Raw genomic sequence first — 57,671 nt, 5'->3', positions numbered from 1 at the left:
CGGTGCACACTGGGATTTATGAGTGCAAAAACCCCAGAGGCCAAACTTCTTGTTGTGGATGATGAGCCAAACATCCGCGAACTCCTTTCCACTTCCCTGCGTTTTGCGGGCTTCGAAGTGGTCGCCGCAGCCAATGGTCGCGAAGCTCTGGCAGCCGTCGAAGCAGAAGAGCCAGACCTTGCCGTATTAGACGTCATGCTTCCGGACATGGATGGTTTTACCATCACCCGCAAGCTACGCGCCGCGGGGCGTCACTTCCCAGTACTATTTCTGACCGCACGTGATGACACCACTGACAAGGTCACCGGCCTGACCGTCGGCGGCGATGACTACGTCACCAAGCCATTTAGCCTCGATGAGGTAGTGGCCCGCATTCGTGCCGTATTACGTCGCACCGCGTCGGGCGAAGACGAGAATGCCACCATCGTGGTTTCAGATCTAGAGCTTGATGATGATGCCCATGAAGTACGTCGCGCGGGAGAGGTCATTGACCTTTCGCCGACCGAATTCAAATTATTGCGCTACCTCATGATGAACCCGAACCGGGTGCTGTCCAAGTCGCAGATCCTAGATCACGTCTGGGAGTACGACTTCAACGGTGACGCGTCGATTGTGGAATCTTACATCTCCTATTTGCGTCGTAAAGTTGACCGCCCAGAGTGGCCCGCCCTGATTCAGACTAAGCGCGGCGTTGGTTACCTCATGCGCACTCCCGACCGACGCTAGGCACAATGCCCACTTGCGGCCCAACGGATTGTAAAGTCATTACATGCAGGCTTTAAGAACACTGTGGCGTCGTACATCCTTGCGCACCAAATTGGTGATGCTGATGTGCGCCTTGATGATTTGTGGCATCGGCGCCACAGCGTTCGGTTCAGCACACACACTTCGTATTTCGATGACTAATCAAATCGATGATCAGCTCAATGTCTCGGGACCCACGATGGGATTCGGCCTGAATAAGGCCTACCAGTATTCCTTGGATAATGATCAGTCCGGCGAAAACGACGGCATTGATCCGACTTTGCTCGGGCTCAACCGCTCGTACGCTGATATTCGTGATGAAAACGGCAAAATCGTTTACATCATGCCACGTAGTCGCGTTACCCCCGGAAACAACGCTGACACTCCCTTGTTGGCACCGGAGCAAATGGCTGAATTAGCCAAAACCCCCTGGTCCCCCGTCACCGTCCCGGGTATGCATTCGGGTTCCGCAGGGTGGCGCGCGATGGTAGTTCCGCTGCCCACCAGCGGATTAAATGTTTTTATCTCCTTACCCCTTGAAAACGTCAATGATACGGTCCAAAAAACCGCAATTCTCGTTTTATCCACCGGCCTGCTTGCCACATTACTCATGTCAATGATCGCCTATGGTCTGACTTCGCGATCACTGCTTCCACTCATTCGCGTTGAGCGTACCGCCGCAATGATTGCCGACGGTGATCTGTCCCAACGTGTACGAAATTACCCTCCAGAAACAGAAGTCGGCAGGCTCTCGCGTTCATTGAATGCCATGCTTGCGCAAATTGAGCGAGCCTTCCGCGACCGCGAGGCCTCGGAAACCAAAATGCGCCGGTTCATCCAAGATGCTTCTCATGAGTTGCGGACTCCCTTGGTTACCATTCAGGGCTATTCGGAGTTCTATCGTCATGGAGGACTGGCAGATCCAGAAGCCTTGGGCTCGGCTATGGGCCGCATTGAAGCTGAATCCAAACGCATGGCGCACCTGGTCGAAGATCTGTTGATGCTCGCTCGTCTCGATGAACAGCGCCCACTGGAAAAACAATCTGTAGACCTCTTAGTTCTCGGCCAGGACGCTGTGGAAGACACCAAGGTCCGTGCACCGCTGCGCAAGGTGACCCTGGTCGGTCTAGACACGAAATATCCAGCGCCTGCCAGCACCGTCGGTGACGACGCACGAATCCGCCAGGTAATCGCAAACCTGATCACCAATGCGCTGCGCTACACCCCGGAAGAATCAGCGATTGAGATCGCGGTGGGTGTTCGTTCGCTCGTGGCCGGTGCATTAGACGCGGTACTTGAAATTCGTGACCATGGGCCGGGTATTCCGGAAGAGGACGCACACCGGATCTTCGAACGCTTCTACCGAGCAGACAGCTCACGACAACGCGAGACCGGCGGCTCGGGTCTTGGCCTAGCTATAGTCGTGGCGATCGTGCAGCAACACGGTGGCTCGGTAGCGCTCAGCGAAACTGCTGGAGGCGGAGCCACTATGGCGATCTGCTTGCCATACGTGCCACTCCAAGAACCTCGCGAAATTGACGAGGACGACCAGTAGGAATCAACGGCTCCTAGTTGTCCACAAAGGGCTCATGAAAGCTACGCTGCTGCTCCTGCCGGATTTATGGTGATCTCACCAATCCGATCTCCCCAAAGGCAGGATCTCCCATGAGCACCTTCTCAACCAACACCGGCGAAATGCAGGTCAAGTCCCAGGCCGTCATGAACACCATCGACCGGTTGCGGTCCGAAGTCTCCACGATGCAGATGAACCTAGACCAATTGCAGAGCACCTGGCAGGGTTCCGCCGCCACCTCGTTCCAATCCATCGTTGCCGAGTGGCGCAGCACCCATGTACGCATCGAGGAAGCGCTAAGTAGCATCGCCACGGCGCTGAACCACGCCTCCATGCAGTACGAAGAAGTCGAACAGGTTAACACCTCACTGTTCCGTTACTGATCGGTGTAGGCGGGCGCTCGGTACGCTTAGTCCATGAGCTTATTGATCGACCCGCCGCGCTGGCCCGCTCACGGCACCGTCTTTTCCCATTTGGTCTCTGACTCGTCCTTAGACGAGCTACATCAATTCGCCCTCGCACTGGGCATTAGTCGCAGGGCCTTCGATAGGGATCATTACGATGTGCCCCGCGAACGCTATGCCGAAATTGTCGCCGCGGGTGCTCACGAGGTCAGCGGTGGAGAACTTGCTCGGGCGCTCGCGCGCTCGGGACTGCGGATAGCCGCACGCTTGCGTCCGGAACGGCTGGACCCGGCCTTGCGTAAACGCTGGGAACGCACTTTTCCCGGGCAATCTGAACTTGCGACGGCTCTTTTATCCAAATGGAGTCAGGAACATCGTTATTATCACGATCGTGTGCATCTGCTCGCCGTACTTGAAGCACTAGATTCGCTGTGTGGTACGCAGGTCTCGGAGCAGGACCGGCAAATACTCGAATTAGCCGCATGGTTTCACGACGCGGTTTATGAAGGTCAGAGCACCGACGAGCAGGACTCGGCGCAGCTCGCAGGTCAATGCTTGCAAGGTCTCTTGCCCGACCACACGGTGGCTTCAATTCAACGGCTGATTATGCTGACCAGCACCCACCAGCCGCAGGCTGGGGACCTGCTCGGCGCGCTACTGTGCGACGCAGATTTAGAAGTTCTGGCTCGCCCTGCAACCGCCTATCAGCGTTATACGCAGGCCGTTCGGGCCGAGTACGCTCACGTGTCGGAGCCAGACTTCGCCCGTGGTCGGTCCAAGATACTTCGTGAGTTACTCGACAAGGACCAGTTGTTCGGCACTGCACAGGCCCGGCAGCGTTGGGAAAGTGTTGCACGCAGTAATTTGTCCGCTGAACTGGAACAGTTGTCCACACAGTTCTAACTACGCGCCGACCGAGATGTCGGGGTTAACGGCCCGAGGGCCTGCTTCATAATGAAGCAGGCCCTCGGGTTTGCTAGTACCGCCAGAGCGGTCGCTCAGCGAGGTGCGGGGAGCTTAGAAGCCGCCCATACCGCCCATGCCACCCATGTCGTCGCCACCTGGCATGGCAGCGCCAGCAGGAGCTGGCTTATCTGCAACGACTGCCTCGGTGGTCAAGAACAGGCCAGCGATCGACGCAGCGTTCTGCAGAGCCGAACGGGTCACCTTCACTGGGTCGTTCACGCCTGCTTCAAGCAGGTCTACGTACTGGCCGGTTGCGGCGTTCAGGCCATGGCCTGCTGGCAAGCCCTTGACCTTGTCGGCGACAACGCCTGGCTCCATGCCAGCGTTCAGTGCGATCTGCTTCAGTGGGGCTTCGATGCCAACGCGAACAATGTTCGCACCGGTGGCTTCGTCGCCTTCCAGCTCAAGCTTTGCAAACGCTAGGGCGCCAGCCTGGATCAGAGCCACGCCGCCGCCGGCGACGATGCCCTCTTCAACTGCTGCCTTGGCGTTACGCACTGCATCTTCGATGCGGTGCTTGCGCTCCTTGAGCTCCACCTCGGTTGCGGCGCCGGCCTTGAGCACAGCGACACCACCGGAAAGCTTTGCGTGACGTTCCTGCAGCTTCTCGCGGTCGTAGTCCGAGTCGGTGTTCTTGATCTCGGCTGCGATCTGAGCCTTGCGGCCTTCGATGGCGTCGGCGTCGCCGCCGCCTTCAACGATGGTGGTCTCGTCCTTGGTGATAACGACCTTGCGGGCGGTACCCAGAACTTCGAGGCCAACGGTGTCTAGCGACAGACCGATTTCCTCGGAAACAACCTGACCACCGGTGAGCAGTGCGATGTCGGTCAGCATAGCCTTGCGACGGTCGCCGAAGCCCGGAGCCTTGACGGCAACGGATTTGAACAGACCACGGATCTTGTTCAAGATCAGGGTAGCCAGTGCTTCGCCTTCAACGTCTTCGGCGATGATCAGCAGCGACTTGTTCGACTGCATGACCTTCTCCAGCAAGGAAACCATGTCCTTGACCGAGGAGATCTTCGAATTGACGATCAGGATGTAAGGATCTTCCAGCACGGTCTCCTGACGCTCAGCGTCGGTGACGAAGTATGCGGAGATGTAACCCTTGTCGAAGCGCATGCCCTCGGCCAGCTCCAGCTCAAGGCCGAAGGTGTTGGACTCTTCAACGGTGATAACGCCCTGCTCGCCGACCTTGTCCAGTGCTTCGGCGATCAATGCGCCGATTTCTGGATCGCCAGCGGAGATCGAAGCGGTAGCAGCGATCTGCTCCTTGGATTCGATCTTCTTTGCAGCGGCAAGCAGCTCTGCGGTGACGGCTTCTACTGCCTTGTCGATACCGCGGCGCAATGCGATTGGGTCGGCGCCGGCAGCAACGTTGCGCAGGCCTTCCTTGACCAGAGCCTGAGCGAGCACGGTTGCGGTGGTGGTGCCGTCACCGGCGACGTCGTCAGTCTTCTTGGCTACTTCTTTGACGAGCTCGGCGCCGATCTTCTCGTATGGATCTTCGAGCTCGATTTCCTTGGCGATGGACACACCGTCGTTGGTGATAGTAGGTGCGCCCCACTTCTTCTCCAGAACAACGTTGCGACCGCGTGGGCCTAGGGTTACCTTTACGGCGTCCGCCAGAATGTTCAGGCCGCGCTCAAGTCCGCGGCGTGCTTCCTCGTCAAATGCAATCATCTTGGCCATAGTGGCTTTCGGTCCTTTCGGGACGATCTTGCGAAAATGCAACCGACAGACAGCGCCCGCGACGGACGAGCGCACCGGTATCGGCATCGGGCCGACAACCAAGATGAGCTCTCGCTATCTGAGGTATTCTTCACGCTCCGTGCGTTAACAAACCGCGAGGGTCGAAAGGGTTCGATTTTAAAACGAACAGCCGATCGGCATTAGCAGTCGTAACGCATGAGTGCTAATACAAATATTGGCACTCTCGCATGGCGAGTGCAAGCTGATCGGCTGTGAGCGAAGCGAAATATTACTTGGAGTTCAACGTATCGTCGGCACCAAGGACCACCGTGACGCGGTTAGGAATGTTCTGAGTCTGCAAAACCTCGTCGATACCTAAGACCTCGGCGGCTTTTTCTGCGGTGGTCCGGTAGGCCTCGGACATGTAATAGACGGTCGAGGTTTCCGCATCTCGGGTCCAATTATCCGTCACGATGTTCGTAAATTCGGCCTCAGTCAATAATTCTTCACCTGCACCGGCTGTGCCTGCAATACTCGCACCGTTGTACACGCCAATGAGCTGACCGTACAACACGTCCGCATCATCAATGGTGCTTGAGGGGGTAGCGCTTTCGGAAGGTTCGGCGCTAAGACTTTGCGAAGTTTCGGTTGCTGTCGCTTCGGTATTCTGCGTCGATTCGGAACCGCTGAGACGATCAGCGATACTCGGACCGTAGAAGAAGCCCACACCACCGATGAGCAACACCGCAATTGCGGTCAGGACTACCCAACGAAGCTTGCTGTCCTTGCCCTTGGCGGCGGCAGACTGCGCCCACCCATGGGCATGATGCGACCCCACACGGGTACTAAACTCCGGAACGCGATCGAATTCGTCACGTGGGTAGTTGGTCATTCTTGTCCTTGCTCGAGGTCTGGCTGGCCGAGGCCGGCTAAGAACTTAACGTTCTCCGCCGACGGTACCGCTCACACGACGCTTGGTAGATCGAAGTCTACGCAACCGCTTTACCAGCATTGGGTCGTAGGCCATCGCCGCGTCCGTGTCGATCAGCTGGTTGAGCAACTGATAGTAGTTCGTCGGCGAAATTGAGAACTGCTTAGTGATGGCCTGTTCCTTGGCTCCGGCATATTTCCACCACAGTTTTTCCATGTTCAAGATTTGCTGTGAACGCTCATCGAGCTCTGAGTCGGGATTCATTACAAAATCCACCAAAACCTCATTGCCTGCCATGCGTCTCACCTCTTCCTTGAACACCGATTAGTCGGGCCTCTTTATGCTTTCATATCCACACATGGTGGACACACCACCGATATTCTAACCAATCAATGAACTCGATGCCGTGTAACGCGGCACAACCGCGCCGAAAACGGGCAGAATAGTTGTTATGAACAACCAACAGCCAGCGCTCTTTGAGGCTCCCGCCGCTCAGCCTCTGCCGGAGTATTCAGCCGCTGACTTCCCGTTCTATTTTGGCGCAAAATCACTAGCCAGCAACGGGTTTATCGCAGAGGACTGGGTATCGACATTGGAGCCGCTTGATGGCGTGTTGCAGGATATAGCCCAACAATTAGCGCTGCGTTCGCAGGCGGGCGAGCAGATCCTGCCGGTCCCAGAGGTGATGTTGCGCGCACTGTTGCTTCCCCTAGCCAAAACCAAAGTTCTGATTATCGGCCAAGACCCTTATCCGACCCCAGGACATGCAAATGGTTTGGCCTTCGCCGCTGAGAAAAATGTTCGGCCGCTGCCTCGCAGTTTACGAAATATCTATAAGGAGCTCAGCTCCGACCTCGCGGTGCCCGAAGCCCCACATCCGGACCTCAGCCCCTGGCACGAGCAAGGGGTCTTGTTACTCAATCAGGTTTTCTCGGTGACCGCCGGGCAGGCAGGAAGCCATCAAAAGCTTGGTTGGACACCGGTTGTCGAAGCGATTATTGGCGCCCTCAATTCACGCAAAAATCCGGTAGTCGCCGTTCTCTGGGGAGCCCACGCGCAAAAACTGAGTCCACTGATGGGCAATATGCCGCACGTGCACAGCGTCCACCCTTCTCCGTTATCGGCCAGCCGGGGCTTCTTTGGTTCAAAACCCTTCTCTCAAATCAATAGGCACCTGACCGATTCTGGTCAGGCGCCTATCAATTGGAAGTTACCGACCGCCTAACGGCGGCGGATCCAGCGACGTTCACGTCGAGCATTTGAGGTCAAAGGCCGACAGAGCGTATCGCCGAAAACCACGCCGCCGGCGATAGACAGCATGATGGCAAATGCGTTGAACATCTCCACCAAACTAGAGAACATATCTTCCACATCGAAAACGATGCCGTACATTGCACGGAATATCATCAGGCCTGGAAGCATGAACATGACAGCAGGCGCTGCAATCACTAGCTGCGGTGAGCGTAACTTGTCCGCCAAGAAACGCGCCGCAAAACCGATGACTGTCGCCACGACGGCCGGCGTAGCTCGAGAGCCCAATCCGATTTGTTCGGCCAACAACAAGACGAGGTAGCCGCCCACAGCTAACAACGCAGTAGGGATCAGCAGCCGCTTCGCGGTCTGCTCGGTCACCGCACCGGCAAGGATAGCCACTGCTACTAAACCAACAAGCATCCATGTTGGATAGTTGATTGCAACGATCCGGTGAACGTCCACCTTGTCGCCTCCGAAGACCGAAGAGACAACCAAGGCTGATGAAATTCCCGACAAGATGGCCGTATAGGTCAACCCGGCGGAAAATAGGCGCCCGACGGCCGTCACAGGGAACCCATTGATCGCATCTTGTAGCGCCGAGACAAATCTGCCCGAAGGCAAGAGCAACAAGATACCACCGGAAACGACCAACGCAGGGTCCAGCGGGGCGTGCACTCGGTGGCTTAGCAGCGCAATGACGGTCACGGTAAAGGTTGCAGTGGCGACGGAGAAGAACTCCGGAACGCGCCAGCGTGAGCCATAGCGCCCGATCTGCGAGATCAACCACGATGAGGCCATCGCGACCAGGGCGCCAAGCCACGAACCACCAATGAAGAGCACAAAGGCTGCCGCGAATATCGACTGTCCCGAGGCCACAACCCAGCGTGGGAACGGTTTCGGTTTCCGCGTAATTGCTTTCAGCTGTTTAGCCGAAGAAGTCCGTGACACACCGCCGGCAATAATATCCGAGACCAACTCGTGAACCATCACAAGACCCGCATAGTTGGTGGTGTAGGAACGCACCACGCGCAAAATCGAATAGCTTTCAGCGTCCGGTGGGCTGTAGTTCAGGTGTAACGACTGGTTAGTGATATCAACATCTAGATGACTAAGCCCCAGGGCGGCGGTTACCGCGATGATGCTGGTTTCGACTTCCAGTGCACCAGCACCATAACGAATCAGCGTTTCGCCGAGATCTAGGGCGAATTCCATGGTCCGTCGGGCCGATGCATCTTGATCGACGTTCACCTTTGGATTGGCGTACGGGGTTCCGCGTAACCGGTCAACCACTTTCAGAGCTTCGGTTGGTGGTGTATCTGAAATCCACATTTTTGCCAACAGACGACGTGCTACCGGGTTGGCGCGCGTTGGCATTAACGTGATGCCGTCATCCGAGGTAAGAACCTGACCGGTGCGTGACTCGATATCGGTAGCGTCAGCTGCCGCGACGCTTGCACTTACTGCGGTATTTAACGGAAGCTCTGAAGCCATCGTCGTCTCAACGGACACCGTTTCTGGTAGGTGTCCCATGTTGATTTCGCTCGTCAAAATACGAGGCAGCGACCCGGCCAATGGCGATGGATCTTCTCCCGCATCTTTCGACTCCACGGACTTCTCGCCATGGTCTTGCTGCGCCACGAATCACTCCCCCTGAGGCTCTTGTTTTACTCGTATTCCTCACGATACAACCATGGCCTGTCAACCGGCAGAGAGGAACCCCCATCGACTGAGTATCCCTGAACACATCTGTCATTTTTTGTTCTCGGAAATAAAATTTGACTCCAGCGAGTTACCTAATTAGATGCAATTGCATGAATTTTTTGGAGAAGAGGAAAGTCATGACTTCTGTCGCACCGACGCCAGAGACGCCCGAGATTGGCGTGGAAACCTTCGGCGATATCACCGAAGACTTACAGGGCAGATCGCTGTCCCATGCACAGGTAATCCGCAACGTCATAGTCGAAGGTCAGCGGGCCGAGCAGGTTGGACTGGATTTCTTTGGCATAGGCGAACACCACCGCGATGACTATTCAGTGTCGGCTCCGGAAATTGTTCTCGCCGCTCTGGCTCAAGCCACCGAAAAAATCCGTTTGGGAACCGCGGTGACCGTCCTGTCGAGTGACGACCCAGTACGCGTCTACGAACGATTTGCAACCTTGGACGCCATTTCCCATGGCCGTACCGAAATCATCGCAGGTCGAGGATCCTTCATCGAGTCGTTCCCGCTTTTCGGGCTCAACCTTGATGACTACGAATCGCTCTTCGAAGAAAAACTTGAACTCTTAGCAAAGGTCCGCACCGGCCTACCGGTGACCTGGGCCGGTGAGCATCGCACAGCACTTGAAGATCAACAGCTCTACCCACTGCTAGAACAAGATCCAATCACCACCTGGGTTGGTGTTGGCGGTAGCCCACAGTCGGTAATTCGAGCCGCCCGGCACGGGTTGCCCTTATTCATGGCGATCATTGGCGGACAGCCGGCCGCCTTTGAACAACTTGTACAGCTCTATCACCGCGCATTGAAGCAGTTCGGACAGCCAACACAGCGGGTAGGCGCACACTTCCACGGGCTTGTCGCCCCGACCGACAAGGAAGCCTTGGAATTGTTGTGGCCGCACTACCAGCGCACCATGAACCGTTTGGGCGCAGAACGAGGATGGCCTCCTGCAAGCAAGATGCGCTTGGAGGCTTCCATGGGACTAGATGGATCCATGATGGCAGGTAGCCCACAGACCGTGGCCACCAAAATGGCCAAGGTCGCCAAGACCTTAGGCCTCAGCCGGGTGGACATCAAGTATTCGGCAGGTTCGTTGCCACACGAGACGATGCTGGACAGCATCGAACTTCTTGGTCGGGAAGTCAAACCGCTCGTACACGAGATGCTCGCCAAGTAAACCCGAACAAAAGAACCCCGCACAAAGTAGAACGAGGAAGCCATCGCATTGATGCGGTGGCTTCCTCGTTCTTTGGTGGATCTTACTGGACTCGAACCAGCGACCTTTCGCGTGTGAGGCGAACGCTCTAACCAACTGAGCTAAAGATCCCTCTGCGCGCTGACCTGCCGGTCAAGCACCTAAACGATCTTAGCGGTCTTTGCCCAACGCACAAAATCGATTTCACCACCATAACCGTCCGGACTGCATTGTCGCTCCCAAATTATCGAGCACTGCCACACTAGTCAACTGAAAAAGAGCGGATGACAAGCACAAAAATATGGAGTCATTTCGTTTATCTAGATTTAACATTTTGGTCGCTTTTTTGGCTTGCTAAACAGCCCCGCTAAACCGCATAATTTTTCTAGCTCATCGAGCTCAAGCTGGGCCCTACAAGGAAGCTACCGGAACCCACCGGTACCGGTCCCCTGAAGGCCAACGAAATCCGCCGACCGGCATACCGCCACAAAGCAAAAGCCATATCTTTCGTTCGTCTTAGCCTTAGGACCGATCCCAGTGCACTCTTTCCTGCGCTATTCCCTCTCCACTTCCACACCACTTGGTGCTGCTCGTTCCGAACTGGAAAGCCTGTACCCAGTGATTGATGACCGCTGGAATCAGAAAATCGACCGTGCCCGTTATATTGTCTCGGTCTACGATTCACACCTGCTCATAGCTGCAGGAATCGTGCACGACTCGGTGATTGCACCGACTAGCGTCATGGGTGCGCTCGAGCTCGGTTGCATGAGTGTGCGTCCGGAGTACCGACGTCGAGGAATCCGTCAGCAGATCACCAAGCTACGTCTGGATTTTGTACTCAGAACCGGAAGCACCCCCATCACCGTCATTGACTCAGCTAATCCGGGATCTTGGGCTGCCTACGAACGGTCAGAGGTGTGGGAGCGCGAACGTAGCTTTGAATATCAGGGACAGGTCAAATATATTTACCGTGGTGTTCCAGCTCTAACGGAACTGACAGCTACTACATCCAATCTCGAATTGCCGATGCTGGCTGCACAAAGAAATTCCACTCCACTTCCCGCAGTGTGGGGCTTTGATGAGCCCAGTGAAGTCAAACAGATGAGCTAAAAGAGCGCTTCTTGTAGCTCGTCTACTGGGTCATGCCCTGGAAGCGGGGCAACTTCGCCGGCCCGGCGAGCGCGTGCTGCTTCATGCAGGTCGATGGGCGTGACCTTCAGGACTGTATCGACCATTGCATTCATGAACTGAGCGGTTCCAATATCATCCGGCACCGGGCTGTGCACAACTTTTACCTCGGGCTTCTCAGCATGGTCATCCCAGTCCACCAGTAAGAGTCCTGTGGCGCTGTATCCAAAGCCGTCACCGAAGTCGCGTAGTTTCCGGATCATATCAACGGTACGTCGGAATGCTGCCGGCTCGGAATCAAGGATCGTCGCGCGTTGCACGAAATAGAATCCGACGGCCGCCAGAGGGTAGCGGGCACGGAGGTTTGCCGCGTCTCCATAGGCTTCTTCGTATCGATTGGCGAGGTTCTTTCCAAATGAGGAAGTCATGGCCTTAGTGCTCAACAGCAGTTCTGGCCCGGTGGACCAATGGGTCATCACCACGTCGGTTTGTTTCATATAGGCGCGGCCTAGGATTCTTGCGTCGGTACTTCCTGCTTTACCTGCCAAGATCGCGTCATGTAGCTCCTCAGAGAGCCGTTCGGGTAATTTCCGCAGCAGTTCAAGAATGTCTGAGGAAAGCACCCGTGGTGCTTCGGCGCGTGGCCAGACTACATCTGCATCAAACCCAGCTCTGCGCAGTTCATGCGCTAACCAGGCGTCCACGCCTTGCGCGAAGCGTCCTGAGCGCGTCACTGCTTTGGAACGCACCGGAATGCTCAATAACCGCTCTAAGGTCTCAAAGGACGGGTTAAACTCCTGGGTGACGGCCCCGTTGCGGATCCAGGGAGAATCTTTCGGTGCAGATAATAAAGTCGCATCATATTCTGCAAAGGCTAAGGTTTTTTCGACTGCGCCAGTTCCCACGCTTAGTTCTCCACTGCCTTCGCTCGTGACTTCCGTCGTTCTAACATGTCTTGGCGGGCTCCGTGTAGTGCATTGAGTGCCGCTTCATCTAAGCCCAGCATTTGACCCAGCACAATCTCGTCAACTAACGCAGTGGCTTCCTGCTTTTTACCTTGCTCCAGATAAGCACGAACGTCCTCTTTGATACTTAGCAACTGTTGCTCGTAGTGGGCCACAAGATGTGCCGCGGGCACCGGGAGCTTATCGGCTTCGCTCGGTTCCAGCTTCAAAATTCCTCCACCGTAGGAGCGTCCCACCATTTCGGCACCGAGCATCGTTAAGGTATTGAGCGAGGCTAAGGGCAGTAAGCCACGTCCCAACTCGCGCACTTCTGCGCCCAGGTACACGCCATGGATCGAGTTAATGTGGTGCACCCCCGCATGGTTAGTTGTCAGGCGAGGTGTGTCGGCATTCATATAGGTCATGAACAAGTCTGGAACTGACAGCAACGGGACCCTCCACCATGGGGTGCGCATCCGGCATTTGTAGGCTTGATCCACCAGATCTAGTTCGCCACTGTTAATCAGTTCTTCCCCGGCGGCGGAGGCCTCAGCCAAGGGACGGAACATCAAGGTCGACAGGCCGTGCTCACCCAAGCGTTGCCATTGGTCCTCGTTCAGCTCCAAACCACGAAGGTGCCGTGATCCAGGTGGCGAAATCTTCACTAGTTCAGCCTCGGTCAGGCCTAGCTCTTCGGCCCGTGCGGGGCTGAGCGTAAACCACTTGTTATTGCCGGTAACAGCGCCCAAGGATGTTTCGCCCCAGCTTTGGAGGTTGCTAAACGCTGCACTGGACAAGGCATGATTCAAGATCCCTTGCGCTTCAAGGGTCACCAGTGAGCCGGTCCACCGGTCGCTGGGTGAAGTTGGTGTGTGCTTGCTACCCTCGGTCAGTTGGGTCAGGTCATCGGCGTTACGGAATTGGTGCAAGCTAAAGGAAGCACTAGAGCCACTGCGATATCCCTCGGCTAGTAGTAGCACCACTTCTTCTTGTGCATCAGCAAAGAGCCGCTGTTCAAAGACGGCTAGGTGCACATTTGCGAATCGTTCGAGCAACATAGCTCGAACCGGTCCCGCGTAGTTGACGAACATCAGTTCAGCTGGAAGAACTAAGGCGAGCCGTCCACCAGTTTTCAGAAAACTCGTAGCATGAACTACAAAGGCCGCCCAGACGGAGGCTAGCTCATTAAGCTCCACTCCGCTCCTTCGGGCGGCTTCACGTGAAAGCTGTCGCTGGGCACCGCGGTGCAATTGGTAACGCACGTAGGGTGGGTTGCCAATGACGGCATCCATATCTGCGGTGCCAGGGACATCAAAAAAGTTTGCGTGCCGAATTTTAGCCTGAGCGCCTTGCGCGTCCAGGAGTGCCCGTGCGGCGAGTACGGAAGCTTCGTGAAGTTCTACTCCCCAAAGTTCAACGTCGCCACGGCCGTCGTTGGTTACTTGATGTGCCGTGGTCAAAAATTGTGCTTCTCCGCAAGAGGGTTCAAGCACACGGCGGCCCTGCTCACCGAGCGCCCACTGGGCCATAAAACGGGCCACAGGTTCTGGGGTGAAATACGCGCCGCGCTCATGCCGGGCGGTATCTTTCACGCTACTATTTTTGCTCTTCAACACACATCGATCTTTCCATGGCCGGCAGACGTTTTAGCCAGTCAGCAACGGGGGTCATCCACCGGGCTCAGTCCCAGCGTGTTTCGCTGGCTCGCAGATGCACGGCGGGAAGGTTTCTCTCACCTTCTATTCTACGGGCAGGGATACAAAGACCGCTTAGTGCTTGGCGCGCAGCTTGTTGATGCCCACAACCACCAATGCAATCACGCAACCAATCAAGAATCCGGCGACACAGGAGAACGCGGTATTTGTCAGCCACCCCAAGACGGCACCTGCCGAACCTGTCGCGTCGTGAACCAAAAGTTCCATGTGGTGCACAAAACCATAGGGGGCATGCCACCCAAGTTCATCCATACCCACAAGGATCAGGTGACCACCAACCCACAACATGGCCACAACGCCGACCTTGCTCAAGATCGACATCACGATCGGCATACCCTTGACTAGGCCACGGCCTACCTTCTGCGAAAGCGTAGAAGTTTTTTGAGCCAGTTGTAGCCCAATATCGTCCATCTTAACTATTAGTCCCACCGCGCCATAGACGACTACCGTCATGAGAACGGCAATGACAATTAAGATCAATGCTCGATTCAGGAATGGTTCATGAGACACCTCGTTGAGCGAGATGACCATGATCTCCGCGGAGAGCACTAGGTCGGTGCGGACTGCGGAGCCAATAATTGCTTTCTCGTCCCGGCCACCGTCCTTGCCACCAGGGCTGTGATGCTTGATCACCCCCATGGCTTCGAGTAGCTTCTCGGCACCCTCAAAAACGAGATACGCTCCGCCGAGCATCAAAATAGGGGTCAGTGCCCACGGCGCAAACTGAGAAAGAATCAAGGCGACCGGCAAGATGATCAGGAGTTTATTCCGGATGGAACCTACCGCGATCTTCCAGATTATTGGAAGCTCGCGTTTAGGCGATAGACCCTTCACATACTGAGGTGTGACTGCGGCGTCGTCAATGACCACGCCTAGGGACTTAGTGCTCGCCTTCGCAGCTCCCAAGGCGATGTCATCTAATGATGCCGCGGTGACCTTTACTAGGGCTGCGACATCATCGAGAAGGGCTACGAGTCCACCGGCCATGCCAAACTCCTTGAATTGTTATGTTGTCTTTTGTCTTGCCATGTTCCAGCTATGGAAACAACAGCAGAACTCATCTGAAGTTTAGCGCCCTGAACGACAAAAAACCTGACTAAACCAAGCCTTTGCGGAATGCCCAGCGCACTGGCACCACGTGTCGAACGGGTAATGTGAAAAAGACCCTCGTCATCGTTCATTTCAAACGTTGACGAGGGTCATTCGAGCCCCCTATCGGATTCGAACCGATGACCTACGCTTTACAAGAGCGTTGCTCTGGCCAGCTGAGCTAAGGAGGCGTACTAAGTAAGAATATCCGAAGACTAGGCTCTACTGCGAATCGAGCGGCCGAGGGTGTTAACGCAAGCAAGGCAGCGCCTCACGAATGAGACACTACCTTGCGTTAGCGCAGGAAGTCGTTTAGCGAACTAGCTACTTACTGCCTGCTCTTTGCGTCTGTTTAGGCATTAGCTTTGATAGCCGATTCGACTGCTTCAACGAAGTCCTTCGAGGCAAGATCAACGCTCTTACCCTGGACGAAGATGCTCGGGGTGCCACCCACGCCTTCATTCTGCGCGGTCACTGTGGTCTTTTCAACGAAGGGACGGAAAGTCCCCTTATCGATGCAGCTCTTCACCGAGTCAGAGGCGCCGGCAGCAACCGCCATGTCAGAAAGCTCAGCATTCTTCAACTCACCCTGGTCATAATGCCCCCACAGTGCGGTAGCAAAGTCCAAGTAAGCCGCTGGGCTCTGGTCAGCAACACATGCCAAGGCGTTGGCACCGCGTGAAGAGAAGTTCGATGGTGAGCCACCGTCGAGGAATCCGACGTTGCGGTATTCCAAGGTGATCTTGCCATCGGCTAGCCACTGCTTGAGCTGTGGCCCATAAGTGCTTTCAAACTCTGCACAGTGAACGCAGTTCGCATCTACGTACAAGGTGACGTTGACTGGTTCGCCCTTGCCCCCCACGGTCAGCTCGCTAGGTTCCGGGGTCGTAGGCCGATCATCTTTAAGAACAAGATTGGTGTTGTCGATCTTGATCCCGGAGGTATCTGCCACCGTGGTAGGTGAGGTCAGCAGGATGCCGCCGGCAGCGTTACCACCCTGAGGAGCCGAACCAGTCGCGGAGATCTTCGCGTTGTTATTTTGCACGATGAGCACAACGACGAGCGCCACGACCACCACGACCGCTGCCAGCACACCGAGCTTAACCATCAATGATTTTCGCTTCTGAGCGGCAGCCTGAGTTGCCTGCATCTGCGCAGCCTTTTCGCGAGCGCTAGCGCTGCGCTCCGCTTTGGACGGACGCGAGTTGTTTGTCGACATAAGTTTGATTGTTCCTTGGCTCAACGGAAATACTGTAATCTGCCTTCAAGCTTAGCCAATGCAATGGCTCAAATACCCCGTAACCCGCACTTTTTCCAACCTTCACAGGATGCGCATAACATTCACCAACACAGTGCAAAGCCCCTTTCCTTTGTTATTTGAGACTTCAACCAAGTCATCGCACGATAGTTCATTATTCGTCGTGAGCATGGGTTAAAAGAGCAATAGGGAGCCTTGTCACGTACATTGAGTGGTAGAACACGGTTTCACCCGGATTCCAGACTTGATCCGAAAAACAAGGACAAAAGCGATGTTGGTTCACTAAGACCACCATTTGCTGATAACCGAAAAATCTGCGGTGTTTCCATTCGCAGTAGTTACGTGGCCAGGAGGTTTACGGTGGGCAATGAACTAACAGTCGCTAGCGAGAACAATCCCTACGATTTTGTGGTGGTAGCTAACCGGCTGCCGGTCGACAGGATTACGCTGCCCGATGGGACTCAAGGTTTTCAGCGTGCACCAGGCGGCTTAGTAACAGCGTTGGAACCCGTGATGGCCGCGTCCGAAGGTGCTTGGGTGGGCTGGCATGGCGGTATCGATGAAGAACTCGCCGAATTCGACAAAGACGATATTCATCTCGTCCCCGTTCCGCTCAGCGAACAAGACCTCAATCTCTACTACGAGGGGTTTTCAAACTCCACCCTCTGGCCGCTCTATCACGATGTTATTGTGCCACCGGAATACCACCGCACCTGGTGGGACCGGTATAAGAAGATCAACCAACGTTTTGCCGACGCAGTGGCTCGGACGGCCGCACAACACGCCACCGTGTGGGTCCACGATTATCAGCTGCAGCTAGTGCCACAGATGCTCCGCTTGGCCCGGCCAGATTTGAAGATTGGATTCTTCCTACATATTCCGTTCCCGGCCGCCAGCTTGTTCTCTCAGCTGCCATGGCGCACCCAGATCCTCGAAGGACTCGCAGGAGCCGATTTGGTTGGCTTCCAGCGTGAGACCGATGCCTCGAATTTCCTGCGCTGTCTACGCCGCTTCACCGACTACTCCACAAAGGGCCACGAAGCCACACCATCGGCCACACATGGAATTCAAAACTTGTGCAGGGCCGAAGCGCATCCAATTTCGATCGATACGAAAGAAATTGCGAAGCTTTCACGCGATCCACAGATTATTGCCCGGGCAGCGCAGATCCGCTTGGAATTGGGCAACCCAAAAACCATCATGCTCGGCGTAGACCGACTCGATTACACCAAAGGTATTCGGCACCGGCTCAAGGCCTATGGAGAGCTGCTCAACGATCAGTCGCTTCGCGCCGGAGATGTCTGCCTGATTCAGGTCGCCAGTCCGAGCCGTGAAAATGTCGGCTCGTATATGGAACTGCGTGACCAGGTAGAACTAATGGTCGGGCAGATCACCGGGCAGCACGATACCTTGAGCCACACGACCCTTCGCTATCTGCACCACTCCTACCCGCTGCGCGAAATGATCGCCTTGTACCTTGCCGCTGATGTACTGCTGGTCACGGCATTACGCGACGGCATGAACCTTGTCGCGAAGGAATTTGTGGCTGCGCATCAAGACGGACGAGGGGTCTTGGTGCTCTCGGAATATACCGGGGCAGCGGATCAGCTGACCCAGGCAGTGCTAGTGAACCCGCATGACATCGATGGGATGAAAGCGAAGATCATCGAAGCGGTCAAGATGGACCAAAATGAACAAGCCCGACGTATGCGACGAATGAACCGTCATCTGTTAGATAACGACGTCACGGGTTGGTCCGCACACTTCCTCGCAGAGCTGGCGGAAATCAATTCACGGGCAAACCAGATTAGCCCCAGCCCTACCCACTAAATACCACGCCTAGTTTGAACGGAACGATCGTGCCAAAACTTGCCCCGGAGCTCTATGCTGCGCTGTCCACCTTCGCCGGGCATCGCAGAATTTTGGTCGCCCTAGATTTTGACGGAACACTTTCGCCACTAGTGGACCGGCCAGAAGATGCCAGGCCAACCCCGCAGGCAGCTCAGGTTTTTGAGGAACTCTCACAACAATATGGTGTGCGAACTGCCGTGGTCTCAGGCCGAAACCTCGATTCACTCACCGAAGTTTATCCAGCTCCCCGCCCCGAGAACCTCATTGGTTCCCATGGCGCGGAGCGGCGAGTACCCTCCGTGTCCAGCGACTCCCCTGAGCAGCCTGATCTGTCCGCATCGCAACGCGCTAATCTCAAAGAATTGACCGCAAAACTCAGCGAAGTAGCGCAGCGATATGAAGGGGTCAGCTTAGAATATAAGCCCTCGGCGACCGTGCTTCACGTGCGTCAGGCACCCAGTATCGAGGTGGCCGATGCAGCTATCATCGAGGGGCAGCAAGCCCTTGCACATCTAGACGAACTACGTCTCATGGCAGGCAAATCGGTGTTAGAGGCTTCGGTTCATTCTGGTAACAAGGGACAGGCTTTGCAGTGGCTCCGTGAGGTCCTTGACGTAGATGCATTGCTTTTCATTGGCGACGATGTCACCGACGAAGATGGCTTTCGAATATTGAACCGCGAGGATCTCGGAATTAAGGTGGGCGAGGGTCCAACTCTGGCCGCACATCGTATCGAAACTCCAGAAATGTTGCCAGAACTTTTGGAATTTCTGCTTTCCATGCGAAACTAGAGTGTCCCATATCACTTTCACTATGGATCGTCGGGCACGTACCTGCCCGTGAAAGGATTGTCATCATGGCAACTGTGACCTTTGAAAAGGCCACCCGAATTTACCCGGGCGCACTTGTGCCCTCCGTCGATGCAATTGATTTGCAGATCGAAGACGGTGAATTCCTGGTATTAGTTGGCCCCTCGGGCTGTGGAAAATCAACCACCTTGCGAATGCTTGCTGGACTTGAGGAAGTTAACTCAGGGCGCATTCTCATTGGCGATAAGGACGTAACCAACGTTCCGCCTAAGGATCGCGATATTGCGATGGTCTTCCAAAACTATGCGCTTTACCCGCATATGACCGTCGCCGAAAATATGGGCTTTGCGCTCAAAATTGCAGGCATAGACAAGGAAGAGCGCAATAAGCGTGTCCTTGAAGCTGCAAAGCTACTGGATCTTGAACAGTATTTGAGTCGTAAGCCCAAAGCCCTCTCCGGTGGCCAACGTCAGCGCGTGGCCATGGGCCGTGCAATCGTTCGCTCCCCTCAGGTATTCCTCATGGATGAGCCACTGTCTAACCTCGACGCCAAGCTCCGTGTGCAGACCCGCACGCAGATCGCCTCGCTGACCCGTCGCTTAGGCGTCACCACCGTGTACGTCACCCACGATCAGGTTGAAGCCCTCACCATGGGCGATCGGGTTGCGGTTCTGAAAGACGGCGAAATTCAGCAGGTGGGAACACCACGCGAGCTTTACGATCGCCCGCAAAATGTTTTTGTTGCCGGATTTATCGGTTCGCCGGCAATGAACCTGGTAGAGCTGGAAGCTGCTAACGGACAGGTTCTCTTTGGCGACTCGTCCTTGCCAGTATTGGGCGCTCAGGGCGCAACAACCTTGGGCATTCGTCCCGAAGACCTGACGCTCGGTTCTTCCACGGAAGGCGTAGAGCTAATAGTGGATGTGGTTGAAGAGCTCGGTGCCGACGCATACGTTTACGGTACGGCGCACTTGGCTGGCAAAGACCAGACCATCGTGGTTCGAGTCAACGGCCGCACCCCACCGGCCCGTGGACAGAAACTGAACATCGTGCCCAAAGTTGAACACATGCATCTCTTTGATACCGAGTCGGGACTGCGTCTAGCAGACTGACCAACGGCAAAACAGCAAGCCCCGATCCAAAATACCTAAGGGGAATGGATCGGGGCTTGCTGTCACCGTCCGCAGGATCTAAGTTAAACATCGAGGGCCCCGAGATAATCTCGGGGCCCTCGGCAAAATATGCCCGGCGATGACCTACTCTCCCACACCCTCCCGAGTGCAGTACCATCGGCGCAGTGGGTCTTAGCTTCCGGGTTCGGTATGGGACCGGGCGTTTCCCCCACGCTATGATCGCCGTAACTCTAACCCTCACGGTTGAACCGTGGGAAAATTACAGTGTCATCCGCAGTTGCGATAACTCAATAACTATAACAGGAACCATGACGCTCGCGCCAATCGATTGGCGCCAATGACTAGTGTCCTTCGCCATACTTATTTGGTCACCGCTGCTGGCAATAATTGCCAGCTGACTTCAGTTGATATTCACTAAAAAGGCAAGCGCTGATGGGACGTGTAGACAAACCGCAACTCACCGAAGGTCGCCAGAACCGCGGAGGGGCCGAGCCAACCGCACCTACTGAAAGGCGCATAGCGCAACAGACGGTTCCACCCGATCATGGGCTTCTGGCAGCTCTCGTGAGTACGCAAAACACACAACGCTGCGTGCCCCTACGTTTCCATGCCGGCAGAACGCGCTGGCAGGGCCTGCTGTCGTGTCATCTACAACCAGTGCCGACAAACCGATCAGGCCGTTTGCCACATCTAGATAATTGAACTGAGTACGTCTCAGCGCGGTGATACTGGCAGCTGAAAGTCGTCGGGCATCTCGACACGATAATTCATCGAGACATAGCCGCCGAGCCGTAAGACCACAGGCTCGTTGGCCTCATGGACCAGCTACTATCTGTTTCTAAAAAATACGGCCGATTGTGTTCGCCGATTCACTTTCCGAAGCTATCCAACCCTTCATTCACCTTGAGATGTGGCATGGAAGTTTCTGAATATGCTGCCGTATTCTTTTTACCTCAGCCACCGTGAACCAAAAGCGCGTGGACCTAACCGATCAGTGCTCTCGTGGATCAGTGTCCTTAAACAGAAAAAGGGTCCCACCCTTCCAGGCAGAACCCCACACCACAACCACCCACGCAACCGGCAATCCAACCGGCAGCCGGCAACACCCCACCCAGCCGGCAACCAGCAACCAAAGCTAGTGGTTAAACAGGTGAGGCCCCGAACACCATAAGTGTCCAGGGCCTCAAACCATCATCATTACTGACATAACTACTTCAAGTTAAGTCCGGCGGTGACCTACTCTCCCACACCCTCACGAGTGCAGTACCATCGGCGCAGTGGGCCTTAGCTTCCGGGTTCGGTATGGGACCGGGCGTTTCCCCCACGCTATGACCGCCGTAACAGTCTCGAAACAACATCAGGCATCCCAATGCTCATCCAAAAAATGTGTACCAACACCCCGCCAAAGCAAGCCAACCACACACCAAACCCACCAAGAGTGGATCCAATGAACAGCCAACCCCCTTCTACAAGGAATCAGTGTGTTACAAGGTTGTTGTCTCGTAACCGTATAGTGAACGCGAACAATAATTGTCTCAAATAATTGCTTTACAGTGTGTTGTAAGTCATCGGCCTATTAGTACAGGTCAGCTACACAAGTCTTTAGTCCTTGCTTCCACATCCTGCCTATCAACCCAGTGGTCTAGCTGGGGGCCTCTCACACTCAAGGTGCATGGAAATCTCATCTCGAAGCAGGCTTCCCGCTTAGATGCTTTCAGCGGTTATCCCTTCCAAACGTAGCTAATCAGCGGTGCACTTGGCAGTACAACTGACACACCAGAGGTTTGTCCGTCCCGGTCCTCTCGTACTAAGGACAGCCCTTCTCAAATTTCCAACGCGCGCAGCGGATAGGGACCGAACTGTCTCACGACGTTCTAAACCCAGCTCGCGTACCGCTTTAATGGGCGAACAGCCCAACCCTTGGGACCTACTCCAGCCCCAGGATGCGACGAGCCGACATCGAGGTGCCAAACCATGCCGTCGATATGGACTCTTGGGCAAGATCAGCCTGTTATCCCCGAGGTACCTTTTATCCGTTGAGCGACGGCCCTTCCACGAGGTGCCGCCGGATCACTAGTCCCGACTTTCGTCCCTGCTCGAGCTGTCACTCTCACAGTCAAGCTCCCTTGTGCACTTACACTCGACACCTGATTGCCAACCAGGCTGAGGGAACCTTTGGGCGCCTCCGTTACATTTTAGGAGGCAACCGCCCCAGTTAAACTACCCATCAGGCACTGTCCCTGAACCAGATCATGGTCCGAAGTTAGGTGACCGGTACAGCCAGAGTGGTATTTCAACGATGACTCCACCCGAACTAGCGTCCGAGCTTCACAGTCTCCCACCTATCCTACACAAGCTGCACCGAACACCAATACCAAACTATAGTAAAGGTCTCGGGGTCTTTCCGTCCTGCTGCGCGTAACGAGCATCTTTACTCGTACTGCAATTTCGCCGAGTTCATGGTTGAGACAGCGGGGAAGTCGTTACTCCATTCGTGCAGGTCGGAACTTACCCGACAAGGAATTTCGCTACCTTAGGATGGTTATAGTTACCACCGCCGTTTACTGGGGCTTAAATTCTCAGCTTCGCAACAAGTTGCTAACCGGTCCTCTTAACCTTCCAGCACCGGGCAGGAGTCAGTCCGTATACATCGTCTTGCGACTTCGCACGGACCTGTGTTTTTAGTAAACAGTCGCTTCCCCCTGGTCTCTGCGGCCCACACCCGCAAAAGAAGAGCAAGTCTTCTCCACGGGGCAGGCCCCCCTTCTTCCGAAGTTACGGGGGCATTTTGCCGAGTTCCTTAACCATGATTCTCTCGATCGCCTTAGTATTCTCTACCTGATCACCTGTGTCGGTTTGGGGTACGGGCGACTAGAACCTCGCGCCGATGCTTTTCTAGGCAGCATAGGATCACCAAATCACCCACCAAAGTGGGCGCCTATCAGGTCTCAGGCTATATGAGTCACGGATTTGCCTATGACTCGCCCTACACCCTTGGACCAGGTCAATTCCATTGCCTGGCTCGGCTACCTTCCTGCGTCACACCTGTTAATACGCTGACCTCACAACATCGGTTCCCAACACCTCACACAACAAACAACCCGAAGGTCGCAACAGTCATGCTCAACACTGGTTAGCATCAATCGCTCAGTATGGGCGGTTCTTCGCCGGTACGGGAATATCAACCCGTTGTCCATCGACTACGCCTGTCGGCCTCGCCTTAGGTCCCGACTCACCCAGGGCAGATTAGCTTGACCCTGGAACCCTTGATCATTCGGCGGACGGGTTTCTCACCCGTCATTCGCTACTCATGCCTGCATTCTCACTCGTGTGGTCTCCACCGCTGGTTTACACCGCGACTTCACCGTCCACACGACGCTCCCCTACCCATCCAAACACCCAATCGAAACCGGGTAAATATCTGAATGACGCAACTTCGGCGGTGTGCTTGAGCCCCGCTACATTATCGGCGCGGAATCACTTGACCAGTGAGCTATTACGCACTCTTTCAAGGGTGGCTGCTTCTAAGCCAACCTCCTGGTTGTCACAGCAACTCCACATCCTTTTCCACTTAGCACACGCTTAGGGGCCTTAGTTGGCGTTCTGGGCTGTTTCCCTCTCGACTATGAAGCTTATCCCCCACAGTCTCACTGCTACGCTCTCACTTACCGGCATTCGGAGTTTGGCTAACGTCAGTAACCTTTTAGGGCCCATTAGCTATCCAGTAGCTCTACCTCCGGTAAGAAACACATAACGCTGCACCTAAATGCATTTCGGGGAGAACCAGCTATCACGAAGTTTGATTGGCCTTTCACCCCTACCCACAGCTCATCCCCTCCATTTTCAACTGAAGTGGGTTCGGTCCTCCACGCGCTCTTACACACGCTTCAACCTGGCCATGGGTAGATCACTTCGCTTCGGGTCTAGACCGTGCCACTCAAACGCCCTATTCAGACTCGCTTTCGCTACGGCTTCCCCACACGGGTTAACCTCGCGACACAGCACTAACTCGCAGGCTCATTCTTCAAAAGGCACGCCATCACACAACCACAAGGGTCATGCTCTAACGGATTGTAAGCGCACGGTTTCAGGTACTATTTCACTCCCCTCCCGGGGTACTTTTCACCATTCCCTCACGGTACTGATTCACTATCGGTCATCAGGTAGTATTCAGGCTTACCAGGTGGTCCTGGCAGATTCACACAAGATTTCTCGAGCCCCGTGCTACTCGGGTACCCACACTAGAACGGCAGACACGCATTACACCTACGGGACTATCACCCTCTCTGGTCCGGCATTCCAACCGATTCACCTATACGCCTGCACCTCATCCCGCCAACCAGATAGGGTTGGCACATGTGGGCCCCACAACCCCGGTGATGCAACGCCTATCCGCTATCACACACCAACCGGTTTAGCCCCATCCGCGTTCGCTCGCCACTACTAACGGAATCACTATTGTTTTCTCTTCCTGCGGGTACTGAGATGTTTCACTTCCCCGCGTTCCCTCCACGCAACCTATACATTCAGCTGCGGGTCATACGGCATGACACCGTACGGGGTTTCCCCATTCGGAAATCCTGGTCTCAACGTCAGGTTATCGACTCCACCAGGCTTATCGCAGATTCCCACGTCCTTCATCGGCTCCTGATGCCAAGGCATCCACCGTGCGCCCTTAAAAACTTCAACACAAAACAAGTTCTCAAGTTTGAGCTATAAAACAATCAACAAAATCACAAAACAACCACACCAAAAAACCCCAAAAGGCTCTCTAACATGGTCATCTTATAAGATGCTCGCGTTCACTATACAGTTCCCAAACAACAACCCCACACCCCCACACAAACCACCAACAACCCACCCCCTAAAGAGCGAACCATCACGATGACCGTGCAAAGACACAGGACAAACACTGAAACACCAAACCCCTCAACAAAAGGGGGCTTGTTGCCTCAAAACCCAACAGCATGCCAAACCATACAAACCACCTGGCCCCCACACCCTCATTCCAACACCCACAACCCCCAAAGGAGAAGCAAACGCGTACTAAGAAAGCATGAACACCATGCAGCCACAGCCAATACCACCAAACACAACATGAGCTGCATCTGTTTTTCCGGTATTGAGTTCATTGATATTCCACCCATGAGCAACCCGCCTGCCAACACTCGTGACAGAAACGGGCAACCAATAATTGGTTAGCTCCTTAGAAAGGAGGTGATCCAGCCGCACCTTCCGGTACGGCTACCTTGTTACGACTTAGTCCCAATCGCCAGTCCCACCTTCGACGACTCCCTCCACACAAGGTGGTTAGGCCATCGGCTTCGGGTGTTACCAACTTTCGTGACTTGACGGGCGGTGTGTACAAGGCCCGGGAACGTATTCACCGCAGCGTTGCTGATCTGCGATTACTAGCGACTCCGACTTCATGGGGTCGAGTTGCAGACCCCAATCCGAACTGAGACCGGCTTTTAGGGATTAGCTCCACCTCACAGTATCGCAACCCATTGTACCGGCCATTGTAGCATGCGTGAAGCCCAAGACATAAGGGGCATGATGATTTGACGTCATCCCCACCTTCCTCCGAGTTGACCCCGGCAGTCTCCCATGAGTCCCCACCTTTACGTGCTGGCAACATGGAACGAGGGTTGCGCTCGTTGCGGGACTTAACCCAACATCTCACGACACGAGCTGACGACAACCATGCACCACCTGTGAACCAGCCCCGAAGGGAAACCCCATCTCTGAGGCGGTCTGGAACATGTCAAGCCTTGGTAAGGTTCTTCGCGTTGCATCGAATTAATCCGCATGCTCCGCCGCTTGTGCGGGCCCCCGTCAATTCCTTTGAGTTTTAGCCTTGCGGCCGTACTCCCCAGGCGGGGCACTTAATGCGTTAGCTACGGCGCGGAAAACGTGGAATGTTCCCCACACCTAGTGCCCAACGTTTACGGCATGGACTACCAGGGTATCTAATCCTGTTCGCTCCCCATGCTTTCGCTCCTCAGCGTCAGTAGATGCCCAGAGACCTGCCTTCGCCATCGGTGTTCCTCCTGATATCTGCGCATTTCACCGCTACACCAGGAATTCCAGTCTCCCCTACATCACTCTAGTCTGCCCGTACCCACCGCAGATCCGAGGTTGAGCCTCGGACTTTCACGGCAGACGCGACAAACCGCCTACGAGCTCTTTACGCCCAATAAATCCGGATAACGCTTGCGCCCTACGTATTACCGCGGCTGCTGGCACGTAGTTAGCCGGCGCTTCTTCTGCAGGTACCGTCACTTTCGCTTCTTCCCTACTGAAAGAGGTTTACAACCCGAAGGCCGTCATCCCTCACGCGGCGTCGCTGCATCAGGCTTTCGCCCATTGTGCAATATTCCCCACTGCTGCCTCCCGTAGGAGTCTGGGCCGTGTCTCAGTCCCAGTGTGGCCGGTCACCCTCTCAGGCCGGCTACCCGTCGTCGCCTTGGTGAGCCATTACCTCACCAACAAGCTGATAGGCCGCGAGTCCATCCCCAACCGATAAATCTTTCCACCAAAAACCATGCGGTTAAAGGTCATATCCAGTATTAGACCCAGTTTCCCGGGCTTATCCCAGAGTCAGGGGCAGGTTACTCACGTGTTACTCACCCGTTCGCCACTAATCACCCGTGCAAGCACGGGGTCATCGTTCGACTTGCATGTGTTAAGCACGCCGCCAGCGTTCATCCTGAGCCAGGATCAAACTCTCCATAAAAAACAAAAAGCCACCGAAACCCCTTGGAAAATAAGGGAAGAATCGATGATAAAATCCTGGCGAATAAAAACACTTGAAACAACACACGGGGGTGCATCATTCCAAGCAAATGTTATATATCCACCAAATTAAAAATAATTCGGTATCAACAAACTTGGCACACTATTGAGTTCTCAAACAACAAACACTTACCGGTTCTTTACCAGCCTTATTCAAGCGGTAATATCGTCCAGCGTTATATTCATATTCTATAACTTTGAATTCCTGAAAGTCAAATCAATTCAATGTGATTTGAAACGGTATTCTCAGTTCCCATTGATCTTCGTTTATCCACAGTGACCTGTGTAAAACTCTTGATTTTCTGGGGATTATCCCCGAATTTTGTACCGGTTTTTGTTCCGGCCTTGTTTCGGCGACAGATAAAAACTATACACAGTTTTGGGGGATGTTTCAAATCGGTGGCCTCTTTTCCACAGTGACCGTGCACACACGTATTCTGAGGAGCTTTCGACAGCTGCGCACTCCCCTCTACGGCATCAATGAATTGAATTTCTGCGATAAGGAATCTAGGTAATAGCTGTACACAACGTCCATAGCCAGTTGCGCTGAGCCTTCGACAGCAACTGCATTACAACGGAGCGGATGCCCCCGGCGACATGAGCTCAGAATTTCAATACTCGTGACTCGTTATTAGAAGTATGGGTTGCTCATAATTGAGTTCCATTGGGGGCAGCCTCTTACTAGATGGGGACACGAAGCGACCAGCAAATATTTCACAGCCAGAGAGCCCTAGTCCCTATAGAGGGAAGGCAAACGCAAACATTCAGCGTTGTCGCGTAGGCGGCTTCACTTTAGACCGCTTAATTCTGCTTGCGGGGTATCTCCGATTCGTATCCACTGACCAAGCACCAGGAATTGCTCTGGTCTACAACTTGCTGCGGTCATACCTTTCCAGTGCTCAGCCGTAACTTCTACAATTTGCAGTCGCCCCGTCATCAACCTACAGAAGTCTCCGTTTCGCACACAGCAATGGCAACGGCATTGCAGAATGAAGTGCCGAAGTTCTCGCGCCGCGTGACAGGCGCTTGTCGGCACTGGCTTAGCCAGCTGATTATTTGACTCGTTCATAGCATTCAGCGATTCTTCTAGATAGCCGATTCACGAGCTTTCGACTCCGGTATAAGCCGTATTGAACCGTCCCGGAAATCATGCCGCCGTCTTATGTGCGGCAGCGTCGGGAAACGAGCCTGTCATTTCATCATAGTAGGCACGCTCAAATTCCTCGGGAGTTTGTTGATCCAGCGAGGAATGCAAGCGATCATTGTTGTACCAAAAGACCCAGTCGAAAACGACCTCAACGACATCTGATTCGGTCTTCAACGCACCACTACGGAAGGGAGAACCCTTGGCCACGGCTTCATTCTTGAATAATCCCATGACCGTTTCGGCAGCCGCATTGTCGTAAGCATCCCCGACACTGCCAATCGACGGAACCAGCCCCTCAATTTCTAAGGTGTCGGTGTAACGGATCGAGGTATATTGCGAGCCAGCGTCCGAATGATGTAGAAGTCCCTTGTCAACTGGTCTTTTGGTGTGTTTTCGGCGCCATAAAGCCATCTTCAAGCACTGTTCCACGAAGGCGGTGTCTTTCACCGTGGAGGTTTCCCACCCGACGATCGCCCGTGAATACAGATCGATCACCAAGGCCACGTAGACGAACCCGGAATACACCGGCACGTAAGTGAAATCTGTGACCCAAATACGGTTAGGGGCACTGGCGCTGAAGTTCCGATTCAGTAGGTCGCCAGCTCGTTTGCCGTCCTTGCCAGGGATCGTGGTGCGGGTCTTACGTCCACGAATCAGGCCGTTCATGCCCTCGTCACGCATGAGTCGGTCAACGGTGTGTTTGGAGACCTCGGGGAAGCCGTTGCGCCGCAGCCAAGCGGTCATCTTTCGCCGGCCATAAAGGATTTCTGGCTTCGGTCTTCCTTTAGCGTCTAACACTTTGAGGCTGCGTAACGTGTCAATGACCTTGGCATCTTCAACTGCTCGCAGGGCCGGAATCCTTATTTTCCAGGCCCGGTAGGTTCGTGCGGCGACCTGCACGCCCTGCTCACGCAGGACGGCGCAGATCGACTCGACCGCATGACCTTCGGCCCGCTGCTCATCAACGAATCGGCAGATTAGCGGCGGCGAGGGTCGAGTTCCCTCGCGAAGAAAATCGATGCTGCTTTCAAGATTTCGTTGGCTTCCTTCAAATCCCGATTCTCCGCCCGCAACGTCTTGAGCTCATCGAGTTCGGTAGTGGTTGGGCCGTCCTTCTCACCGGTGTCGACCTGGGCTTGGAGCACCCAGCGACGCAATGATTCGGGACCGACATCCAGCTTCGGAGCCAGAGCCTTGCACGCTGCATACACGGAAGGATATTCAGAGAGCCGGTCCACAACCATCGCTACGGCGCGGTCACGAACTTCGGCAGGATACTTCTTGGGCATGGTTTCTATCTTTCTCTCGAAAGACAGCGGCATCAAATCAGGGACGGTTCATATAGAACGAAACCGTCATGTATCGGCCGATGAGACTAGTGCTTCCAGGCAAGAGTCAGCACACTTATTCGAGACCGTAGCTAGCTAATCTGGACACCAGTGCGCTCAGTGACAAGGATGAAGAATCGGTGTCTTCTTGGATGTCTGTCATGCAGTATCACCCTAGGCAACTCGTGCGGCTCGTTAACGAAAGACAACTGATCACTGTTATTTGGCTCCACGATTCTGGTCCAAGTTGATAGGTCCTGTGGTCATGGCCGTTCTAGAATGACGCCGGCAGGCAGAAAGCTACTGGCCTTTTAGCTCCGTCAATAAACTCAAAGGGATAGTTGCTGTCCAAGAAGTGCATGAGTGAGCACGCCCTTTAGAGTCCTGTTAAGGATTGGGTTCTAGACCGGGCAGCGAGGACGTACGCTCCTAAGCAACATTCTGGCCGCAGGATCGGATCCTTGGCCATGCTCAAGGTAGCGGGCCTACGGGTTACGAGACAAGACTGGATCCAGGTACTTAGTTAAAGCAAAAACGCGGAACCGTAGTTCCGCGTTTTGAATATGTGACCCCAACGGGATTCGAACCCGTGTTGCCGCCGTGAGAGGGCGGAGTACTAGGCCGCTATACGATGGGGCCGTACGCTGAAGATTTCTCTTCAACTCACCGAATCCCTCCGGTGAAGCGCTGGGATACCAGGACTCGAACCTAGAATGACGGAACCAGAAACCGTTGTGTTGCCAATTACACCATATCCCAATGTGACTTGGTATCCCTCAGGGAAGATATCGCTATCTCCTTCAATGGAATGCCTTAGCACGAGATATAACTATACATAAGAAAACCAGTTAAGGCATCTTTTGAGCCCTCATCCTCGAGTGATCTGCAGCTCTATTACAGATTCGAATGTTTTCAGCGCCAAAATACGGTAGTCAGCATCCCTCAGTGGCCTGAACCGTGGATCGCGTAAACGGTAGTTGAACTTAGTACTGCGATCTAAATTCTCTTACCCATAGTTCCTCTATCGCGATCTGACCATGACGGACGCTTCAGGAGCACACCGTATCTAGACGTCGAGCCATCCTACACGCGGAGCCAACTTGAAATTTCTACCGCAAAGACAATGCTGGTCAAAGTTCGTTGGCAGCCACAAACGATGATTTTGGGACGGTCAAGCACGGAGGCGCTTTTATGGCGTTCAGCAGCGGTGCTTATTCTAGATTCATTGATTTGATGGGTCATTGTCGCCAGAGGGTCTGCGCAACAGCTGGCCTCGCCCATAGTCACGAAGATGTTCATGGTTTTGCAAGCACAAGGATTGCTCTGGGAAGTGACGATTACTTGTTATATCGGCCGGGTCTCCTGTTGGATGATCGCGTCTTGGAGTGCCATCACGATCCGAGAAGCCGGGTGCGCACGATCCAACTCACCAGCCCGATAGGGGGATGGTGTAAAACGGCAAGCTGATAGTCCGAGTTGACAACGATGAGTGGCTGTCAAACTTGCATCAACCGTGCCTACATGATGTTTCGAAACTTTGCCCCGGTCGTTCGTTTATTTCTGAACATCTCACTGCTCAGAATTACGTTGATCGGCAATCTGCACGTGCCTAGAACAAAACCAATCGATAGGCAGCGAGCGGCAGGATCGTTATCCCGGGACGTCGCACTGCGTGGTCTATCGTCGATGTTCGACATACAACACCACCTGAGCCAGTTACGCACAAGCCTCTAATGTAGAACGTGAGGCAAGGTTTAAAGTGTCAACTCCCGGAAACGAACTGTTTCCGGGAGTATTTAGCTTGGTCGGGATAACAGGATTTGAACCTGCGACCTCGTCGTCCCGAACGACGCGCGCTACCAAGCTGCGCTATATCCCGTTGTTCACTAACGTTTAAACACTACACCCGCGCTTGGGCTCCCACGAAATCTGTAATTGCGCCTTACATGGCCAACTAAGCTTCGCGCTCATTACAGTCAAATAGCCTTGCCAGGATTCAGAATATTCTTCTCATCAAGCAACGACTTTATGTCATGCTGAATTTGGATGACATCCTGGCTCTGTTCCCATGTCAACCATTCACGTTTGATAAGTCCAACGCCATGTTCACCCGTAATCGTTCCACCCATATCGATCGCGACCCGAATTGACTCTTCTAGGGCTTCCGATAATCGGATCAAAGGATTTTCACCGGACTCGGGTTCCACAGAAAATGTCGGATGTAAATTACCATCGCCTGCGTGAGCGATAACTCGTACATCGACGTCATGAGCCGTGGCAATCTTTCGGAGCTCTTGCACGTACTTAGCCATCAGACTCTTAGGAACAGCAACATCCTCGCCCATCCGATATGCGTCGTCCTTCGTATCCCCACGACTGGTACGACGCATTTCAATCAATTGTGTTGCTTCCGGAGCACCTGAGGAACTAAGTGTCATTGGTCCGTCTGAGAATGCTTCTCTGATTACGGTCTCTTCTTTTTCTGCGCCGTACCCGTCCAGACGAACCAAGAGCATCGCACCTCCACGGGATGCATAGTCTGTTTGGTACTGCTCATCAAGAATCCTGATCGTCGGCAAATCCAGCAATTCTAAGATCGCAGGTTGCACACGAGCCCGTGCGATGCTTTGTACACCAATAACTGCTGCTTCAAGACTAGGGAAGACTATCGATACATCTCGTTCATCAACGGGCTGATAGCGCAGACGGAGCACCGCCCGAACTACGACTCCTAGGGTCCCCTCGGATCCAGTAAATAAGGAAGTCAGATCATATCCTGCAACGCCTTTGAACGTATTCTTCCCGACACGAATCAACCTGCCATCGGCGAGAACAATGTCAAGGCCGAGGACCGACTCACGAGTCACGCCGTACTTCGCACAGCGGAGTCCGCCGGCATTGGTGGCAATGTTCCCGCCAACGGTGGACATCTTGTAGCTGGCGGGATCGGGCGCATACATCAACCCAAATTCCGCCACAGCCTCGTTGAGGTCATAGTTGATGACCCCTGGCTCTACAACGGCAACTTCGTCTTCAGGCCGGATCTCAATTATTCGATTCAGCTGCATTAGGTTCATTACAATACATAGGCCAGTTACATGAGCAGCGCCGGAGACTCCAGTGCCAGCGCCACGCGATATCACTGGCATGCCATGTTCATAAGACAGTCGCATAATGTTTTGAACGTCAGCCACCGTTTGTGGGTACACGACAGCCAACGGCAAGACTGGCTCACCGACAAGCTGTCCAAAATCCCTTGAGTTCTCCAACAGCGCTTCTCTGCGATCTTCGATTTTCGCCGCCATTGGGAGCGCTTCGCGCAGCTGCTTAAGAAATTCGAGCTGAGAATCCGACATTGAAACGACCTCGTCATGTGATGCGATGGTTAGCTAGGAACAAAGTTTCATGTAATGGCCACTAAGCTCCATAATGAAGCCTAACCGGTCAGCGGACGCTACCACATACCAAGTGAGGAACCAGGTCCTTTTAAACAGCACAAGGGCCCCACCCTTCCAGGCAAAACCCGAAAACCCCGCACACCACCCACACCAACCCAGCCAGCAGCAACCACGCAGCCGGCAACCAGCAGCAGCAACAGCAACAGCAACAGCAACCAAAGCTAGTGGTTAAACAGGTGAGGCCCCGAACACCATAAGTGTCCAGGGCCTCAAACCATCATCATTACTGACATAACTACTTCAAGTTAAGTCCGGCGGTGACCTACTCTCCCACACCCTCACGAGTGCAGTACCATCGGCGCAGTGGGCCTTAGCTTCCGGGTTCGGTATGGGACCGGGCGTTTCCCCCACGCTATGACCGCCGTAACAGTCTCGAAACAACATCAGGCATCCCAATGCTCATCCAAAAAATGTGTACCAACACCCCGCCAAAGCAAGCCAACCACACACCAAACCCACCAAGAGTGGATCCAATGAACAGCCAACCCCCTTCTACAAGGAATCAGTGTGTTACAAGGTTGTTGTCTCGTAACCGTATAGTGAACGCGAACAATAATTGTCTCAAATAATTGCTTTACAGTGTGTTGTAAGTCATCGGCCTATTAGTACAGGTCAGCTACACAAGTCTTTAGTCCTTGCTTCCACATCCTGCCTATCAACCCAGTGGTCTAGCTGGGGGCCTCTCACACTCAAGGTGCATGGAAATCTCATCTCGAAGCAGGCTTCCCGCTTAGATGCTTTCAGCGGTTATCCCTTCCAAACGTAGCTAATCAGCGGTGCACTTGGCAGTACAACTGACACACCAGAGGTTTGTCCGTCCCGGTCCTCTCGTACTAAGGACAGCCCTTCTCAAATTTCCAACGCGCGCAGCGGATAGGGACCGAACTGTCTCACGACGTTCTAAACCCAGCTCGCGTACCGCTTTAATGGGCGAACAGCCCAACCCTTGGGACCTACTCCAGCCCCAGGATGCGACGAGCCGACATCGAGGTGCCAAACCATGCCGTCGATATGGACTCTTGGGCAAGATCAGCCTGTTATCCCCGAGGTACCTTTTATCCGTTGAGCGACGGCCCTTCCACGAGGTGCCGCCGGATCACTAGTCCCGACTTTCGTCCCTGCTCGAGCTGTCACTCTCACAGTCAAGCTCCCTTGTGCACTTACACTCGACACCTGATTGCCAACCAGGCTGAGGGAACCTTTGGGCGCCTCCGTTACATTTTAGGAGGCAACCGCCCCAGTTAAACTACCCATCAGGCACTGTCCCTGAACCAGATCATGGTCCGAAGTTAGGTGACCGGTACAGCCAGAGTGGTATTTCAACGATGACTCCACCCGAACTAGCGTCCGAGCTTCACAGTCTCCCACCTATCCTACACAAGCTGCACCGAACACCAATACCAAACTATAGTAAAGGTCTCGGGGTCTTTCCGTCCTGCTGCGCGTAACGAGCATCTTTACTCGTACTGCAATTTCGCCGAGTTCATGGTTGAGACAGCGGGGAAGTCGTTACTCCATTCGTGCAGGTCGGAACTTACCCGACAAGGAATTTCGCTACCTTAGGATGGTTATAGTTACCACCGCCGTTTACTGGGGCTTAAATTCTCAGCTTCGCAACAAGTTGCTAACCGGTCCTCTTAACCTTCCAGCACCGGGCAGGAGTCAGTCCGTATACATCGTCTTGCGACTTCGCACGGACCTGTGTTTTTAGTAAACAGTCGCTTCCCCCTGGTCTCTGCGGCCCACACCCGCAAAAGAAGAGCAAGTCTTCTCCACGGGGCAGGCCCCCCTTCTTCCGAAGTTACGGGGGCATTTTGCCGAGTTCCTTAACCATGATTCTCTCGATCGCCTTAGTATTCTCTACCTGATCACCTGTGTCGGTTTGGGGTACGGGCGACTAGAACCTCGCGCCGATGCTTTTCTAGGCAGCATAGGATCACCAAATCACCCACCAAAGTGGGCGCCTATCAGGTCTCAGGCTATATGAGTCACGGATTTGCCTATGACTCGCCCTACACCCTTGGACCAGGTCAATTCCATTGCCTGGCTCGGCTACCTTCCTGCGTCACACCTGTTAATACGCTGACCTCACAACATCGGTTCCCAACACCTCACACAACAAACAACCCGAAGGTCGCAACAGTCATGCTCAACACTGGTTAGCATCAATCGCTCAGTATGGGCGGTTCTTCGCCGGTACGGGAATATCAACCCGTTGTCCATCGACTACGCCTGTCGGCCTCGCCTTAGGTCCCGACTCACCCAGGGCAGATTAGCTTGACCCTGGAACCCTTGATCATTCGGCGGACGGGTTTCTCACCCGTCATTCGCTACTCATGCCTGCATTCTCACTCGTGTGGTCTCCACCGCTGGTTTACACCGCGACTTCACCGTCCACACGACGCTCCCCTACCCATCCAAACACCCAATCGAAACCGGGTAAATATCTGAATGACGCAACTTCGGCGGTGTGCTTGAGCCCCGCTACATTATCGGCGCGGAATCACTTGACCAGTGAGCTATTACGCACTCTTTCAAGGGTGGCTGCTTCTAAGCCAACCTCCTGGTTGTCACAGCAACTCCACATCCTTTTCCACTTAGCACACGCTTAGGGGCCTTAGTTGGCGTTCTGGGCTGTTTCCCTCTCGACTATGAAGCTTATCCCCCACAGTCTCACTGCTACGCTCTCACTTACCGGCATTCGGAGTTTGGCTAACGTCAGTAACCTTTTAGGGCCCATTAGCTATCCAGTAGCTCTACCTCCGGTAAGAAACACATAACGCTGCACCTAAATGCATTTCGGGGAGAACCAGCTATCACGAAGTTTGATTGGCCTTTCACCCCTACCCACAGCTCATCCCCTCCATTTTCAACTGAAGTGGGTTCGGTCCTCCACGCGCTCTTACACACGCTTCAACCTGGCCATGGGTAGATCACTTCGCTTCGGGTCTAGACCGTGCCACTCAAACGCCCTATTCAGACTCGCTTTCGCTACGGCTTCCCCACACGGGTTAACCTCGCGACACAGCACTAACTCGCAGGCTCATTCTTCAAAAGGCACGCCATCACACAACCACAAGGGTCATGCTCTAACGGATTGTAAGCGCACGGTTTCAGGTACTATTTCACTCCCCTCCCGGGGTACTTTTCACCATTCCCTCACGGTACTGATTCACTATCGGTCATCAGGTAGTATTCAGGCTTACCAGGTGGTCCTGGCAGATTCACACAAGATTTCTCGAGCCCCGTGCTACTCGGGTACCCACACTAGAACGGCAGACACGCATTACACCTACGGGACTATCACCCTCTCTGGTCCGGCATTCCAACCGATTCACCTATACGCCTGCACCTCATCCCGCCAACCAGATAGGGTTGGCACATGTGGGCCCCACAACCCCGGTGATGCAACGCCTATCCGCTATCACACACCAACCGGTTTAGCCCCATCCGCGTTCGCTCGCCACTACTAACGGAATCACTATTGTTTTCTCTTCCTGCGGGTACTGAGATGTTTCACTTCCCCGCGTTCCCTCCACGCAACCTATACATTCAGCTGCGGGTCATACGGCATGACACCGTACGGGGTTTCCCCATTCGGAAATCCTGGTCTCAACGTCAGGTTATCGACTCCACCAGGCTTATCGCAGATTCCCACGTCCTTCATCGGCTCCTGATGCCAAGGCATCCACCGTGCGCCCTTAAAAACTTCAACACAAAACAAGTTCTCAAGTTTGAGCTATAAAACAATCAACAAAATCACAAAACAACCACACCAAAAAACCCCAAAAGGCTCTCTAACATGGTCATCTTATAAGATGCTCGCGTTCACTATACAGTTCCCAAACAACAACCCCACACCCCCACACAAACCACCAACAACCCACCCCCTAAAGAGCGAACCATCACGATGACCGTGCAAAGACACAGGACAAACACTGAAACACCAAACCCCTCAACAAAAGGGGGCTTGTTGCCTCAAAACCCAACAGCATGCCAAACCATACAAACCACCTGGCCCCCACACCCTCATTCCAACACCCACAACCCCCAAAGGAGAAGCAAACGCGTACTAAGAAAGCATGAACACCATGCAGCCACAGCCAATACCACCAAACACAACATGAGCTGCATCTGTTTTTCCGGTATTGAGTTCATTGATATTCCACCCATGAGCAACCCGCCTGCCAACACTCGTGACAGAAACGGGCAACCAATAATTGGTTAGCTCCTTAGAAAGGAGGTGATCCAGCCGCACCTTCCGGTACGGCTACCTTGTTACGACTTAGTCCCAATCGCCAGTCCCACCTTCGACGACTCCCTCCACACAAGGTGGTTAGGCCATCGGCTTCGGGTGTTACCAACTTTCGTGACTTGACGGGCGGTGTGTACAAGGCCCGGGAACGTATTCACCGCAGCGTTGCTGATCTGCGATTACTAGCGACTCCGACTTCATGGGGTCGAGTTGCAGACCCCAATCCGAACTGAGACCGGCTTTTAGGGATTAGCTCCACCTCACAGTATCGCAACCCATTGTACCGGCCATTGTAGCATGCGTGAAGCCCAAGACATAAGGGGCATGATGATTTGACGTCATCCCCACCTTCCTCCGAGTTGACCCCGGCAGTCTCCCATGAGTCCCCACCTTTACGTGCTGGCAACATGGAACGAGGGTTGCGCTCGTTGCGGGACTTAACCCAACATCTCACGACACGAGCTGACGACAACCATGCACCACCTGTGAACCAGCCCCGAAGGGAAACCCCATCTCTGAGGCGGTCTGGAACATGTCAAGCCTTGGTAAGGTTCTTCGCGTTGCATCGAATTAATCCGCATGCTCCGCCGCTTGTGCGGGCCCCCGTCAATTCCTTTGAGTTTTAGCCTTGCGGCCGTACTCCCCAGGCGGGGCACTTAATGCGTTAGCTACGGCGCGGAAAACGTGGAATGTTCCCCACACCTAGTGCCCAACGTTTACGGCATGGACTACCAGGGTATCTAATCCTGTTCGCTCCCCATGCTTTCGCTCCTCAGCGTCAGTAGATGCCCAGAGACCTGCCTTCGCCATCGGTGTTCCTCCTGATATCTGCGCATTTCACCGCTACACCAGGAATTCCAGTCTCCCCTACATCACTCTAGTCTGCCCGTACCCACCGCAGATCCGAGGTTGAGCCTCGGACTTTCACGGCAGACGCGACAAACCGCCTACGAGCTCTTTACGCCCAATAAATCCGGATAACGCTTGCGCCCTACGTATTACCGCGGCTGCTGGCACGTAGTTAGCCGGCGCTTCTTCTGCAGGTACCGTCACTTTCGCTTCTTCCCTACTGAAAGAGGTTTACAACCCGAAGGCCGTCATCCCTCACGCGGCGTCGCTGCATCAGGCTTTCGCCCATTGTGCAATATTCCCCACTGCTGCCTCCCGTAGGAGTCTGGGCCGTGTCTCAGTCCCAGTGTGGCCGGTCACCCTCTCAGGCCGGCTACCCGTCGTCGCCTTGGTGAGCCATTACCTCACCAACAAGCTGATAGGCCGCGAGTCCATCCCCAACCGATAAATCTTTCCACCAAAAACCATGCGGTTAAAGGTCATATCCAGTATTAGACCCAGTTTCCCGGGCTTATCCCAGAGTCAGGGGCAGGTTACTCACGTGTTACTCACCCGTTCGCCACTAATCACCCGTGCAAGCACGGGGTCATCGTTCGACTTGCATGTGTTAAGCACGCCGCCAGCGTTCATCCTGAGCCAGGATCAAACTCTCCATAAAAAACAAAAAGCCACCGAAACCCCTTGGAAAATAAGGGAAGAATCGATGATAAAATCCTGGCGAATAAAAACACTTGAAACAACACACGGGGGTGCATCATTCCAAGCAAATGTTATATATCCACCAAATTAAAAATAATTCGGTATCAACAAACTTGGCACACTATTGAGTTCTCAAACAACAAACACTCTCGACACCACAACCACCAAAACTCGGTGACTGCTTCGCTCCGGAGCAACTTTACAAGCTTACCACCTTGTTGACTATTGTCAACTCGATGTTTCCGACTTGTTCACGTCCCTTGAATTCGTATCCCTTGCGGGCAATCCGTTCAAGCGGCGCGAGAAGTAACTCTACACGTCTTGCGGGTGAACGCAAAATCGTCCATTACATCAGCTATTCATCCAGAGTTCCCCGCGCTTCCGGGAAATTCTTGGGCATTCGGTCTCTTAGCTTGGCGCAATTGGCAAAAAAGTTTCTTATGAAGCAGCTCACGGTTAAAGTAGTTGGGCTGGTTTCCCCGTCAAATGACGGGGAAACCAGCCCAACTGTAATTTATGCGCTTACTTGCTTTCGGCGTTACGCAAACGAGAAACCTCGTATAGAGAGATGCCCACAGCCATCGAAGCGTTCAATGACTCCATCGCGGAGTCGATAGGGATCGAAACGATCGCATCGCAATTTTCGCGAACCAAGCGGGATAGGCCCTTACCTTCGGAACCGACAACGATGCACAGTGGACCGGTGGCTAGTTCCAGATTTGGCAGATCCATATTGCCGCCAGCGTCCAGACCAATCACGAAGATTCCGGCAGACTTGATTTCTTTCAAGGCATTGGTCAGGTTGCTGCACTTAGCAACTGGTACGCGTACCGCAGCACCAGCACTGGTCTTCCAAGCCGAAGCGGTCATCCCGACACTGCGACGTTCTGGGATGATCACACCGTCAGCGCCGAAGGCCGAGGCGGAACGAATGATGGCGCCAAGGTTACGAGGATCGGTAATACCGTCCAAAGCAATGAACAGTGGCTGGGTGCGCTTGTAGCCGCGGGCATAATCCTTCACGGATTTCTGTGCCAGCTGTACGGCGTCCTTGTACTCATACGGTGGGATCTGCAGGGCGAGGCCCTGGTGGATTGCACCGTCGGTCATCCGCTCAAGTTCTACCTTGTTTGCTTCCATCAATGGGATGCCAAGCTCGTTAGCAAGCTTCAACGACTCACGTACGCGGTCATCAACCTCGATACGAATAGCAACGTGCAACGCCTTGGCTGGAATTCCAGCGCGCAAAGCTTCAACAACCGAGTTACGGCCGGTAACCATTTCCGCATTAACCTTGATGCGGTCGTTGCGCTTAGCTGCGGTGCGCTTGTTAGCAGCACGTTCGGCCAGCTCCTTGGTGCGGTATGCCTTGTGGTAAGGACGATCCTCGGCTTTCGGGGTGGGGCCCTTGCCCTCTAGGGAACGACGGCCCTTGCCGCCACTGCCCTTAGTTGGGCCCTTTTTGCCCTTACGAACCGCTCCCGCGCGTTCTTGAGGAGTACTCATTTGATCTGTCCTTTGTTATAAATTCTTATATTGGCCGCGGGTGCGGTTATTTGGTCAGTGTCCAGCGGGCACCGTCGGCTGAATCAGCAACGGTAATACCCGCGGAAGCCAGCGCGTCTCGAATAGCATCCGAACGCGCCCAGTCTTTCGCGGCTCGCGCTTGAGTTCGCTCCGCTAGTTGCGCTTGGATCAGAGTGTCTAACACTTCCGCTTCCGCGCTGTGCGCAGCGTTGGAGCTGCTACGTGCATCATCAAGTCCAAGAACTTCAGTCATGGCCAGCACCTGGCCGAGGGCTTCGAACACGATTGCGTCATCATTCGCATCCAGCCCGGCATTTCCGCGGCGCACCGCTTCGTGTAATGCGGCCAGCGCCATGGGCACGTTGAGGTCATCGTCCATCGCCGCACCGAAGGCTTCGGGCACCGAGGTTGCTTGCACCGTGCTATCGGTGTTTGCTGCCCGGTAGTTAGCGTTAGAAATGAAAGTATCGATACGTTCTACCGCGGCGGCTGCCTCGGTCAGCGAGTCTGGGCGGTAATCCAACTGTGAACGGTATTGAGCCTGACCCAGGAAGTATCGAACGACTCGGGCTTCGGCCAACTGCAACATTTCTTCCGGAGAAATCGTATTGCCAATGGACTTGCTCATCTTTTCTCCGGCATAGGTGACCATGCCGTTGTGCATCCAGTAGTTGGCAAATCCTTGGCCGGCGGCAGTTGACTGTGCCAACTCGTTTTCGTGATGCGGGAAGCGTAGGTCTAGTCCCCCACCATGAATGTCGAAGTGAGTACCGAGATATTTAGCCGCCATGGCCGAGCATTCCAAGTGCCATCCGGGACGTCCGCGTCCCCATGGGCTGGTCCATGATGCGGTGATCGGGTCGCTTTCCTTATGCCCCTTCCACAGTGCGAAGTCACGCGGGTCCCGCTTGCCACGCGGATCTGCGTCGGTTGCAGCCTGCATGTCATCAATCTTCTGTCGGGTCAATGAACCGTAGGCTTCGAAGGAACGCACGTCGAAGTACACATCCCCGGAGTGATCGGTCGCCGGGTAGGCATGCCCCCGGGAGATCAACGTTTCGATCAGCTCATGCATTTCCGTAATATGCCCGGTTGCACGTGGCTCGTAAGTTGGTCTGCGTACCCCAAGTGCCGCATAAGCGTTAGCAAACTCTTGTTCAAAGCGGTAGGCCAGCGCGTACCAGGCTTCGCGTGGCTGGTAATGCTGATCAGCGGTAAAGCCGTCGGCGAAGGAGTTCGCCGACTTTTCCAGAATCTTGTCATCGATATCCGTGACGTTACGCACGGTGGTGACGTTAAATCCACGGTATTCGAGCCAACGGACCAAGATGTCATAGGCAATAGCACTACGCACGTGACCCACGTGCGGCATTCCCTGCACGGTTGCGCCACAGTAGTACAACTTCACTTCGCCGTCGGTTAACGGCTTAAAGTCTCGTACGGACGCAGTCTTGGTGTCATAAAATCGCAGGCTCACATCTTTAAGGTTATCCGAAGAAACCCATGGTTGTGCAGGGATGCGATAAGGAACGCATCGAAGTGTTGACTACTGGCCCTCTGGAACCACCGGATAGACCAGTGCAGTGGCATACGCGGTGACCCCGATTCCTTCACCTTCGTAGCCCAATCCGTCGCTCGTTGTTGCGGTGACGCTCACCGGGGCACCAAGCACGTCGGAAAGCAATTGGTTAGCTTCCTCGCGGCGGGCCGCGAAGCGTGGTCTGCGGGCCACAAACTGTACTGCGACGTTCCCAATTTCGAATCCCGCCTCGCGAACTAGGCGTGCGGCTTCTGCAAGCAGGCTCACACCGCTGGCACCAGCAAATTCTGGTCGATCCACCCCGAAGTGCGTGCCTAGATCACCTATACCGCTGGCGGAGAACAATGCGTCGCAGGCTGCGTGGGCTACCGCGTCCCCATCCGAATGCCCGGATAACCCAATGTCATCTGGGAAGAACAGCCCCGCAAGCCACATTTGTCGTGTCGGATCGGTGCTGACCGCGTGAACATCGATGCCGTTGCCGATACGTGGGATGACCATGTTTTGCTCCAGTTGATTCCGCTGTGCTGGCTCGAATAGCCGGTTGACCGCATCTAGATCCTCTGGGTGGGTGACCTTGAGTGACCGCGCGTCGCCGGGAACAATATGTACTTCGATGTCACAGGCGCGAACAATCGACGCATCGTCGGTGACTCGCTCTAAATCCTTAAGGCTGTAATGATCCAGTCGTGAGTGAGCTGCCAGCAGAGTTTGCGCGGCAAATCCTTGCGGAGTTTGTACCGCACGCAGAGTACTTCGGTCCGGGGTCTGAACCACGATCTGACTGCCGGTCTCTGGGTCGCTGGCCACCACACTGATGGTGTCAGTAACCGCCAATGCAGGGATGACCGCTTGCACACCGGGCTTACCCAGTTCAGCAAGGATTAACTCATATTGGGCAACAGATGCGAAGGCTCGTGCAGCGTCATGCACCAGAATGTGACTGACGTCCGCGCTCACCTTGGCAAGACCCTTACGTACTGAGGCAGCTCGGCTGCTTCCTCCGGGGACCGTGCGCACCAGCTGCGGATAGCCGGATAGTCTCTCGGTCAGCCGGGAATCCTCCGGGGGTACCACCACGATAATTTCTTTGACCTGAGGAACACAAAGCATGCTATCTAATGCGTGCTCGGCTAAAGATTTTCCGCGCACCTGCACTAACGCTTTGGGCATCCCGGCACCTAGACGGGTTCCCGTCCCTGCTGCCACGAGGATTACTGCTACAGATTGTTCTTGTTGCTCGCTCACGAGGCTCAGCCTATCGCGCAACGCGGAACTGATTAAATGACTAAACCGTGGGTCGCTTTGCGGCGTCCCACGGTTAATTGTCTTTAAGCATCTGCTGCTACTGACTTAACAAAATTTAGGCGGAAGCCAAAACTTCGTCCAGTAGAACTTCTGCCTTGGTCTCATCCAGGTCCTTGGCCAGAGCCAATTCGCTGATCAATACCTGACGGGCTTTGGAGAGCATACGCTTTTCGCCTGCGGACAGGCCACGGTCATTCTCACGACGCCAAAGGTCGCGAACGACCTCTGCCACCTTGATGACATCACCGGAGGCTAGCTTTTCCAAGTTTGCCTTGTAACGGCGCGACCAGTTGGTCGGCTCTTCAGTAAATTCAGCACGAAGGACATCGAACACATGGTCCAAGCCTTCCTGACCTACCACGTCACGCACGCCAACCAGATCAACGTTCTCTGCTGGAACCTCAATGGTCAGGTCGCCCTGAGCCACTTTGAGCTTGAGATACATTTTCTCTTCGCCCTTGATCTTGCGCATTTTGATCTCTTCGATCATTGCCGCGCCGTGGTGCGGGTAGACAACAGTCTCGCCAACCTCAAAAACCATGTGAATAAACCCCTTTCCCACCTCCCAGTCTACCACGAGCAGGCTTGCGAAAATCTTCACTATGGCCCAAATAACCCCGAAAAGACGCGGAAGAACCTCTTCCACTTGCGGGAGAAACGTGGTATGAAGTTAACAGGTTGAGCGGACCACCCCTTTCCCACAAACCGCAACAACCTACTACAACTTGTCGAAATCGATGTGTTGCACGTCGCTAAATCACGTTCTAAGCCGAATTACGGTTAGGCTTAGTACTAGTCGTGGTCTTCGTGTTCCCCCGCGCCTTGGGTGCGGAACACCGAAAATGGCCGCGAATCCGCAACTCATTATTCTCACCGAGGAGTTAGTGCCGTGATCACCGCACGCATGACCGCTGGACGTCGTATCGCTACGTCCCTAGCCGTGGCTGCCCTGGCATTCGGTGTCACCAGCTGTGGCGCCATCAACCAGCAGTCGACTACCGACCAGTACAACGCATCCGATGGCATCCATGTTGATGTTGCCAATGCCGAGGTTCGCAACCTGATGTTCGTCGCAAACACCGACGACTCCAAAGCTCGCCTCATCGGCTCGGTAGTCAACGATTCAGATAGCGCAGTCAGCGTGCAGATCAAGGCCGGCTCAGCCGCAGCCGTGAGCATCGATGTTCCTGCCAACCAGGTCGTCAAGCTGGAAGATGACAAGAACGAAAAAGTCATCTCCTCGCTGGGTGTCAAACCAGGTGAGCATGCAGAGACTACCTTCACCGCCGCCGGCGAAAACGTAAACTTCAGCGTTCCAGTTGTCGATGGCACCCTCGCCGAATACCGTGACTTCGTTCCGGGCGGTTACGATTCAACCACTACCGAGCACCTGAAGCCGGTCGAGCACGAGTCAACCTCGGGCCACTAAGCAATTCAAGCAATAAATAAAGGCTTCGGCCTTCGACGATTCTCTCCTAGAGTGAATCAGTCGAAGACCGAAGCCTTTGTTGTTTCTCGGTGTTGCTCGGGTGGTTAGGCTACGAACTTATAGCCGAGGCCACGCACGGTTACCAGGTGTTCCGGTATCGCCGGATCCGCCTCAATCTTTGAACGCAGTCGCTTCACATGCACGTCAAGAGTTTTAGTGTCCCCCACATAATCACTGCCCCACACGCGATCGATCAACTGACCACGGGTAAGTACCCGGCCGGCGTTGCGCAGTAACATTTCTAGCAGCTCAAACTCCTTCAAAGGCATGGCCACCTCGGCGTTACTCACCGAGACCACATGGCGTTCAACGTCCATGCGTACCGGGCCGGCGGTGACCACATTGGTGATCAATTCTTCGGCCTCACCTTGACGGCGAAGTACCGCACGGATGCGAGCCAGGAGTTCACGTGAGGAGTAGGGCTTGGTGACGTAGTCATCCGCGCCGAGCTCAAGGCCCACCACCTTGTCGATTTCCGAATCCTTGGCGGTGAGCATGATGACAGGGACTTGGCTGGTGGCGCGGATCTGCCGAATCACCTCGGTGCCCGGCTGTCCGGGAAGCATCAAGTCAAGCAGCACCAGATCAGCGCCGTGGCGCTCAAAATCGGTGACAGCCACAATACCGTCGTCGGCGATGCGCACCTCAAAACCTTCACGTTCCAACAGGTAGGAAAGTGGGTCTGAGAGCGACTCTTCGTCCTCGACGATCAAAATGCGGGTCATCGGCGTTCTCCTTCACGATCCGCCACGCTTGTGGCGCTCGCTTTATCATTCGTCGTATCGGTGGCCAATTCCGAGGGCTCGGCCCCTTCTTCATCCACTATGGGAAGCCTGAGTGTGAACGTGGATCCCTGTCCGGGCTGCGACCACAACGACACTTCGCCGCCATGGTTTGCGAGCACGTGCTTGACGATGCTCAGCCCCAGGCCGGTACCGCCGGTTTGCCTCGAACGCGCACCATCCACCCGGTAGAAGCGTTCAAAGACGCGTTCCTGTTCCTCGGCGGAGATCCCCGGGCCCTGGTCGGTGACCGAAATCTGTGCGTAGCCATCGCGCTGACGCAACCCTACCCCGACGGTAGTATTTGGCGGCGAGTAGCGGATCGCGTTGTCGATCAGGTTACGCAGGGCCGTCATCAGCAGATCACCGTCGCCGTGGATCGCCACGTCGAGCTTCCCACCCACGGTAATGCTGATTCCCTTTTCCTCGGCCAGTAGCTTATTGCGATCAACAGCCTCACTGATCACCGATTCGATCGCTACGTCCTCACCGTGCAGGATCGAATCACTGGACTGTAGCCGGGACAATTCGATAATGTCCTGGACCAAAGCTGCCAGACGTTTAGATTCCTTTTGCATACGGGTAGAGAAGCGGCGTACCGCAACCGGGTCATCCGCGCCGTCATTGATTGCCTCAGCCAGCAACGACATCGCACCGACCGGGGTCTTCAGCTCGTGAGATACGTTCGCCACAAAGTCGTTACGCATCGCCTCGGTGCGGGTGATATCGGTGCGATCATCGGCCAGCAGCAGGATATATTCTTCGCCTAGCGGGGCCACACGAACATGCACGATTAGTTGTCCCGCACCTAAGGTGGCACGTTGCAGCTCATATTGGCTTTCGGCGATAACCCCATCGGCGCGTACCTGACGCACTAACGTGGCCAGTTCCTCATGGACCAGCGTGTGTCCGCGTACCAGCCCATAAGCATAGGAGGCAGGGTTGGCACGAACCACGCCGTCCACGTCATCCAGGATCACAAACGCGCGGCCAATGACCGATAGTACCGAGGCGGCACCTTCGGGCAGTATCGGTTCGTCAACATCGGGAAGCCCGGAGGCACGCCGCTGCGAAAAGCGGTAGGCGGCCAGCCCAACTAGTCCCAAGGCCAAACCGATCAGGCCGGCGAGCAGGGTCGAAATCACTTCGTTCACATTATTAGACTAGCTTCCATGACACGTGGTGAAGGTGCCAGATGACGCTAATTAGCGCTTTTCTGTAGGCTGTTCACCAAACGTTCACTTTCCGTGGGATATTCGTTAATAACCCGCTGGCAAGGTGGAAGCAGACCCTCCGCCATGCCCAAAAACAGGGGCATAGGATTCCGTAACTCGAAAGGACCTTCAATGCGTAAGGTATTTCAGGCAGATCTGCAGCAAATCGGCGAAGAGCTGATCGAAATGTCCCGGCTAGTGGCCATCGCCATGGACCGCGCTTGGGACTCGCTGGCCAACGCCGACGTTGATCTGGCACAGGAAGTCATCGCGGCCGACGCGAAAATCGACTTCCTTCAGAACCAGCTCGACGAGCGCGCCATCGACACCCTCGCTTTGCAGGGGCCGGTTGCCTCGGACCTGCGCATGATTGTTGGTTCGTTGCGCATGAGCGCTTCACTGGAGCGCATGGGCGACCTCGCACGCCACTTAGCTCAGCTAACCCGACTGCGTTTCCCTAATCACGCAATCCCGGAGCGGATTTCTGAGACCTTCGCACAGATGGCGGAGGTAGATATTCAGATTGCCAAGGAAGTAGGGCGTCTGCTTGATACCCGTGATCTGGCGATCGCAAGGGCAATCATTGAACTGAACCACAAGCTGGACGGGTTGCACGCCAGCGTATTCACCGTGATTGCTGACGAATCCTGGGATGCCACGGCGCCAACCACCGTAGATGTCTCGCTGACCAGCCGCTACCTTGAACGGTTCGGTGATCATGGGGTATCCGTAGCCCGCAAGGTGACCTACCTAGTAACCGGCGAATGGGATCCGGCCGAGTTTTAAACTCAATCCATTCGGACCCTAAAATTCAACGGCGGTGCGTGCTTTCGGTTCATTCCGATAGCACGCACCGCCGTTTTTTTGCCCGTGCGCGGCGTAGGGAAAGTCGTTTACGAAAGATGACCAAGGCAAACTTCAAGATATGCGCCCTAGGGTCGTGTAGGTCCATTTCCCGGCCATGCACCCCCACTAGGCGCCCGTTGCCCACGCAGGGTCTACGCGTCGATGACACGGCATTGAACGCTGGAATGGTTACTGCCTAATGTTGCGTCTTATTCGCTGGCCGATTCAGAGCCTTAAAGCGTTAAGGGATGGCGCATCAGTAGATGCTCCATCCCTTAATTACTTTTGGTTCACCTGAAGTGGACCAATATTAAGATTGGGTATTAGCCTTCGCACTCAACGCAGAAACCTACGTTGCCCTCTTCACGAACTAGCTGTGAGCGGTGACGAATCAAGAAGCACGAGCCACAGATGAACTCGTCTTCCTTCTGCGGAACAACCGTAACGGTTAGTTCCTCGTTGGACAGGTCTGCACCTGGCAGGTCCATACCGTCGGTGTGATCGGCCTCGTCGAGTTCGCGCACAACGCTCTTGGCGTCTGGTGCGTTTGCGGACTTAACCGCGTCTAGAGAAGCCTTACGCGCCTCGGCAACGTCCGGGCGGACTTCATCGTAATCAGTTGCCACGAATTGCATTCCTAACGTGAGCCATTGAGCCTATTCGAAATAGGAGATTACAGCATACTAATACCAGAAACACAATCGTGTGGCGTTGTTTCGCTCACAGCCTGTCATTCATTTGGATTTTAGGCTTAAGAAACAACGAGGCGGACCGGTGCTTTCATGAAAAATGAGAGCACCGGTCCGCCACAGAAAAAATCGAATAAGGACTACTTACGGCCCTGATTCGCTACAGCCTTGATCGCATCGGCAGCAGCATCTGGGTCCAAATAAGTTCCACCAACGGTGATTGGCTGGAAGTTTTCATCCAGTTCGTAAACCAGTGGGATGCCCGTAGGAATATTCAGGCCGGCGATGGCCTCATCGCTGATTCCGTCCAGGTGTTTAACCAACGCACGCAACGAGTTACCGTGCGCTGTGACTAAGACGGTTTTCCCTGCGGACAGGTCAGACTTAATCTCGTTTTCCCAGTACGGGAGCATCCGCTCAAGTACGTCCTTGAGGCACTCGGTGCGTGGAGCGTTCTCGCCTAGTTCGGCGTAACGCTCATCGTTAGCCTGACTGAATTCCGAGGCATCGTCCAAGGCCGGTGGCGGAGTGTCGTAGCTACGACGCCACTGCATGAACTGCTCTTCGCCGAACTCGGCCAAAGTTTGCGCCTTATCCTTGCCCTGCAACGCACCGTAGTGACGTTCGTTCAGACGCCAGTCACGATGCACTGGGATCCACCCGCGACCGGCAGCCTCAAGTGCGAGGTTGGCGGTGGTGATCGCGCGGGTCAGCAACGAGGTATGTAGCACCTCAGGCTTGTAACCGGCTTCAGTCAGCAGCTCGCCACCGCGTGCGGCTTCGGCACGACCCTTTTCAGTTAGGTTCACGTCGTACCATCCGGTGAACAGGTTCTTTTCGTTCCATTCGCTCTGCCCGTGGCGAAGCAAGATCAAAGTATGGGTCATAGTCTCCATCCTAGCCAATCGCACACAACTACTGCGCGAAAGTTAAGCTGCCGCGGAAAAAAAATAACACCCCGAACTTCATCTGGCGAAGTTAGGGGTGTCAAAAGTTTCATCTGTAAAGCCGGATTAGTTGTACCAGTTGCCGCTCTGGCCGCTCACCGCAGGCTTGACGTCAGCCAGGTACACGCAAGCGACACAGGCGGAGATTAGCTGCAGGAACCCTCCACTGCTCGCCGGGCCGGAGACCACGGTAAGTACCGAAATGATCGTGGCACCACCGGTCAACGCCATCCACCAGCCCTTGGTGCGCTTACCCTCTTGGGTGTAGCGTGCCGCCTGGTGACGCACGCAGTCAGCTAATGCCCAGATGGCGATTATGCCAACAACAATGCTGAGCGCATACATCATGTACGCCTCAATTAATAATGCTAAGCCCATGTCTACACTCTACCTTTTGTGCAGGTAGACGAGGCAACCACTATTGAGCGAGTCTTCAGATCAATTCCAAGGCTTGATGAAGATCTAGCCACAGGTCTTCTACCGCTTCGATGCCTACCGAGAGGCGAATCAGATTGTCAGGAACGCTGTCAGGTTCATTAGCATGGCGGGCTCTGCGCTCGGCCAGAGTTTCTACCCCGCCCAGTGAGGTAGCACCGGTAATCAAGGCAAGCTCATCGATGAGTTTGTCCGCGTCAGCGGCAGTTGCACCTACGGTAAAGGAAATCACCGATCCGTAACCACTCATCTGCTCGGTAGCGCGCTGATGTCCGGGATCAGAGGGCAGCCCCGGATATCGCACCGAGGTCACCTTTGAGTGCTCCGCAAGACGCTCGGCCAAGATCTGGCTGTTTGCCTGAGACCGTTCGATTCGCACCGAGAGCGTACGCACACCACGCAAAGCCAAGAAGACATCCATCGGCGAGGCAATAGCACCATGCAAGGTGCGGTGCCCATGTAATTTGCTACGTAATTGTTCATCGCTGGTGACTACCGCGCCGAGGATCAAATCCGAATGCCCCGAAAGGTACTTAGTCACCGAATGGACCACTAGATCTGCCCCTAAGGTCAACGGCTGTTGCAGCAGGGGTGTGGCGAAGGTGTTATCCACAATGCTCAACACTCCTGCGGCCTTCGCCGCGGCCAACAAGGCAGGAAGATCCGCGACTTCCAACATAGGGTTGGTTGGAGATTCCAGCCAGAGCACGTCGGCGCCAGTCATCGCGCTGAGCACCTCATCGGTATTAGCGACATCGACCGGACGGACGGTGAATCGGCCTGCCGCTTGCAGTTCTGCGCTCAAGCCCAGTGATCCGTTATACGAATGTTTTGGTAATACAAGCACGCCACCCTCGGGAACCAGAGTCAACGCCGCGGAGATGGCCGCCATCCCAGAGGAAAAGACTAAAGCCGGATAATCTGCTTGCTCTAGCTGACCTAACACTTCCTCGAAAGGATCCCAGCTAGGGTTCGAGAATCGTGCATAGACACGATCTCCCGCGCCCGCCAAACCATGCGAGTGATAGGTCGAGGTAAAGGTAATCGGATGATTGACCGGACCATCGTTAGTATGCGCAGGGCGTCCCCCAGCGACGATCAGCGTCTTGGGGTCCCATGATGGCGTTGGTGTCGAAAGATCTTGCTGTTCACTCATGAGCACCAGATTACGCCCGTCAACCACTGCATCGCACAAGCGCTAACGCTGGAAGCACACGTTATGACTCGGCTTGTTCGTCACTCTTAGGTCCGTGGCCCGCTAAAGTACCTTTTTACTCGGCCATGTTAGCTAGGGTAGAGGGGTGAGTATCGATTCGACTGCATCCCAGCGTGGCCTGTTCATCGTCTTTGAAGGCGGCGACGGTGCCGGCAAATCCACTCAAGTGGACATGACCCGCCAGTGGTTGGAAAATCGTGGCTCCCGCGTGGCCACCACACGGGAGCCCGGCGGCACCCAAATCGGTGAGAAGTTACGTTCTTTAGTGCTTGAGCATGGTCACGGCGAGATTGATTCGCGGACCGAAGCGCTGATGTATGCCGCTGCGCGCGCGGCTCACGTACAACAGTTCATTAAACCAAAGCTAGAATCCGGGACTCATGTCATCTGCGATCGCTTTGTCGATTCCTCATTGGCCTACCAAGGCATGGGACGGGCGTTAGGCTTTGATGCCGTCGCCTCCATCAACGATTTTGCGACCTCCGGGCTGAAGCCAGATGTCACGATCATCTTGGATATTTCCGCTGCTGATGGCCGCGCCCGGCGGATCGCAGCTACCGACGGCGTGGAGCAGGCCGATCGACTAGAAGCCGAGCCAGATGAATTTCATGAGCGTATCCGCAACGCATTCTTGGAACTGGCAGCGAAAGACCCGCAGCGCTACTTGGTTATTGATGCCACCGGCGGCATTGCGCAGCTCCAAGAGCAAATAACTACGCACCTTGCAGGCTTGTTGTGAGCCGGCCGGTCTTTGCCGAGCTCGCCGGCCAACAGCGAGTGGCCGACTCACTGATAGCTGAAGTAGATCAAGGAAACCCGACTCATGCATGGCTGGTGACCGGCCCGCCGGGCTCCGGACGAACCACCGCGGCGCGGGCGTTCGCTGCGGCATTGCAATGCACCCAAACTCCAGCAGGGTGCGGTCAGTGCGAAGCCTGCAAGCAGGTAATGGCAGGCAACCACCCTGATGTGTCCTTTGTGTCGACGAATAAGGTCGCATATCAAATCGAAGATGTTCGCCATTTGATTACTCGCGCCCAAGAACGCGCAGGAAAAGGTAAGTGGCGCATCATCATCATTGAAGATGCCGACCGGATGACTGAACGAACGACCAATGTTTTGTTGAAGGCCATTGAAGAACCACCAGCAATGATGATCTGGATTCTCTGCGCCCCCTCGCCTGCTGACGTGCTGGTCACCATTCGTTCTCGCTGCCGAGCAGTTAATCTGTCGGTGCCCTCCGCCACCGACGTGGCAGACCTCTTAGTTCGACGTGACGGTTTAGACCCGCAGATGGCACAGTTTGCGGCTCGTGTTTCACAATCGCATATCGGCGTAGCGCGGCTATTGGCTCGCGATGAAAAAGCTCGCGAGCGCCGCGAAAAGGTTGTCACGCTGCCGCTGCGACTTTCTACCCTTCCGCAAGCAATGGCGGCCGCCGCGGAAATCTCGACTCTGGCTAGTGAACAAGCCGAGGCAATGACCGGTTCGCAACTCAACGCACAAATAGCAGAGTTACGCCATGCAAATGGGCTAGGTGAAGAGGAAAATATTCCACCTGGATTACGTGGCCAGTTTAAATCTTTGGAAGAAAACGCCAAGCGTTTCGCCAGGCGTGCCACTTTTGATGCCCTTGACCGGACGCTGATAGATTTGACCACTTTCTTCCGAGATGTGCTCAGCTTGCAACTACATTCGGGGATTGGGTTAATCAACGAGCATCTGCGCGACAAGCTAGAGCCTTATGCTGCTTCCCAACGCAGCGAAAAGACCTTGGCTCAGCTGGACGCCATTAACGAAACCAGGCAGCGACTGGCGGCCAACGTTAATCAGCTTATTGCGCTGGAGGCCCTGATGGCTCGGTTGCTCTCTAAACCGGGACGCCGCTAGTCCTGCCACCACTCATTTCTCACATTCCTTCTAATCAGGAGACGCAACAGTGCCTGCACGTTCTTCATTGCTCCGCTTAGCGTCCGCCGGCGCAGTCTTATCCCTCGCCTTGGTTTCCTGTGTCGGAGGCGAGCCGACTAACAGCACGCCCGATTCATCGGTATCTCAGAATCAACCTAGCGCTTCTCCGGAAGTCCAAGGCGACTTGGTCACGTACTACGAGCAGGACATCCAGTGGGAGCCATGCGAAAACGGCGTCGAGTGCGCTACGGTTCAGGTCCCATTGGACTACGCCAACCCCGAGGATCAAAACATTGATCTAGCGCTCAACCGGCGCGTATCCGAGGGTGCAAAGCGAAATCTTCTGATTAATCCGGGTGGCCCAGGCATATCTGGGATGGAGATGCTTACCGAAACAGCACCCTACATTTTTAGCGACAAGGTAAAGCGCGAATTTAACACTGTCGGGTTCGATCCTCGAGGAGTGGGCGAAAGCTCCCCGGTTCAGTGCGAAACGGATGAGGAGAAAGACCAGAGCCGGCAAGAGAATTTGCGAGCATGGGTTCCCGAAGACCGCGAAGAGCTCGTTGAGCAGAGTAAAGATTATGCCAAGGACTGCGCACAAAATACTGGCGACCTCCTTGGACATGTAGATACCGTCTCCGCAGCCAAGGATCTAGATATCATTCGCGCAGTGTTGGGGAACGAAAAACTAGATTATCTAGGCTTTTCTTACGGCACATTCCTTGGTGCTACCTACGCAGATCTCTTTCCGCAACGCGTGGGTAGTTTAGTTCTAGACGGCGCGATGGATCCCACGATTACCACGGCAGAGCTAGATAAAGAGCAAGCAATTGGCTTTGAAGGAGAAATCGATGCCTGGCTTCAAAGTTGTTTGGACGGCGAGCAATGCCCCTTCGACGGAACGCTTGAAGAAGCCAAGATGCAGTTGCAGCTCTTCTTTACTCAGATTGAGAATGAGCCGCTAGTATCCAGCGATGGACGAACTGTTCCCATCATCGACTTCGTCAATGGGTTCATCATTCCGCTCTACGACAACTCCAGCTGGCCAATGCTGAGCACCGCCATGACCGAAGCCATGTCCGGCAACGTTGACCCGATTCTGTACTTTTCAGACCTTTCCAACAGCCGGGACCAAGATGGGGTGTACACCTCAAACGCGGATGAAGCCTTCGTTGCAATCAATTGCCTTGACCGGCCCATGGATTCGGATCCCGAGACCATGCAGGCACAGGCTACTGAGCTTATGCGCGTCGCCCCAACACTTGGAAAATATTTTTCCTACTACGCACTAAATTGCAAGGAATGGGAATACCCAGCAACTGGTACTCCTCAGAAGCTTGAGGCAAAGGGCTCAGATAAAATTCTTGTCGTCGGTACCACCGAGGATCCTGCCACCCCTTACAAGTGGTCGCAATCGCTTGCCGACCAGCTATCTAATGCCACCTTGTTAACTTATGAAGGGCATGGGCACACTGCCTACGGTCGTTCTAACGACTGCATTGACCATGCAGTGGAGAGCTACCTCATCGAGGGCAAAGCACCCAAAGAGGGAACTCAATGCTGAGCATCTCAGCTTCACAGCCAGGACTCGTTTTGACGATCTCCGACGTACTCAGATAAAGTTACGAGGTGCCTGTTTACAGGTATCGGCCTCCTTAGCTCAGGGGTAGAGCAGCTCCCTCGTAAAGAGCAGGTCGGCGGTTCAAATCCGCCAGGGGGCTCGGCTGAAGAAAAACCCCGGAACCGTGTAAAACACGTGGTTCCGGGGTTTTTCGTTTTCTTCTTCGCTTAGCGACTTCGCGCATGCACCAAATGGATCATCATGGCGATGATTTTGTGTGTGACAACGATTCCAAAAATGAAGGAGACTAAGAAACAGCCATATCCGGCGATTTCGAAGCCTGAAAGCGCCAGAATATTGCTCCCGCCGTCCTGATACGACCGCTGTAGGCCAATGGCTTGCAATAGGAATCCGATCACGCTGAGCACAATCATTAGCCAAAAATAGATTAAAGTATCGTTGCCTGGTTTTTTATTTATCAACTCGTCACTTTCGAATAAGCATGTTTGATTAGATTAATCATAATCCATCTCTATGCTATACGCCTCAAAATAGGCTTCGATTCAACGTGGGTGATTCGCGGCCCTACATAGTTAATCCGATATCGGATTCGGGCGATGACTGCTGACTTGATGATGTCGCCACGCTGGAAGCGCCGAGGTTTGGGTCTAGAAACGCCCGCATGACCGTTCAACGAATAAGCCAAGGCCTAAGCTTCTGAGCGAAGTTCAGGCCTTGGCTTAAGTTGGGACAGACTAGGAATTACTCGAAATCAGAAACAGCGGGGTCTGCTGCGATACGACCCTCTGCACCTCGATCTAAGCCGTTGATCGCTGCAAGATCCTCGTCATCAAGCTTCAGCTCAATCGCTTCGAAGTTCTCGATGATCCGTGAATCGGTGACCGACTTAGGAATCACTACGTTACCCACGGCCAGGTGCCAAGCGATTACTACCTGCGCTGCGCTGGCTTGATGCTTTTCCGCGATCTCAACAATGACTGGGTCCGTTAGCAATTCCCCGCCATGGCCTAGAGGAGACCATGACTCGTGCGCGATGCCATGCTTAGCTTCGTACACACGTAGTTCGGTCTGTGGGAAGTACGGGTGGGTTTCCACCTGGTTTATCACCGGACGTACTCCGGTCTGCTCGTAGAGTTCTTCTAACGCCTCAACGGTGAAGTTGCAGACGCCGATCGAGGTAGCTTTTTCGTCCTTCTGAAGCTGGATCAGCGCCTTCCAGGTGTCCACGTAGGTGCCACGCTGCGGCTGCAACCAGTGAATCAGATATAGATCGACATAGTCCAAGCCCAACCGCTCTAGAGAAGCCTCGGCTGCGGCGATCGTTTTGTCGTAACCCTGATCAGAGTTCCAGACTTTGGTAGTTACGAAGATTTCACTACGCGGAATGCCACTGCTAGCAATAGCCCGTCCGACGCCTTCTTCGTTTCCGTAGATACGTGCGGTGTCAATATGTCGGTATCCGGCATTCAATGCCTTACCTACCGCGACTTCAGCCTCAGCGTCTGCGACCTTCCAGACGCCGTAGCCGATCTGGTCGATGCAGTTACCATCATGGAAATTAGTTTGTGGAACAGTTTGGATCATGCAACTAATTTAGTGCATGAATCTGGATGGACGGGTGACTGGCACCACGATTTTCCCTTTTACTTAACGTCAGCAAGCAATTTAGCCGCCTGCGAAACATCATCTTTAACGATTTGGGCCCTGTGCTCAACAGGCTTCAGATTAGTTTCTTCGCCATCTTTAGCTTGCATGCGCATCATCGCAATCACCTGCGCAGTGGTCGCCAAGTCATTGGCTGACTTTGTCAGTGCTCGGTGTACTTGAGATGTCGCCTGCGGGATGTGCTCATCTTCGCTGGGAGTCAGCTTCTGCGAATCGATGCAAAGCTGGCGCACCTGCGGGAGCAAGTCGGCTAGTTCATTAGCGCGCACAACAACTTCGTTGTACAAGTCGTTGTCTTCGATTCCTTCTAGAACCTGAAAAACACGGTCCAAGGAGCGCACAAACCTATCGTGGGCACGGCGCCAGACACCTTGCCCAAGATCACGGCTAATTGCACGTTGATCGCGTAAACGCGAGAAAAAACCCATCACACTCTTTTTGCTAGGTCGCTACCAAATAAACTAATACCAGACTACCGGCCACCGCCAAATCTTCCCCGGTCTGTGGCATCGCATAACACCAAAGGAGCCTTGGAATTCGAATTATTTCGAATTCCAAGGCTCCTTGACTGAAGCGACTTACCGGTTAGCAGCAACGCCCTTGCGGGTTGTTCTCTTGCCAGTCGGTGTAGTCAACCCAAAACTCACGTTCCGACATCGGTTCAGCGTCCGGATGGGTTTTAGCTAGATGCTCAAGATACTGCCGATACTTGTCAGCACCCATCACACCTTCCATAAAGCGCGCCACCTGATCCAGCCTTGCGCGAAGTCCGAGCATGCTAGTGCCCACCACGATTTACGTTCTGCTCTGGAGCAACGTTTTTCCACTGAGCTTCAAGAGCCTTTTCTGCCGGCGAGGAAATGATCCCCTGCGGTGCGAAGATCTTTGAATCTACATATGGATCCTCGGTATTCACTCCACCGCCTCGCTTCTTAGCCTTGATAGTTTCAACAACGGCAGCGGCGATCACGATCACCGTGAGGACCAGGAAGATGACCGAAAGCCAGCCTTGAACTCCGGTGTTATACACAACGGCTTCCATGGCTTCGATGTTCTTCGCCGAGCCGAAGGAGGTTTCTCCATTAGCTAAGGCGTCCTTGAACGCATTGTGGTTGGAGAAGTAACCCACCTTGGTATCCGGGGAGAAAATCTTTTGCCATGAGGCAATAAAGGTAACCACGACGGTGAAGACCAGCGGCAGCACAATGACCCAGAGGTGCTTGAAGTTGCCACGCTTGGCAACAATCGTCATCACCACGGCCAAGGCGATCGCAGCGAGCAACTGGTTAGCGATACCGAACAGTGGGAAGAACGTATTGATTCCTCCCAGCGGGTCAGTCACTCCGAGGATGAGAATATACCCCCACCCGGCCACCATTATTAACGTACATAACCAGGCTCCGGGCCGCCACGAAGTGTCCTTGAACTTAGGGATGAAGTTACCGATAGTGTCTTGCAGCATGAAGCGAGCTACACGTGTGCCCGCATCTACAGCGGTCAAAATGAATAGTGCTTCAAACATGATGGCGAAGTGGTACCAGAACCCCATCATGGACACGCCACCGAACCACTGATTCATGATCACG

39 protein-coding genes, 6 tRNA genes and 7 rRNA genes (1 of these 52 only partly in view) are annotated in these 57,671 nt (G+C 54.4%); 16 read left to right on the top strand and 36 right to left on the bottom strand.

Annotated elements, in window-relative coordinates; genetic code table 11:
* Positions 1–18 precede the first annotated feature (18 nt).
* From ACX5K5_RS02705 to ACX5K5_RS02690, 4 genes are all read left to right on the top strand, one after another.
* Positions 19–726, top strand: a complete 708-nt coding sequence (locus tag ACX5K5_RS02705; protein WP_096256078.1) for a response regulator transcription factor — start codon at positions 19–21, stop codon at positions 724–726.
* 43 nt (positions 727–769) lie between these two features.
* The gene (locus tag ACX5K5_RS02700; protein WP_188684128.1) at positions 770–2,299 is read left to right on the top strand and encodes a sensor histidine kinase; all 1,530 of its coding nucleotides are present in this window, start codon (positions 770–772) and stop codon (positions 2,297–2,299) included.
* A gap of 110 nt (positions 2,300–2,409) precedes the next feature.
* Complete coding sequence (locus ACX5K5_RS02695; protein WP_096256074.1) at positions 2,410–2,700, top strand: WXG100 family type VII secretion target; 291 nt, start codon at positions 2,410–2,412, stop codon at positions 2,698–2,700.
* A 33-nt stretch (positions 2,701–2,733) separates the two neighbouring features.
* Entirely contained in the window at positions 2,734–3,624 is an 891-nt protein-coding gene (locus ACX5K5_RS02690; protein ID WP_188684124.1) for a DUF4031 domain-containing protein, read from the top strand.
* A 114-nt stretch (positions 3,625–3,738) separates the two neighbouring features.
* Here the strand turns inward: ACX5K5_RS02690 and groL are convergent, their stop codons facing one another.
* The 3 genes from groL to ACX5K5_RS02675 form a co-directional block, all read right to left on the bottom strand.
* Positions 3,739–5,376 (bottom strand): chaperonin GroEL, encoded by a 1,638-nt coding sequence (gene groL / locus ACX5K5_RS02685; protein WP_096256070.1) that lies wholly within the window; start codon positions 5,374–5,376, stop codon positions 3,739–3,741.
* A gap of 289 nt (positions 5,377–5,665) precedes the next feature.
* Positions 5,666–6,268, bottom strand: coding sequence for a LytR C-terminal domain-containing protein (locus tag ACX5K5_RS02680; RefSeq protein WP_096256068.1), 603 nt, complete (start codon positions 6,266–6,268; stop codon positions 5,666–5,668).
* Positions 6,269–6,313: 45 nt separating this feature from the next.
* A complete protein-coding gene (locus ACX5K5_RS02675; RefSeq protein ID WP_096256066.1) occupies positions 6,314–6,604 on the bottom strand; it encodes a DUF3263 domain-containing protein in 291 nt (96 codons plus the stop codon).
* Positions 6,605–6,758: 154 nt separating this feature from the next.
* On the opposite strand from ACX5K5_RS02675, the gene ACX5K5_RS02670 reads away from it, so the two are divergent.
* A complete protein-coding gene (locus ACX5K5_RS02670) occupies positions 6,759–7,532 on the top strand; it encodes a uracil-DNA glycosylase (RefSeq protein WP_459174997.1) in 774 nt (257 codons plus the stop codon).
* On the opposite strand, the gene ACX5K5_RS02665 is transcribed toward ACX5K5_RS02670, so the two are convergent.
* Positions 7,529–9,199 (bottom strand): threonine/serine exporter family protein, encoded by a 1,671-nt coding sequence (locus tag ACX5K5_RS02665; RefSeq protein ID WP_229677002.1) that lies wholly within the window; start codon positions 9,197–9,199, stop codon positions 7,529–7,531. The two genes, ACX5K5_RS02670 and ACX5K5_RS02665, sit on opposite strands and share 4 nt — an antisense overlap.
* A 200-nt stretch (positions 9,200–9,399) precedes the next feature.
* Between ACX5K5_RS02665 and ACX5K5_RS02660 the strand changes: the two genes are divergently transcribed.
* Positions 9,400–10,455: an LLM class flavin-dependent oxidoreductase gene (locus ACX5K5_RS02660; RefSeq protein WP_188684118.1), complete on the top strand. Its 1,056-nt coding sequence runs from the start codon at positions 9,400–9,402 to the stop codon at positions 10,453–10,455.
* 73 nt (positions 10,456–10,528) lie between these two features.
* On the opposite strand, the gene ACX5K5_RS02655 is transcribed toward ACX5K5_RS02660, so the two are convergent.
* Positions 10,529–10,605 (bottom strand) — tRNA-Val (locus ACX5K5_RS02655).
* Between the two features lie 405 nt (positions 10,606–11,010).
* On the opposite strand from ACX5K5_RS02655, the gene ACX5K5_RS02650 reads away from it, so the two are divergent.
* Positions 11,011–11,583, top strand: coding sequence for a GNAT family N-acetyltransferase (locus tag ACX5K5_RS02650; protein WP_096256060.1), 573 nt, complete (start codon positions 11,011–11,013; stop codon positions 11,581–11,583).
* Here ACX5K5_RS02650 and ACX5K5_RS02645 read toward each other — a convergent pair.
* From ACX5K5_RS02645 to ACX5K5_RS02625, 5 genes are all read right to left on the bottom strand, one after another.
* Entirely contained in the window at positions 11,580–12,506 is a 927-nt protein-coding gene (locus ACX5K5_RS02645; protein ID WP_442346809.1) for a hypothetical protein, read from the bottom strand. The genes ACX5K5_RS02650 and ACX5K5_RS02645 overlap by 4 nt on opposite strands.
* Positions 12,507–12,508: 2 nt before the next feature.
* Positions 12,509–14,137 carry an HsdM family class I SAM-dependent methyltransferase gene (locus tag ACX5K5_RS02640; protein ID WP_459174996.1) on the bottom strand — a complete coding sequence of 543 codons (1,629 nt, stop codon included), beginning with the start codon at positions 14,135–14,137 and terminating at the stop codon, positions 12,509–12,511.
* Between the two features lie 177 nt (positions 14,138–14,314).
* Positions 14,315–15,247 carry a DUF808 domain-containing protein gene (locus ACX5K5_RS02635; RefSeq protein ID WP_096256055.1) on the bottom strand — a complete coding sequence of 311 codons (933 nt, stop codon included), beginning with the start codon at positions 15,245–15,247 and terminating at the stop codon, positions 14,315–14,317.
* 219 nt (positions 15,248–15,466) lie between these two features.
* Positions 15,467–15,540: transfer RNA gene (locus ACX5K5_RS02630), tRNA-Thr, on the bottom strand.
* 161 nt (positions 15,541–15,701) lie between these two features.
* Positions 15,702–16,568 carry a DsbA family protein gene (locus ACX5K5_RS02625; protein WP_096256053.1) on the bottom strand — a complete coding sequence of 289 codons (867 nt, stop codon included), beginning with the start codon at positions 16,566–16,568 and terminating at the stop codon, positions 15,702–15,704.
* Positions 16,569–16,967: 399 nt separating this feature from the next.
* Between ACX5K5_RS02625 and ACX5K5_RS02620 the strand changes: the two genes are divergently transcribed.
* The 3 genes from ACX5K5_RS02620 to ACX5K5_RS02610 all read left to right on the top strand — a co-directional run bounded on the left by ACX5K5_RS02620 (position 16,968) and on the right by ACX5K5_RS02610 (position 20,379).
* Complete coding sequence (locus ACX5K5_RS02620) at positions 16,968–18,437, top strand: alpha,alpha-trehalose-phosphate synthase (UDP-forming) (protein WP_096256052.1); 1,470 nt, start codon at positions 16,968–16,970, stop codon at positions 18,435–18,437.
* A gap of 29 nt (positions 18,438–18,466) precedes the next feature.
* Complete coding sequence (gene otsB / locus ACX5K5_RS02615) at positions 18,467–19,249, top strand: trehalose-phosphatase (RefSeq protein WP_459174995.1); 783 nt, start codon at positions 18,467–18,469, stop codon at positions 19,247–19,249.
* Between the two features lie 65 nt (positions 19,250–19,314).
* Positions 19,315–20,379, top strand: a complete 1,065-nt coding sequence (locus tag ACX5K5_RS02610; RefSeq protein ID WP_188684112.1) for an ABC transporter ATP-binding protein — start codon at positions 19,315–19,317, stop codon at positions 20,377–20,379.
* Between the two features lie 131 nt (positions 20,380–20,510).
* Here ACX5K5_RS02610 and rrf (ACX5K5_RS02605) read toward each other — a convergent pair.
* From rrf (ACX5K5_RS02605) to ACX5K5_RS02530, 16 genes are all read right to left on the bottom strand, one after another.
* Positions 20,511–20,627, bottom strand: a 5S ribosomal RNA gene (gene rrf, locus ACX5K5_RS02605).
* Between the two features lie 996 nt (positions 20,628–21,623).
* A 5S ribosomal RNA gene (rrf, locus tag ACX5K5_RS02600) occupies positions 21,624–21,740 on the bottom strand.
* A gap of 215 nt (positions 21,741–21,955) precedes the next feature.
* A 23S ribosomal RNA gene (locus tag ACX5K5_RS02595) occupies positions 21,956–25,089 on the bottom strand.
* Positions 25,090–25,610: 521 nt separating this feature from the next.
* Positions 25,611–27,136 (bottom strand): 16S ribosomal RNA (locus ACX5K5_RS02590).
* Together the 16S, 23S and 5S rRNA genes form the textbook arrangement of a ribosomal RNA operon.
* Before the next feature lie 1,206 nt (positions 27,137–28,342).
* Positions 28,343–29,631 (bottom strand): IS3 family transposase gene (locus tag ACX5K5_RS02585; RefSeq protein ID WP_459174994.1). Its coding sequence is split into 2 segments (ribosomal slippage): positions 28,343–29,358 and positions 29,358–29,631, totalling 1,290 coding nucleotides; the frame shifts between segments, so codons are not numbered across the junction.
* Positions 29,632–30,236: 605 nt separating this feature from the next.
* Positions 30,237–30,309 (bottom strand) — tRNA-Glu (locus ACX5K5_RS02580).
* A 48-nt stretch (positions 30,310–30,357) separates the two neighbouring features.
* A tRNA-Gln gene (locus ACX5K5_RS02575) sits at positions 30,358–30,429 on the bottom strand.
* Positions 30,430–31,472: 1,043 nt separating this feature from the next.
* Positions 31,473–31,549: transfer RNA gene (locus ACX5K5_RS02570), tRNA-Pro, on the bottom strand.
* A gap of 97 nt (positions 31,550–31,646) precedes the next feature.
* The gene (locus ACX5K5_RS02565) at positions 31,647–33,026 is read right to left on the bottom strand and encodes an FAD-binding oxidoreductase (RefSeq protein ID WP_459174993.1); all 1,380 of its coding nucleotides are present in this window, start codon (positions 33,024–33,026) and stop codon (positions 31,647–31,649) included.
* Between the two features lie 351 nt (positions 33,027–33,377).
* A 5S ribosomal RNA gene (gene rrf, locus ACX5K5_RS02560) occupies positions 33,378–33,494 on the bottom strand.
* A gap of 215 nt (positions 33,495–33,709) precedes the next feature.
* Positions 33,710–36,843 (bottom strand): 23S ribosomal RNA (locus ACX5K5_RS02555).
* Between the two features lie 521 nt (positions 36,844–37,364).
* Positions 37,365–38,890 (bottom strand): 16S ribosomal RNA (locus tag ACX5K5_RS02550).
* 563 nt (positions 38,891–39,453) lie between these two features.
* On the bottom strand, positions 39,454–40,437 hold the full coding sequence (rlmB, locus tag ACX5K5_RS02545) for a 23S rRNA (guanosine(2251)-2'-O)-methyltransferase RlmB (RefSeq protein WP_096256191.1): 984 nt from the start codon (positions 40,435–40,437) through the stop codon (positions 39,454–39,456).
* Between the two features lie 46 nt (positions 40,438–40,483).
* Positions 40,484–41,935, bottom strand: a complete 1,452-nt coding sequence (gene cysS / locus ACX5K5_RS02540; protein ID WP_096256192.1) for a cysteine--tRNA ligase — start codon at positions 41,933–41,935, stop codon at positions 40,484–40,486.
* A 69-nt stretch (positions 41,936–42,004) separates the two neighbouring features.
* Complete coding sequence (ispD, locus tag ACX5K5_RS02535) at positions 42,005–43,246, bottom strand: 2-C-methyl-D-erythritol 4-phosphate cytidylyltransferase (protein WP_459174992.1); 1,242 nt, start codon at positions 43,244–43,246, stop codon at positions 42,005–42,007.
* Positions 43,247–43,361: 115 nt separating this feature from the next.
* Complete coding sequence (locus ACX5K5_RS02530) at positions 43,362–43,847, bottom strand: CarD family transcriptional regulator (protein ID WP_096256216.1); 486 nt, start codon at positions 43,845–43,847, stop codon at positions 43,362–43,364.
* A 348-nt stretch (positions 43,848–44,195) separates the two neighbouring features.
* Between ACX5K5_RS02530 and ACX5K5_RS02525 the strand changes: the two genes are divergently transcribed.
* Positions 44,196–44,735, top strand: coding sequence for a hypothetical protein (locus ACX5K5_RS02525; RefSeq protein WP_096256194.1), 540 nt, complete (start codon positions 44,196–44,198; stop codon positions 44,733–44,735).
* 104 nt (positions 44,736–44,839) lie between these two features.
* On the opposite strand, the gene ACX5K5_RS02520 is transcribed toward ACX5K5_RS02525, so the two are convergent.
* A complete protein-coding gene (locus ACX5K5_RS02520) occupies positions 44,840–45,520 on the bottom strand; it encodes a winged helix-turn-helix domain-containing protein (RefSeq protein WP_096256195.1) in 681 nt (226 codons plus the stop codon).
* A complete protein-coding gene (locus tag ACX5K5_RS02515) occupies positions 45,517–46,731 on the bottom strand; it encodes a sensor histidine kinase (protein WP_170947845.1) in 1,215 nt (404 codons plus the stop codon). The genes ACX5K5_RS02520 and ACX5K5_RS02515 overlap by 4 nt, the downstream gene beginning before the upstream one ends.
* A gap of 192 nt (positions 46,732–46,923) precedes the next feature.
* Here ACX5K5_RS02515 and phoU point away from each other — a divergent pair, with 192 nt between their 5' ends.
* Complete coding sequence (gene phoU / locus ACX5K5_RS02510; RefSeq protein WP_096256196.1) at positions 46,924–47,577, top strand: phosphate signaling complex protein PhoU; 654 nt, start codon at positions 46,924–46,926, stop codon at positions 47,575–47,577.
* 383 nt (positions 47,578–47,960) lie between these two features.
* Here the strand turns inward: phoU and ACX5K5_RS02505 are convergent, their stop codons facing one another.
* From ACX5K5_RS02505 to ACX5K5_RS02490, 4 genes are all read right to left on the bottom strand, one after another.
* Entirely contained in the window at positions 47,961–48,263 is a 303-nt protein-coding gene (locus tag ACX5K5_RS02505; RefSeq protein WP_096256197.1) for a DUF4193 domain-containing protein, read from the bottom strand.
* 203 nt (positions 48,264–48,466) lie between these two features.
* The gene (locus tag ACX5K5_RS02500; protein WP_188687344.1) at positions 48,467–49,213 is read right to left on the bottom strand and encodes a phosphoglyceromutase; all 747 of its coding nucleotides are present in this window, start codon (positions 49,211–49,213) and stop codon (positions 48,467–48,469) included.
* A gap of 126 nt (positions 49,214–49,339) precedes the next feature.
* Positions 49,340–49,651, bottom strand: a complete 312-nt coding sequence (locus tag ACX5K5_RS02495; protein ID WP_096256199.1) for a DUF2516 family protein — start codon at positions 49,649–49,651, stop codon at positions 49,340–49,342.
* A 55-nt stretch (positions 49,652–49,706) separates the two neighbouring features.
* The gene (locus ACX5K5_RS02490; RefSeq protein ID WP_096256218.1) at positions 49,707–50,864 is read right to left on the bottom strand and encodes a trans-sulfuration enzyme family protein; all 1,158 of its coding nucleotides are present in this window, start codon (positions 50,862–50,864) and stop codon (positions 49,707–49,709) included.
* 145 nt (positions 50,865–51,009) lie between these two features.
* Here ACX5K5_RS02490 and tmk point away from each other — a divergent pair, with 145 nt between their 5' ends.
* The 4 genes from tmk (at position 51,010) to ACX5K5_RS02470 (ending at position 54,559) form a co-directional block, all read left to right on the top strand.
* On the top strand, positions 51,010–51,663 hold the full coding sequence (tmk, locus tag ACX5K5_RS02485; RefSeq protein ID WP_459174991.1) for a dTMP kinase: 654 nt from the start codon (positions 51,010–51,012) through the stop codon (positions 51,661–51,663).
* A complete protein-coding gene (locus ACX5K5_RS02480; RefSeq protein WP_459174990.1) occupies positions 51,660–52,814 on the top strand; it encodes a DNA polymerase III subunit delta' in 1,155 nt (384 codons plus the stop codon). Before tmk ends, ACX5K5_RS02480 begins: the two co-directional genes overlap by 4 nt.
* A 49-nt stretch (positions 52,815–52,863) precedes the next feature.
* Complete coding sequence (locus ACX5K5_RS02475; protein WP_459174989.1) at positions 52,864–54,402, top strand: alpha/beta hydrolase; 1,539 nt, start codon at positions 52,864–52,866, stop codon at positions 54,400–54,402.
* An 85-nt stretch (positions 54,403–54,487) separates the two neighbouring features.
* A tRNA-Thr gene (locus tag ACX5K5_RS02470) sits at positions 54,488–54,559 on the top strand.
* Positions 54,560–55,161: 602 nt separating this feature from the next.
* Here the strand turns inward: ACX5K5_RS02470 and ACX5K5_RS02465 are convergent.
* From ACX5K5_RS02465 to ACX5K5_RS02450, 4 genes are all read right to left on the bottom strand, one after another.
* Positions 55,162–56,004, bottom strand: a complete 843-nt coding sequence (locus ACX5K5_RS02465) for an aldo/keto reductase (RefSeq protein WP_441665187.1) — start codon at positions 56,002–56,004, stop codon at positions 55,162–55,164.
* 59 nt (positions 56,005–56,063) lie between these two features.
* On the bottom strand, positions 56,064–56,513 hold the full coding sequence (locus tag ACX5K5_RS02460; RefSeq protein WP_096256204.1) for a hypothetical protein: 450 nt from the start codon (positions 56,511–56,513) through the stop codon (positions 56,064–56,066).
* 157 nt (positions 56,514–56,670) lie between these two features.
* Positions 56,671–56,877, bottom strand: coding sequence for a YbdD/YjiX family protein (locus ACX5K5_RS02455; RefSeq protein ID WP_308422436.1), 207 nt, complete (start codon positions 56,875–56,877; stop codon positions 56,671–56,673).
* Positions 56,864–57,671 carry the 3' portion of a carbon starvation CstA family protein gene (locus ACX5K5_RS02450; protein ID WP_229677219.1) on the bottom strand. Its footprint extends 1,427 nt past the window's final position, so 808 of the gene's 2,235 nt are visible here — the last part of the coding sequence; its start codon lies beyond the right edge, outside the window; it ends in the stop codon at positions 56,864–56,866. The genes ACX5K5_RS02455 and ACX5K5_RS02450 overlap by 14 nt, the downstream gene beginning before the upstream one ends.

Source organism: Glutamicibacter bergerei (genome assembly GCF_054495185.1).
Note: the sequence above shows the minus strand (reverse complement) of the source record. Positions and strands in the feature narration are given on the sequence as shown.

Coding starts and splice junctions, on each gene's coding strand:
- ACX5K5_RS02705 (WP_096256078.1), top strand. CDS start 19: ATGAGTGCAAAAACCCCAGAGGCCAAACTTCTTGTTGTGGATGATGAG.
- ACX5K5_RS02700 (WP_188684128.1), top strand. CDS start 770: ATGCAGGCTTTAAGAACACTGTGGCGTCGTACATCCTTGCGCACCAAA.
- ACX5K5_RS02695 (WP_096256074.1), top strand. CDS start 2,410: ATGAGCACCTTCTCAACCAACACCGGCGAAATGCAGGTCAAGTCCCAG.
- ACX5K5_RS02690 (WP_188684124.1), top strand. CDS start 2,734: ATGAGCTTATTGATCGACCCGCCGCGCTGGCCCGCTCACGGCACCGTC.
- groL (WP_096256070.1), bottom strand. CDS start 5,376: ATGGCCAAGATGATTGCATTTGACGAGGAAGCACGCCGCGGACTTGAG.
- ACX5K5_RS02680 (WP_096256068.1), bottom strand. CDS start 6,268: ATGACCAACTACCCACGTGACGAATTCGATCGCGTTCCGGAGTTTAGT.
- ACX5K5_RS02675 (WP_096256066.1), bottom strand. CDS start 6,604: ATGGCAGGCAATGAGGTTTTGGTGGATTTTGTAATGAATCCCGACTCA.
- ACX5K5_RS02670 (WP_459174997.1), top strand. CDS start 6,759: ATGAACAACCAACAGCCAGCGCTCTTTGAGGCTCCCGCCGCTCAGCCT.
- ACX5K5_RS02660 (WP_188684118.1), top strand. CDS start 9,400: ATGACTTCTGTCGCACCGACGCCAGAGACGCCCGAGATTGGCGTGGAA.
- ACX5K5_RS02635 (WP_096256055.1), bottom strand. CDS start 15,247: ATGGCCGGTGGACTCGTAGCCCTTCTCGATGATGTCGCAGCCCTAGTA.
- ACX5K5_RS02625 (WP_096256053.1), bottom strand. CDS start 16,568: ATGTCGACAAACAACTCGCGTCCGTCCAAAGCGGAGCGCAGCGCTAGC.
- ACX5K5_RS02610 (WP_188684112.1), top strand. CDS start 19,315: ATGGCAACTGTGACCTTTGAAAAGGCCACCCGAATTTACCCGGGCGCA.
- ACX5K5_RS02565 (WP_459174993.1), bottom strand. CDS start 33,026: ATGTCGGATTCTCAGCTCGAATTTCTTAAGCAGCTGCGCGAAGCGCTC.
- rlmB (WP_096256191.1), bottom strand. CDS start 40,437: ATGAGTACTCCTCAAGAACGCGCGGGAGCGGTTCGTAAGGGCAAAAAG.
- ACX5K5_RS02530 (WP_096256216.1), bottom strand. CDS start 43,847: ATGGTTTTTGAGGTTGGCGAGACTGTTGTCTACCCGCACCACGGCGCG.
- ACX5K5_RS02520 (WP_096256195.1), bottom strand. CDS start 45,520: ATGACCCGCATTTTGATCGTCGAGGACGAAGAGTCGCTCTCAGACCCA.
- phoU (WP_096256196.1), top strand. CDS start 46,924: ATGCGTAAGGTATTTCAGGCAGATCTGCAGCAAATCGGCGAAGAGCTG.
- ACX5K5_RS02500 (WP_188687344.1), bottom strand. CDS start 49,213: ATGACCCATACTTTGATCTTGCTTCGCCACGGGCAGAGCGAATGGAAC.
- ACX5K5_RS02495 (WP_096256199.1), bottom strand. CDS start 49,651: ATGGGCTTAGCATTATTAATTGAGGCGTACATGATGTATGCGCTCAGC.
- ACX5K5_RS02490 (WP_096256218.1), bottom strand. CDS start 50,864: ATGAGTGAACAGCAAGATCTTTCGACACCAACGCCATCATGGGACCCC.
- ACX5K5_RS02465 (WP_441665187.1), bottom strand. CDS start 56,004: ATGATCCAAACTGTTCCACAAACTAATTTCCATGATGGTAACTGCATC.
- ACX5K5_RS02460 (WP_096256204.1), bottom strand. CDS start 56,513: ATGGGTTTTTTCTCGCGTTTACGCGATCAACGTGCAATTAGCCGTGAT.